Here is a 57,671-nt window from a genome sequence, read left to right as displayed (position 1 = left end):
TTAACACTCAACTCTACGCTGTAGATGCAAATCATACCGATAATTAAGGGTAGTGCAAACTTTACAAACATGTAAAATTAACGATACACCTAATGTAGGCGGTGCTTTTCAACCCACTGCCATAGTGGATCAATCTACACCAGATAGTTGAACAATATGATTGTACTTTCGCCTGATCATCCTCTGGTGAACCAGAGGCCATGGCGCAGGGAACATGAGGTGACTTACAAAATAGGGCCTCTAATGAGGTTGGCAAATATAAACCAATGCGGGAGGGAAATTACGTACCACTCGTATCTTTTTCCACGTGAAATAGCGCGATAACAAGGGCTCAGAAAGGTGACTATATTGGAACAATACCAATACGCCATGGTTTGCACGTAAGCGCTGCTGAGTCTGTTGTAATATTCTGAGACTGATTTTGGTTGGGATCGAGAGCAGGGGTAGGCAACAAAATACAACATCGTAATTCTGATCTAGCTGCTCGGCTGAGCGGTCTGCAACCTGTAAACGCGGGTCTTTGATCTGATGCAGAGCATGTACAAAATGTGGCTGAATTTCGTACGCCTGTAAGTGAGAATTTGCCGACATATGCGACAAAATACGCTTTGTCAGCACACCATCAGCAGCCCCTAACTCAGCAATATTAAGGTCTTGTGTCCAATCCACCTGGTTCAACATCGCCTGACATAACCAGGGAGAAGAAGGAGCCAGCGTACCAACGGTGCGTGGTGAGGCAATAAAACGCTGTAAATAGGAAAACTGACTTTTAAAATTACGCCGGACAGTATTTAGCATAACCTCTCCTCGGAAACCCAGATAGACCACAATAACACCTTATATTCCTTAAGTTATCATTAAGATTGCTCTAATAATTAATTATTTTTAGTAAGTGAATAAAATACTGTCCGGTATGAATGCCAGGAATAATGAAATGAACAAGCCCAAGTTAACAATGATTCACTATTGCTAACTTGGGCTTGGAGGCAATCAGGAAAATTATCGTTATATCCATGCTGTATCTAAATATTTCGTCCATTCTCACTTATTGTTAAATATTAACGATAAATCTCGGCGCTAGCACTGAAATTGCTAGAATCACCGGGGTTGCTCATACCGATGATCCGATAATGACCAGCACCATCAGCGCTCGCTTTCGCATTCAATGCCGATTCCACATCCATCGGTGAACCACTGACGTTAGAAAGAGAAATGACACCCATACTTTGCAATTTAGTGGCTTGTTCCGGGCTGACTTCTTGTGCGGCCATAGTGGCGAATGAGGCAGTAGCAATAAGTGCAGCAGCGATGACAGGTAATAGTTTCATAATATGCTCCAACTGACGGGTTATATGTAATGTCTTTGTGAGGTTAATTATGAACGGACCAACGCAAGGGGACGTAATGCTATGTAAAGAAAATCAATCATTGTGAGAAGAATAAGGAGGAAATGAGTAAATTTATGTCGTGTGAGAAAATAAATAAAGAATAATAAAATGTGGACGCCGGTATATTACCACCACCGCCCACATATAGACTCAATGTTTCGTTGCAACAATCATCATAATATCACTGGTAAATGAACCGTCCGTTTGGATCTCATAATGCTTAACCACACTGTCTGACGCTGTTTTTTGTAGCTCACGGATCGCGGTAGCGAAATATTGCGGAGTCCGCATTCTGGCAATCCAACTACTGAACTCCAAATACAGTCGTTCGGAGGTCAGCTCATTTATCACTAATCCGGCATCGGTAAACAGCGCGAGCCATTCGCCCGGAGAGTAATTTCGCACATGCGAGGTATCACGTAAAACTTCCACTGTTTGCAGATAAATATCCAGCACCGGGTGGCCGGGGGAAACCACATCCATAAAGATAACTTTTCCACCGGGACGTAATACCCGCTTAACTTCGCGCAACGCCTGCCCAACATCATGCCAATGGTGGGCAGAATAACGGCTGATAACAATATCAAAACTCTGATCATCAAACGGCAGTAATTCAGCCAGCCCTTGTTTTACCTCAATATTGGTCAGTTTTTTATCCACTGCCGCCTGACTCACCACTTGTAACATCTGTGCTGAAAGGTCATACGAAACGACTGACTTCACCACCGCGGCAGCAGCAAAACTGGCATGTCCGGCACCACATCCAAGGTCAAGTAAACGGGCATCACCATGGGGTTGCAGTAGTGTCGTCAGGCGTTGTAAATCTTTCCCCTGAGCATGAACCGCACTGGTCAGATAAGCATTGGCTTGATCGCCAAACTGCCTTTCCACTGCATCTTTATGACTATTTTTTACTGTCATTATGGCCCTGCCTATGGTTTAACTGTTTGAGTTAGTCAATATCTGGTATTAATTCGAATCAGCATCAATACGTTTTTCGGACAAAATCACTATATACCCAAAGTAATTGGAATTGTAGGTAGACTAAACCATCACAATAGCGCGCTTTTATTAAGGTAAGTATGATGATAACGCTCAGGGCAATGGGTACTGAGGAGCTCCAGCACTATAGGAATATATTTATTGCCGAATATGCGCAAGATTTATCATCCAATAGTGGCTATAGCGCCGAGCAGGCACAAATGCATGCGACACAAATCTTTGATGGTTACCTGCCTGAGAGCATTAATAGCCCCGGCGACCATCTCTATTGCATCGAAAATAAAGCGGATATGAGCGGTAATGATCCTTTGGTGGGGTATTTATGGTATGGCCTGGGTAAGAATGACAGTGCCGCCTTTATTAAAGATTTTTATGTGCTGCCACATTATCAGCGTCAAGGATATGGTTCAGCGTGTTTGCAGGCGTTAGAGAAGCGGCTGATTGCTCAGGGCATATTTGAGATAAAACTGCGAGTCGCGGCGAATAATCCACAGGCTAAAAGGCTGTATGAGCAAATGGCATTTACGGTGACAGGCTTTAATATGTCCAAATCGCTGACAAAATAACAGCGGTAAACATCCCCTGACCAGGACGATAATTCAGTGGCGCTTACATCATTGCAAACAAAAAATAACAGTCTGAAAATTGGACGAATAATGCATCAGGTTTGATACCTGTCATTCTCCCTGATAAATCAGTCTGATAACCATGTTAGCTGGCATTAAAGCGCTTTATCGTCGCTCATTTGTTGCAGTTGGTCTTGGTAAGACTTCACTTTCTGGCGTTTCTTCATCCAGATAGAAAACGATACCACGAAAATCCCGCCAGCCAGGGCGAGTACACCCAACTCATGCTGGTAAAACAGCATAATAACAAAGTAGATGGCAGAAATAATTGCCACCCATTTAGCCGAATGACCAATCGAGCTTTTCTCATTAGTCAGACGGCGGATACTCTCTTCTTCGCTGAGCCCCATGCTTAATCCTCCCTTAATAACCTGTTTATAATATTGGGGCAGTTGCATGATAATTCAACCTATTTTTCAGTTTTTATTTTGTTCAGTTGAGATAGTGCCGATTGACTATCCCAACTGAGTTTATTATCACTATAAAACAATAATCAGTTGGTACTCACCGCCATCCAGTGCCACCCGTAATCCGTCAGGTTGATAAGATATAGCTGAGCCATTTAAGGTCGCCGAACTAATACCCTGACAACGCTGGGCCGGGCTTTCGACACGGATAACATAACGGGTATTGGCCAGATTGACCGTCGCCTCAAAGCCCTGCCAACTGGCGGGGATACAAGGATTAATGACCAGTTCCCCCCCTTCGCGGCGGATCCCCAAAATACCTTCGATACCGGCGCGATGCATCCAGCCCGCCGATCCGGTATACCATGTCCAGCCACCGCGCCCAACATGGGGGGCCACTGAATAAACATCGGCCGCCACCACATAAGGTTCAACTTTGTACCGTGCAATCCCCTCTGGGGTATTCCCATGATTTATCGGGTTGAGCAAGGCAAATAGATCCCGAGCTTTATCCCCTTCGCCCAGTTCCGCAAAGGCCAAAATAGTCCACATGGCTGCATGGCTATATTGACCGCCGTTTTCACGCAGGCCCGGAGGATATCCTTTGATATAACCCGGATCATCGGGCGTTTTATCAAAAGGCGGGGTGAACAACAACGCGATACCATCATCGGGCCGAATAAGATGTTGCTCCAGTGAGGCCATCGCCTGTACTGCTCGTTGCGAGTCTGCCGCTCCCGAGAGTACCGCCCATGACTGTGCAATAGAGTCAATACGGCACTCATCGCACGCTTTCGAACCCAGCCAACTGCCGTTATCAAAGGTTGCACGCCGATACCAATCACCATCCCAAGCTTCCCGCTCCAATGCGGCAATTAACCCCGTGAGGTGGTTTTGCCACTGTCTGGCCCTTGCTGGGTCACGTTGTACCGCCAGCGGAATAAACATTTTCAGGGTCGCCACCAGCAGCCAACCGAGCCAGACACTCTCCCCTTTGCCATTTTCACCGACCCGGTTCATCCCATCATTCCAGTCACCGGTCCCGATCAACGGCAAACCAAGCTCTCCGGTCAGTTCAATACATTGGTCCAATCCTTTGGCACAGTGATCAAACAGTGAGGCAGTTTCCTGCCCGACCAGGGGTCGGAAGAAAGCATCGTGTTCGCCCGGATGCAATATCGGCCCTTCGAGGAACGGCAGTACTTCATCCAGTACACCCGCGTCACCGCTGGTAAGAATATAAGTGGCCGCCGCAAAGGAGAGCCAAACCCGGTCATCAGAGATACGGGTACGTACCCCTTGCCCCGAATGAGGTAACCACCAGTGCTGTACATCGCCTTCGATAAATTGCCGCCCGGCAGCACGTAGCAAGTGGTGACGGGTGGTATCCGGCTGAACAAATGTCAGCGCCATCCCGTCCTGTAATTGGTCACGGAAGCCATAGGCTCCGCTGGCTTGATAGAACGCCGATCTTGCCCAGACACGGCACGCCAACGTCTGATAAAGCAGCCAGCCATTAAGCATGATATCCATCTGTCGGTCCGGGGTTTTCACCTGAACGGCCTCAAGCAAGCTACGCCAATAATCGGTAACTTCACTCAATACCGCATCCAGATTTGCCGCACGGTAGCGCGTAATCAAAACTTGTGCCTCGCTCACCGAGGCGCACTGGCCGATAAACCATACCACCTCAAGCTGCTCACCGGCCGCCAGCTCAATCGTTTGCTGTAGCGCACTGCACGGGTCAAACCCCGCCCCCGTAGCACCTGAAAGCGATAGGGTGGCCTGCAGTGCTAGCGGCGCGGAACTGTCGCCGTAATGACCGAGGAACTCGCTACGATCGGCGGTCCAGCTCTTTTGCTGCCCATTCAGATCAGCAAAAGAGACACGGCCGGGGAAGGCGGTGCTCCACGGATTACGTGCCAACATGGCTCCGGTTAGCTCATCCATTTCGGTAATAATAAATGGCCCTGCCGCACCACGGGATGTCGCCAACACCCACTCAGCATAGGCAGTCACCGAGATACGCCGCGTTTTATCAGACCTATTGTGCAATGTCAGCCGGGAGATCTTGATGGGGTCCGCCAGCGGAACATATTGCAGTAGCGCCATACCAATACCGTTAGCCTGATGCTCAAATCGGCTATAGCCATGGCCGTGGCGGGCGATATAAGTACCGCCATCACGGATCGGCTGCGCCGTCGGGCTCCAAAGCAGGCCGGACTCCTCATCGCGCAAATACAGGCATTCGCCAGAGGGATCGATGACCGGATCATTCAGCCAGGGTGTTATTTGATTTTCCCGGCTATTTTCAGCCCAGGTATAGCCACTGCCGGTCGCCGAGACTTGAAAACCAAAGGTCTGATTGGCAATAACATTTATCCACGGCGCAGGGGTGTTTTCTCCGTCATTCAGGCAGGTGACATACTCCCGCCCCTGTTGGCCGAAACCACCAAGACCATTAAAGAACTCCAGACTTTCTGGTGGTGGCAACAACGTAGCCAGGGGCAGACTGGCAGATTTTACCCGTGAAAAACCGCTTTTCTTTTCCGCAATCAAGAGTTTTTTATCTTTAGTTAACAGCTTGTTGTTCTGAGCTAATAGCCGTTTGTCGGATATAAATAGTTTTTTATCTGATGCGAACAATTTTTTATCCGCTGAGGCAATTTTTTTGTCTAGGGTGAACAACAGATGATTTAGCTGATTGCTCAGCTTGCCATAACGGGCAGAGAGCACCACCCGGGCCACCGACCGCAATAGCGCGCGGGTATCAGCACTCATGAGATCAGCACGCAAGGCATAAGCCGAACCTTGCCTGAGTTCATCGCCCAGACGGGGCCGTGACTGGCTGCTGCGTACCGCAGTCTCGATGGCAATTTGTAAGTCTTGTACATAAGAAGACGCCCGCTCATTGATGATAACTAAATCAACCGCCAGACGTTTCATACGCCAGTATTCGTGCGCGCGCAGTAATTGCCGCACTTGATCAATGTCTTCGATGTCATCAATACGCAGCAAAACAATCGGTAGATCGCCCGATATGGATTGTGCCCACAACGCCGACTGCACTCCCGCACCGCGCATAATCGTCGTGGACGGCGAGCGGAATCGGGAGTCGGCATACAGAATAGGTGCGGCCAATTGTTGAAAATCCGCCGCTTCCTCAGCGTTGATTTCCAGATGGCGTAACTGCACCTGCGCTTGTGTCCATGCCAGTGTTTTAGCCCGGTCGTAAGCGCTGCGGTCACGGTGTTTATCCACCATATCCAGCAAGGCTTCTTTTGATGAGGCAATCAGTGTCCAGAAGGACACGGTGACTGTCTTACCGGCCGGAACCAGTAAACTCTGACGTAATGAGAATATCGGGTCCAGAACCGTACCTACCGTATTCGAGAGCGGGACATCAACTTGCATCGCCTCCGAGGCCGTCACCCGATTACCGCGACCGATAAATTTGGCGCGGTCTGATTCATATTGCAACTCACGCACCGGCAGGCCGTCAGCTACTGAGAAATGCGCGGCCCAAACCTGAGGTTCTTGTGCCGTTCGAGGCCGCCGCGTCGCGATGAGTGCGCTCAACTCTGGGAGATACTCGGTAACGACAAACATTTTGGCGAATGCCGGATGGGCATTGTCTGTTGACGCCGCAGTGAGCACCACTTCAGCATAAGATGTCAGTTCAATCTCCCGCGACCGGCGACCGGTATTAAGCAACGAAATCCGCCGAACTTCACCGTCATCCTCGCTGGAAATTAGCACATTCATGGTGCTGGTCAGCGTACCGTCACGGCAGATAAACTCAGCATGATCCTCAGCAAAAATCACCTCGCGATGGGCATTATCACTGGCCGCTAATTGCGCCCCAGCCGACCAACTGCGACCACTGCGTAAATCACGCAGGAAAATAAAGGAGCCGTAATCATCACAAGTGGCATCCTCCCGCCAGCGGGTTACCGCGACATCCAGCCATCGGCTGTAACCAGCACCGGCGCTGGTCAGCATCACGGCGTAACGGCCATTGGATAACAGATGGCTGATCGGTGGCCCAATAACCGGTGAAGACAGGCGGCGTACCGTTGGCAACGCACTGTCTGCCACCGCTGAAAGCAGCACTTCCTCGGTACGCGGATAAGTAATCGCCACATTACGTGGCATTCTTTCTTGTAACAATAATTCGCAAGCCTGAATCATTGGCTCATGATGGAAACGGTTGCGCATCCGCCCTTGCTGTAGGGTATTGGCAATAGCCACAATGGTCATACCCTGATGGTGTGCCATATAATTACGCACAATGACAACCTGCTGATTTTCCGGTAAGCGTGAGCGAGTAAAGTCCAAGGCTTCATAAAAACCATAGCGCCCCAGCGCACCCAGACCCGCAAGCCGCTCATAGTTTTGTAGCGCACCGTGCGGATCGATCATGGTTGCCAAACCGGTCGCATAAGGCGCGATAACCGTATTTTCTGATAGGCCGCGCTTTAGCCCCAAACCTGGCACACCAAAGTTAGAGTATTGATAGGTAAACTCGATATCTCGCGCACTGTACGCCGACTCAGATATCCCCCACGGGATATTCAAGCTGCGTCCGTAGGCCTGTTGCCGTTCAACCACCAGTTGATTAGTTTGCTCCAGTAAACTGCCCGCTGGCGCACGCATCACCAATGATGGCATCAGATACTCGAACATTGAACCAGACCATGAAATCAGCGCAGCTCCTTTGCCAATAGGGGTTGCCGCTCGCCCCAGACGGAACCAATGGCGGGTAGGGACATCGCCTTTAGCAATCGCAAACAGACTGGCGAGACGAGCCTCTGAGGCCAGTAAGTCATAGCAACTTGGGTCAAGGCTGTTATCCACCAGCGAATACCCGATAGACAATAATTTGCGTTCAGGATCAAGCAGGAAAGCGAAGTCCATCGCCAGCGCCATATGGCGGGCTTCGGCAGCCAACTTTAGCAACCGATCATGGACCTGTTCCTGCATTTCTTTCGTCAATTTCTGGTCATATTCATGTTCCGCCGCGGCCAGGATCAGGGCTTCAATCCAATAACTCAAATCAATAAATGCATTATCATAAATTGACCGCGCAACTCCATGTACCATCGCTGAGGCGGTGGCTAACAAGGGTTTCAACGTCAGTGGCAACATTTCAGCCTCACTCACGCGGTTTAAATCCATGCGAATTTGTTCCAATACCGCCCAGAGTTTGCGTTTAAAATCAACATCTCCCGGCGGTAACTGTCTAAAGGACGCTTCAGCTAATAGCAGAGTATCCATCAAACCTTTAGCACCGTTAGCCGCTAAGGGTTCTCCCGCCCACTCTTCGCAGGTGTTGGCCAGCACAATCAAATGCCCGGCCAGATTGCCACTGTCGACGGAAGAAACATATGCCGGTTCCAGCGCCCGTAAATCCTGAGTGTCATACCAGTTAAAGAAATGCCCTCTGAAACGCGCCAACTTATTAAAGGTCTCAAAGGTGACTTCTAACCGCACCAAGGTGCGATAAGTCCCCGCCCAGCCAAAATCACGGGCAGCTACGGTAGAGAGTAAATAAAGGCCCATATTGGTCGGCGAAGTCCGGTGTGCCACCACCGGCTTTGGATCCTCCTGGAAGTTATCAGGCGGTAGCATGTTTTCATCTGGCGTGACAAAGGTTTCGAAAAAACGCCAAGTCCGGCGCGCTGTTAGACGCAGCTCAGGGATATCTTCAGCCGTCATCGGTTTATGCTGAACCCCCTGATTTGAACGGCTGGCCCACAATGCAATGGCCGGTGCCAACAGCCAGAGGGTCGCAAAGGGCAAAATCAGTGACCAGGCACTGGGGGAAGCCATTAATGCCATGGCGGCCATCAGCAAACCCCATAAAGTCCCACCGGCCATATGGCGATAAAAGCCCGACAAATCGGGACGAGGTTTATCGGCGGATTGAGCCGCAGTGGTCCATTCCAGTAGATTGCGGTGGGTAATAAATAGACGAATTAGCGTGCGACCAATGGCATCTGCCATCTGCCAGGCGTGATCAGCCAAAAAGATCAGCGAAAGTAACGTCTGACTGCCTGCCCGCTTAACATCATCGAATAAAGAATGTAAATGATTGCTGAGGCGAATATTTTGGGCTGGCCATAATGAGAACAGAACCGGTAAGAAGAAAGGCAATGCCATCAGCACCATGACCAGTAACACCCCAACACATGCGGCTGGCAGGGGGAGCACCCAACTGACGCCCAGCAGTAGCAGCATAAAAGGAGCGACCAGTGAACGCCTTAGGTTATCGACCATTTTCCAACGGCCAAGCAATGGGATACGTTTACTGTCTTTGGCGTTGTTAACGACCCAATGCAGCAACTGCCAGTCGCCCCGTGTCCAGCGGTGTTGGCGCTTAGTCACCACGTCATAACGGGCTGGCGACTCTTCCACCACTTCAATATCTGAGGCTAATCCAGCACGCGCGAAAATACCTTCAAACAGGTCATGGCTTAATAAGGCATTTTCCGGCACTCTGCCCGCCAGCGAAGCTTCAAATGCATCGACATCATAGATCCCTTTGCCAGTATAAGAACCTTCACCAAACATATCCTGATAAACATCGGAAACCGCCGCGGCATAAGGGTCCATACCGCCGGGACCGGAAAATACCCGCTGATACAATGACCCGCCTTTACCCACCGGCAACGCCAGCGTCACACGCGGCTGAAGAATGCCATAACCCTCAATAACCCGTTGCTGGTCAGCACTGAAGCGAGGCTGATTCAAGGGATGCGCCATTTTACCGATCAACCGTAGGGCAGCATCCCTGGGAAGACGGGTGTCTGCATCCAGCGTAATCACATAGCGCACATCAGCGGGCACCTGCGGCTCACCGGCGGCGGTAGGAATAAATGACGTATCTGTTGCACCACGTAATAGGCGATTAAGTTCATGCAACTTACCTCGTTTGCGCTCCCACCCCATCCAACGGTTTTCACTTTCATTAAATCTCCGCTGACGGTACAACAACAGGAAGCGTGGGCCTGCCGGGCCGGGGCCATATTGCAGATTAAGCCGGGCGATAGCCTCATCGGCCAACACCAGCAACGGACCATCACTCGGTAATATTTGCTGATCGGCATCGACCCCATCCAATAGCAGGGCAAAAGCAAGATAACCCGTAGCACCGGATAAATGATGAACCTCCAGTTGCTCAATTTGCTCCAGTAAATCGGTTTTACTGGTGAGCAATGTGGGCACCACCACCAATGTGCGCAAGGTATCCGGTACGCCGCTGGCCAACTCCAGCCCGGGTAAAATCGTGGCACCAAAGCTCCAGGTGATGGCACGGTTTACCAAGGTCGTCGCCACCTCAGTAGTAGGTATAAATCCGATTAAGGCAACGAGTACCAACCACCCCGTTGCCAGGCCGGGGAGGGAGAGCGCCCACAGTGCCAATGCCAACAATCCGGCGGTGACCAGTAAAATGGCCCCGATATAACCGCCAGCGCCCATACGAACACTCAAGCGGCTAAACCACAAACGCATGGAGGGGCTGAATCTGAGCTGATTTTCTAATTCGCGCCGTCCGGCACCAATCAAATGATAACCGGGGTCACGGCAGCGATCGACATCCTCCGGGGCCGCAGTTGCTACTGCATTCTGCGCAGCTTGCAAGGCAAGACTGGCGATCTCCAATTCGGTGAAGGTGGCGCCACGGCATAATTGTTCAATGGCACTGCGATACAGATTGCGGGTTTGAAAATCCATACTGGCAAAGTCGCTATCATGACGTAAACACTCATCCACCAGACTGACGCTTTCAAACAAATCTGCCCAGTCGATATCCGAGATCAAGCGCATACTGGTAATCACATTGCGCACCGATACGTTAGATGTCCCCTGCCGTAACTGGGCATGCTGTACCACTTCACTGACTGATAATCCCTGTAATTTCAGACGGTCTTCCAGCCACCCCAGTGCCGGCGTAGTACGCGGATCCTGATCACGTAATCGCTTTGCCAACTGAGACGCAAATTGCTCAGATAACGGTTCACTGGAACGTACCGCAATATCAGATTCCAGTGCTAATCGACTGTCTCCTGCTTTCAATAAGCGATTCGCTAACGCCTCGGCCTCGGCACGGGCTTTACGCCCTTGCGTTATCTGATCAGCCAAACGGCGTAAATTCTCGATCAACACGATACGCAGAGTAATCGCCACAGCCCATAGTTCACCGATCGTCAACGGCTGCACACGTTGATAAGCCATAATAAAACGGCATAAAACGTCGGGATCCAGATGGCTGTCAGTATGCGCGACAAAGGCCCAGGTAATACCAAACACCCGTGGATAACCAGCAAATGGCCCATCAGCTAACTTCGGTAACTGGCGATAATAACCCGGCGGTAAGTCGTCACGGATTTCACGGATTTGTTCCTCAACCAGATGATAATTATCCAGCAACCACTCAGCCGCAGGTACCACTGCGCGGCCCTTTTCCAACTCTGCTGCACTGGCTCGGTATGCCGCCAGCAAGGTATTGGCATTATCATTCAGGCGGGCATGTAGAGTGGATACTCGTGGAGGGTGGGTAGTTATCGACTGTGCTTTAGCAAGACTCTCAGCATGTTGCTCCAACCGCTCCACACTGAACAACTCCTCTCTTACCGGTGTTGAGTCATGCCAGATGGTAGCTGTAGTTCGTTTTCCCAAAATAGTAGGTGATCTGAAAATAGTACGTAATCCAAGAATAGCCTGTAGGAATGATTTCATAGGTACCTTCTGGTCGGGTGCTCATGCAGTCTGGTGACCATCTGCATCATAAAAAATCGGAAATAGCCGGAGAAAAGCGCATCCAAACGAGTTGCTCAGGTGAGCTTCCTGAGTCGTGCGAGCCGCGTGATATTGAGCAGAAAACGCCCTTACAGGCAGAGTTCTGTCAAAAATGCCGAATGAAGGTGGAAATCAAAAGACTGACACGTTCAGTCATAAAAATGAGGCGAGTAAAAGCTGACGATACACAATAAACGTACCGTAGCAAAAAAGCTGAATAGTATTAACTATAGCCCAAAGCGGAAATTACGGATCAGGACATGAAATGGGAGAGAGAAAACAATAGGTTAAAAAGATAACTGCTAAGAAAGTTGCAATCCCTGTGGTCGATGTACTATTACACCGACCACAGGTAATCACCCGATACTGAGGTTAATGGCAAAGTGCCTGCGGCAGATTTCCCCCACTGCAATCTCAATAATTTTGGGTAAATAATTTCAAAAACTAAATACCGTCCTGGAATTTTCTTGCCTTGGCTGTTTGCTGTTTTTCCAGCTCAAAGATGGCACGTTGTAATCCCTTTTCCTGGATTGGGCTTAAGCGAGAGAATTTAAAGCTTAGGCGTTGCACCGTGAGAGTTTCACCTTTGTTATTCACAATCTGTTTATCAATGGCACGGATAAATTGCAAATCCAGTTTAAAAAGGCCAAGACCGCATAAATCAACCGAGACATCCCGCAGAATGCCACATTTCTGAAGTGGAAATTTATTGCCTTTCACTCCATATAAACCCATTCCACCCAAGGAAATATCAGCCAGAGCATATGAGAATTCACTGCCATCAACGAATTTTCCAGAACAATAATAAGCCGGCCATTGAGGAATATTAACGCGAAAATACTCCCGCCGTTGGATGAAGTAAAGCTGCTCAGGAAGAGGGGTACTAAAGGCAGGCAGTGATAGATACTTTATTTCTTTCAGCGCGTTACAGGTAAACTCGATTTTTGCACCAGTGGGTTCGGCAATAATGGTCAGTTGATTGGCAGCAAGGGCCTGAATGTTCTCATGAGCGACACTGCCAAAATCAAAAATAAACTGATTAGTCTCGGGTACCACATCCAGAATACGGCTAATAAATTGTCCGCGAGCATGGATAACCATAACCGCAGTATCGTTCTTCTTTAAATCCCGAAGAAGTGCGCAGATCGCTAATTTATTCGTTCTGACAAAATTTTCTTTAGACTTTTCGCTCACCTGCCATTCCCCATCTTTAATTTATTACTCTGGCTAGCCAGATTATTAAAAGCATATAAATATCAGAATAATTATCGGCAGATGGCAAAATTACTTTAATGATTTGCTAATAAAATCAGTCGATTTAATCTATAATGGGCGTCCTTGGTTTTTATCACGCGACCACCAGAAGAAATACCTATTATCCTAGCCTGGTAATAGACTCCCCAAGCCAATAAACAAACCTGCAATAGTCGCACTCATCAAATTAGATAATGTCGCTGCTAGCAGTGCACGGAATCCCAAGCGGGCAATTTCAGAGGATCGTTCAGGTGCAACGGCACTGAAAGCGCCCACTACCACCGCGATGGAGCCAAAGTTAGCAAAACCGCACAGCGCAAAAGAGATAACGGCAATCGTTTTTACATCCAATGTCCCCATAGCGTCTTTTAGATAAGGGGAGAAGCTCAAATAGGCCACAAACTCATTAATGGCTAATTTCTGGCCGATAAAGCCACCCGCCAGCGACGCATGCTCCCAGGATACGCCCATAATGTAAGCCAGAGGGGATGGCCATAAGTGACGCCGCCAGCAAATATTCTATAGGTACGCCAAGACCGGCATAGCCAACCAGCATAGAGCCAGCGATTGATGCCATGCCGCTACAGATAACAGTGAATAGCTCATTACTGTTCATCTTATTAATAAAGGGTTTTACCACGGCTGGGATTTCATTCTGACCAAGAAAAATGGTGGTGACTGCCGCAAATGACTCTACTTTGCTGATACCGAGTAATTTTTGAAACAGGGAGCCAAGAATGTTGATCAGCCAGCCCATAACACCGAGATAATAGAGAATGGAAATTAACGAAGTGATGAAAATAATGGCGGGTAATACGTGGAAAGCGAAAACAAAACCGGCACCATCAAATAGCACATTCATTTTTGGGCCCACTAAGCCGCCAAAAATAAATGCGCTACCCGCATCACTATAAGAAATAACTCTATTGACTACATTTGCAATCGAGGAAATAAACCACTTACCCGCGGGGACATAAAGCATCACTGCACCTAACGTTATTTGCAGTAATAATGCTGACCCCACCGTTCGTAATTTTATTTTTCTTTTATTTACTGAGAAAAGATAGGCGATAAGCAATAAAATGCACATTCCCACCAAACTACGCAATAAATCCATAAATCCCCCGAAGTACCTATATAAATAGGCTTATGCCAGAAAAGGTGCCCCTCAGACAGCAAATGTGTCAGGGCACCTCATAGCTATGAGCTAGAATTTGGTGACGGTAATAAGGACACTATTTAAGGCGTATATCCGATCTACATTAAATAATACGCTGATACGAACAGGCAATTTTGGCAGCCAATTGTGCATTATTAAATACCAATTGAATATTGGCGTTTAAACTATCACCACCGGTTAATTCAGCCACTCTGGCTAACAGGAATGGTGTGCTTTCCTTACCGATAACGCCCTGCTCTTCTGATTCTTTTACTGCCTGTTCAATGGCTGCATTTATCATTTCTTCAGCCAGAGCATATTGTGGTGGAATGGGATTAGCGACCACCATCCCCCCACGTAAACCCATGCCCCACTTAGCATTCATTGCCGCAGCAATTTGTTCAACACTGTCTAAGGTAATACCGACCTCATACGGACTGGTACGACAAAAAAAAGCAGGGAGCGATCGGGTCTGATAGCCAATAACCGGAACACCATTGGTTTCCAGATATTCAATGGTTAATCCCAAATCCAAAATAGATTTAGCCCCAGCACACACGACAGTGACATTGGTTTTTGCTAATTCCTGTAAATCCGCAGAGATATCAAATGTGGTTGCCGCGCCACGGTGCACACCACCAATACCACCAGTCGCGAAGACTTTGATATTGGCCATTTCAGCAATGATCATGGTGGATGCTACCGTTGTTGCTCCGTGTTGCCCATTAGCTACCACAAAAGGCAGATCACGACGGCTGACTTTCATAATGCGGTGGCCTTCTTTACCCAGTAATTCTATTTCATCTCGTGATAAACCGGCTTTCATGCGGCCATTTATAACGGCAATAGTGGCGGGAACGGCCCCATTATCACGGATCTTCTGCTCCACCAGCAAGGCAGTTTCGACATTTTGTGGATAGGGCATTCCATGAGAAATAATGGTAGATTCTAATGCCACGACGGCTTTATTTTGCGCCAAAGCCTGCGCAACCTCTGGTGATATATCCAAATAATATTGTGCCATTACGTTATTTGTCATGGTTGTAATTCCAATAGTTTTTTAACACTGCCATTCGACAGATTGGGGTTATTGGTCAGCTCCGAAGAGAGCGTTAATGCCGAACACCCTTGAGCAAAACGAATACTCTCGGCAAATTCCGTGTCATCCAGCCAGCAACTTGCTAATCCGGACATCATGGCGTCTCCGGCACCGGTAACATTTACAATGTTGATATTCAGAGGCAGTGACCAGCCGGACTGGCCGTCAACCTCACTGAAATAAACCCCCTCTTTTCCCATGCTGAGTGCCAGGCGTTGCACACCTTGCTGATGGAACCAGTGCGCCACTGCCGGAATATCTTCACGGCGGTCAATCTTCATTCCGCTCAGTATTTCGGCTTCCAGACGATTAGGCTTCAATGTATGAATATGGGAAAGCCAATTTTTAATTCTGGGTGCTTTGAACGCCGAAACGGTATCGACAAATACTGGCACATTACCGGCATTGGTAAATATCCATGAGAGGGCTTCTTCGGTTAAATTACAGTCGACAACTAATATCCCCGCGTGCTGAATTAATTCTTTGGTGGTAGCTAATAACGATGGAGTGAGATTTTCTAAAATTCGCATATCATTAATTGCCACCAACATTTCACCACCGCTATCAAGTAACGAAATATAAGTAGACGTATTCTCCCCATGCAGACTATGGCAATTACTGACATTCACACCCGCGCGTTTCGCTTCATCAATCAAAGTAGCACCATAAAAATCGTCACCCACCACGGAAATTAAATGACACTCTTTGCCTAATAACGCGATATTCTCGGCAATATTTCGTCCTACTCCGCCAGGAGTGCACTTTATTTTCCCAGGGTTGGAATCTTCATAAATAAGTTTACGGGCGGCATAACCACAGACATCCATATTTACCGAACCCACCACCACCACATAACTGTGCTCTGATAATATATATCCCTTCCCTTTGATATAACCTTTTTGCATTAGATTCATAATGTGGCCGGCAACACCCGAGCGACTAATGCCTAGAATATCGGCAATTTCTTGCTGGGGGATCAACGGATCTCGTCTCAGAAGCTGCAATATTTGTTTTTCTCGGCTAGTCATAATGGACACTTGTTTGTTTTTAAACATGTGCTTGTTTTATTATTTTGATTAAATGGAGTAAAGCATATTTTAATAATCCGTTTCAAAGTTGGGAGAACGATCGTAAGCAGGTTTTCAAGCAGTTACAGCTCTTTTTGTGTGAGTCAGCTCAAGTTATTCCCATGCTAAACATGACATTAAATGGCAATATTCCGACCAGCAGAATATTCCACTAGAAATAAAGATAGAAAATCAAAGAGATAACAATGCACGAAGAAGAAACCCAACAAGTGTTGGGTTATTTATTTTTCGATAAATAAAATCATGAATAGCCATAAAGACGTTACATCGAACAATGATCTATTTCACAATTAGTGGCATTTAATTTCCATGAGGAATTATAAGGATATAAAAATAAAGCGACATCGGCAGCAGCCAGATGTCGCTTTAATGTTTATGTTTCTAGGGACGAACTAAATCATCGCCGTAGCCAATCCACTTATAGGTTGTCAAGGCATCCAGCCCCATCGGACCACGGGCATGAAGTTTTTGCGTACTGACGGCAACCTCGGCCCCCAAACCAAACTCGCCGCCATCGGTGAAGCGAGTACTGGCATTGACATATACCGCCGATGAATCAACCGCACGGACAAAATGTTCAGCGCTACTGAGTGAACGGGTCAGAATAGCATCCGAATGGCTGGTACCATGCACGCGAATATGGTCAATAGCAGCGTCAATACCCGCAACGATATCCACATTCAGATCCAGCGATAGCCATTCATCATCGTAATCGGCCGCTTCTACTGCCACGACCCTGGCCTTACCGTCTGCCAAATACGGCATTGCCCGCGAGCTGGCGTGCAGTGTCACCCCAAATGTATGCATTCTGGCACTCAATACAGGCAAAAAACGCTCGGCAATGGCTTGATGAACCAACAATGTTTCCAATGAGTTACAAGCACTTGGCCGCTGAACTTTGGCGTTTTCGATCACCAGCAACGCTTTTTCAAAGTCAGCGCTTTCATCCACAAAAGTATGGCAAACACCAATACCGCCGGTGATGACCGGAATAGTCGATTGTTCGCGACACAGTTTATGCAAACCCGCCCCACCGCGTGGAATCAACATATCGACATACCGGTCCATTCGCAGCAATTCATTTACCCATTCACGGCTCGGATTTTCAATCGCCTGTACTGCCGCTGCGGGTAAACCACATTGCTCCAGCGCCTGCTGAATGACTTTTACCGTCGCCTGATTGGTATAATGAGTCTCTTTACCCCCCCGTAAAATAACGGCGTTGCCGGTCTTTAAACATAGGCTGGCCACATCAATCGTGACATTAGGGCGGGCTTCATAAATGACACCAATCACCCCCAGTGGCACACGGCGGCGCTCTAGTTTTAAGCCGCTGTCGAGTAGACTGCCATCGATAACGCGGCCCACAGGGTCATTCAGGCGGCATACCTGTCGCACATCATTAGCAATGGCTGCTAAGCGTACGGGGGTCAATAGCAGCCGGTCGAGCAGTGCTTCGCTCATACCGCTGTCACGGGCAGCCTTCATATCTTGCTCATTAGCCTGCAAGATAGCCTGGCTTTCAGACTCCAGCAGGTTTGCAATCATTGCCAGCGCCTGATTTTTCTTTGCCGTACTCAGCATTGCCAATTGCCAGGAAGCCTGTTTGGCGGCTTTTCCCATCTGTTCCAGCATGCTCATGCTTGCTCCTTAGCTGACAATCATATCGTCACGATGAACCGCCACCGGACCGTATTCATACCCGAGGACTTCACTGATTTGTTGCGAGTGGTGCCCCGCCAGTAGGCGCAAAGCATCACTGTTATAACGGGATACGCCGTGGGCTAAATCCCGCCCACTGAGGTTACGAATTCGGATCACTTCGCCGCGGGAGAAATTGCCTTTTACGCTGCGGATGCCTTTGGGTAACAGTGAGCTGCCGCGCTCGATAATGGCTTGTACCGCGCCATCGTCGACAGTAATTTCACCGGCTGGTGGCGCACCAAAAATCCAGCGTTTACGATTTTCCAGTGGTGTTTCCAGTGCGTGGAAACGAGTACCCACCGGCGTACCGTCAATCACATCGGCGATGACACCCGCCTGACTACCCGCCGCGATCACCACATCAATACCGGCACGACACGCAATATCTGCTGCTTGTAATTTAGTGGCCATACCGCCAGTCCCAAGACCGGAGACACTGTCGCCAGCAATCTCGCGCAAGGCATCATCAATACCATGCACTTCCCGAATAAGCTCAGCTTCTGGGTTATTGCGCGGATCAGCAGTATATAGCCCAGCCTGATCGGTCAATAATAGTAGCTTGTCGGCACTGGCCAAAATTGCGGCCAGTGCGGAGAGATTATCGTTATCGCCCACTTTGATTTCAGCGGTAGCCACGGCATCATTTTCATTGATTACCGGTACGATGCGGTTATCCAGCAAGGCGTTCATGGTGTCGCGCGCATTCAGAAAACGCTCACGATCTTCCAGATCTGCACGGGTCAACAGCATCTGCCCGATATGGATACCATAGATAGAAAATAGCTGTTCCCAAAGCTGAATTAACCGACTCTGCCCGACTGCGGCTAATAATTGCTTCGAGGCAATAGTGGCAGGCAATTCTGGATAACCTAAATGTTCACGTCCGGCGGCAATCGCCCCGGAGGTAACAATAACAATACGATGACCTTTTGCGTGTTGCTGTGCGCATTGGCGCACCAGCTCAACAATATGGGCACGGTTAAGACGACGAGAACCGCCAGTCAAAACACTCGTCCCCAATTTCACAACCAATGTCTGGCCGCCACTCATAATTTTTCTGCCGTTGGGATAAATAAAAGAAAGGGTACAGAGGTCTTTGTAGCAGGCGGGAGGCATTATGCCAACAGGCATGATAAGAAATTCCCCTTTTTTATGGTGTTAAAAGGGGAAATGTTCTTCTTAATAGGGGATTAACAACCCTGTGGCTTCAAGTACCAAGGGTATATCTTTATGCCGACAGCTTAACCGGCTGTTCGCTGAAATGCTGCGCTGGCTCTAATCTCATTTCAATAGAGGTCAACATTTCGGCCAGACGCTTATGGAAACCACGCAAAGTGGTCTCCAGTTTCTCTTGTACTTCAGGATCTTTAATCTTTTCCGCTTTCCAACTGCCTTCTTTATTAAACAGGCCAAGCTGATAAACATAGCTGAAATGGTCAGCCGCAGGTTCCAACTCTATCCACCACCCCCAGAACTCACGCTTCTCTGGAGCAAGATTCACATTGACGCAAACAGCTAAACAATCAAAGAAAAAATGGTCGTTCTGGCACTGCCCTTCTCGCAGGTAGGGTCCCAAAGCTGCAAAACGTTTCATAAGCTTACTTTTAGGATGAGCACTGGTTGACGTCATTCTTAAATCTCCTTATGTAGACGCTCCTTTTTAGCAAACTGCTAAAAATTAGCAACTCATTAACGCATTTTATCTTCTAACCATTGGCTGGTTTGCAATAATGCACGGTGGAAATTGTCATACAACGGCGTAGATGCTATGGCCAATAACTTGCCGTCGGCAGAAGAGGAGCAGATAAGTTTAGATTCCTCTTTCGGACTAAAGGGATCATTTTCCCAGAAACCCGCCAGCATTGGCGTTTGGCAGCGCCGCCCCAGCAACCCTTGTGTTTTCAGCGAATAGCTATTCATTTCTGTTTTAAGCGTTTCATCAGATGCATCGGCCATTCCTAATCGGCTGGCCATCACATCCATATACATATCTGGTACTGTGCGCTGGCTATCACTGTTGCACAAAAGATGATGAACAATCGGGCCGAGACACGCCACCGCACGCAGCCGCTGTGGCTCTAAATAACCTAAACGTACCGCCACGTTAGCACCGAAACGGAAACCAAAAACACTGACCCGCTGATGATCAATCCAAGGGATATTTGGCAATGCCTGTAATACTTGTTGATGCAAGTAACTGGTATCCTGCGTTAATTTCCAGCGGGATGAAGCACCAACCGATGGCATATCGACAGTCAACATCGCTATCCCTTTTGGGGCAAGATAGTCGCGGAACAGACGATGGTAGTCACTTTGCAGAGTGTCCAGTCCTCCGCACATCAACACGGTAGGGAATGGCGCACTACCCACAGTGGGCATATGCAGGAAACCGGAAAGTGTAGCGCCATCAGAAATAGCAAAATCAAGCTCTTTCAACGTGTACGGTAAATGTAATGCAGCCTCTTCATAAGCACGGTTAGACAGTACTTCGACCTGTTCGGCTAGCTCATCCCCCTTCAGATGTGGATAACTGGCAATACTGTATAAGTTAGCAGCATTTAACCAATATTGACCTGCGTTCATCGAATCGGTTTCTTCCATGGCTTTTTGCTGCCACAGCATCCCCTGCTGGGCCCATTCATAAATCCAGTTACCGTTACGATAGCCCACCACGGTATCCAGTAGTTCATTATCACTGTGTTCTGCCTTTGAGCAGGCAATACGCGATAAGACTTCTTCTATTTCAAGGGGATCAACGCCGCGCCAAGTCCATATAAGGCGGTTAATCATCCGATACCAGTGACGGGTGGTGTCACCATCCAATGCCGAATGAACCGTCATGGCATGATTACAACCGGCATGTCGCACTAAGGTTGAGGTTTCAGGATGTTTGAATTTTGGTTTGAACAGAATTTCAGAAAGGTTGGCCTGTGCCATGATGATAATAGCCTCCATAAGCCGTGATTCAAACCCAATAAGGGCCGGTCAGATAGAGCCAAGTGTACTCATACTACGAGGAAAATGGAACGCCCGGTAGGTGCCGGGCATTTATCCCCAACATATTTCAAGTTGCTGATCTGTCGGCTACGCCCAATGACCCGAATCACTTACCTGTATAAGCTCATCGGGATTCTCTCGCTGGCCGCCTTTTTGCATCTTGAATTATGTTGGGTGTATAAAGGGTTAAATTACTTACCGCCCAATGGGGCTATGAAGGTCACGCCCATATCCCATGGCTGCTCAATCCAAGTGTCCTGAGGAATATCAACCACATAGTCATCAACTAATGGGCGGCCAGCAGGCTTGGCAAAGATAGTCACAAAATGTGCTTTCGGATACATATCGCGGATTGCTTTCGCAGTGCCACCGGTATCAACCAAATCATCAATTACGATAAAGCCTTCACCATCACCTTCAGCGCGCTTTAAAACTTTAAGATCACGTTGATTATCATGGTCATAGCTAGAAACGCAGACGGTGTCTACATAACGAATACCCAGCTCACGCGCCAGAATGCCAGCAGGTACTAACCCACCACGACTCACCGCAATGATACCTTTCCATTGCTCGGCTGGCAGTAAACGCTGTGCCAGTTTGCGGGCGTGAATTTGCAACATATCCCAGGTAACGACGTATTTTTCGCTCATAAAGTGTAATCCCAGCCAGTAAATTAGGAGTGGCTTGCCATGGTTCAGAAGGGGAAAAAAGGTTGCGCGAGATTATAGTGAGCCAGCAGGATAAAAACCAGCAATTATCGGGTTAAATCGTAGAAATCCGAGTGTGGTCCGCCTATAAAAGGCGAAAAATAATTGACTCAGAATGACCGACTGAATGCGGGGGCAGTAAACATAAGATAATATTTCACAGGCTTAGCGGTGGGCAGTTGTTTTGTTAACTCGTTTAAAGATAAGTCGGTATCCGTCCGGTACTCAGCCTTTAAACCTCGAATGACCTTATGAGGTTAGACCCGATGCCAATACATAGGAAATATCAGGCCGACAAAGATCGAAATTTACAAGATTGGAAAGTATGACAATAGGTAAACTAGGTTAACAAACAAAACGCTACATCTAGTGCCTTATGAGAAACACTTGCGCGCCCCCTCGGATTTAAACCTCATTAATTAGATTAACGTCCTGTTACTAATATGAAAAACAAGCGATTTTACAAATGACTTTTTAGCTAAAAATCACTATCACAGAGGTCAATAACTTCGAGCTAACTATAATTTTTAGCTTGTAATTCTAAAATATAAGTACGAAAATTACCCCAGAATTATCTTTAGATATTTGTCACAAAGTTAAGCAGTTGTATAGTAACGTATCACTCAAACTTAAGACACTTCTCCCACGGATATAACGTTAAAGTGGGTCGCGTGAATAAAAAACGAACAATCAGACCATTAAAAATACGATTTCAGAACATTGGTAACTGCAAGCCAAGGGCGGTAGCGTTCATAATATAGTGAATTATCGAGACCACTTAGACTAGAAAACATATCTCTATACACATTACTATCAACCCACGCATGCACGGTTTAAATTATATTTATCTATAAATTACAACAAGATAATGCACCCATAAAATAAAAATATTTTAATTATTCCGTATAATGTCGCCACACAGATTTACAGTTCGCCCTACATACCGAGAGCGTGAACCTGATGTAAGAAACACGTTTGCTGAGTACCGGTTCATTACTGTCCTCAAATTTGCTAAATCAGATTACCCCGTTAAATTTGTTAGCCATTGTATAATCGTGTATGTTAGTAAAAAATGGCGATATTAGATTAAATGCTATATGTATCTTGGATGTCTCTAAATAATACATTTTATCGTTAATACCGTTTAATCATTACTCGAAGCATGATTAATTTACTCACAATATCATTGTGCAAATATCTGTATAGAATAAGAAAGTTATTTATTTTTAACCGATTTAATTCTCTTGCTAATATGATTAAAGCAATTACGATTTTATAAAATCAACAGGTATTATTCTCGATTAAAAATTATTATATTGCAAATGATATAAATATTGATTATTTGGATTAAATATGAAAAAAATCATTACTTTTGGAACATTCGATGTTTTCCATGTAGGACATATAAATATATTAGAACGTGCTGCATCTTACGGAGATAAGCTTATTGTAGGAGTCTCATCAGATGAGTTGAATTTAAGTAAAAAGAAAAGATATCCTATTTATAGTCAAAATGATCGAGTGAAAATCATCAGCTCATTACGATTCGTCGATGAAGTATTCATTGAAGAATCACTAGACTTAAAATTAGAGTATATTAAACAATATGATGCGAAAATTTTAGTTATGGGTGATGATTGGGCTGGGCGTTTTGACTGGGTAAAGGAAGCTTGTGACGTCATTTATCTAGCAAGAACACCATCAATATCAACCACTGAAATTATCGAAGTTGTGAGGTCTTTACCGAGATGATCAGTAAGAAACAAGTAGTTCGAGTGATAAAAAAAACAGTGAGTATTTTAAGTAGACTTATACCTAAAAATGATAAAAAAATAATATTTAAAAGTCGGCCAGATCTATCTGGAAATGCAAAAGCATTAAGCGACTTTATAATTTCTAACCATCCAAATTATAAAGTCATTTGGATCGTTGAAGATGATGGTAAATTTAATAATATTAGCTTCGATGTAATAAAAACAGGAACAATTAAATCACTTTACCATTACTTCACCAGTAAATACATTGTAACAACACATAATGAAATGATTGGTACTAAAGCGACTTCACAGATATATATCAGTTTATGGCATGGAATGCCGCTAAAAAAAATATGCTACTTAGGTGAATTCGATAACGTAGGCATGGAGGATTTTTCTGCACATAGGATAGCGACTTCAGAAGTCATGCGTTCGATAATTTCTGCTTGTTTTAGAGAGAAAGCAAACAATGTCTATATAACAGGGCAGCCTAGAAATGATTTTCTATTTCAATATCAACCTCTAGATTTTATCAGTACAATACCCAATACAACTAAAAAGAAAATAATATACGCCCCAACATTTCGGCAGAATCAAAAAGCACTGAAATATTCAGATGGAACACCAATTGTAAATAATAATTTCCTCCGCGTTATAGATTTTGATATAAAATTATTGGATATTTTTCTTGAAACAAATAATGCGGAATTATTTATTAAGCTTCATCCATTCGAAGAGGAAACATTTATTTCTGTCGAACTAACTAAAAATATAACCATAATAAAAACAGAAACATTACAGACAAGAAATTTAGATATTAATCACTTACTAAGTAATATGGATATATTAATTACTGATTACTCTTCTTTATACTTTGACTATATGTTACTTAATAGACCTATTTGTTTTCTTATTCCTGATATTGATATATATGGAGATTCTAGGGGTGGCTTCACACTAGAACCAGTAAACTTCTGGATGCCAGGTGCTCAAACTAACAGTCAGCAGTCTTTACAAGATGAATTGAAAAAGCTTTTGAATGGACAAGATGACTATCAGGATCAACGTGACAGGATTAACAATGTAATTAATTTTCATAAGGATGGGAACAGCAGTGCACGAGTATTCCAACAATTTTTCACCCTCTAGCAATAAACAAATAGTTATTCAGATTTTATTAGGTGACATATCATCCAAAGGAGGGATAGAAAGAGTATCGGTTTCTCTAGCTAATGCACTTTCAGAGTATTATGATGTTGAAATAATAAGTTTATATAAAGCCAGTAGAGACTTATACTTCAAACCATCGGATAAAGTCAAACTTCACCTTCTGACAGAAGGATATGAAGAAAGCATGTACAATAGAAAGAAAGGACTTATTAAAGGTATATTATTTGACTTGCAATATATAAATAAAAAAAACAAACTACTAAAGAAACTCAATAAAAACAAAAGTATTATTATATCTTGTGATACTAAAATGTCACTATTGGCAAAGTTATCGGGATACAAAAACATTATTGCTATTGAACACTTTGAATATGATGTTATAAATCCCATTCTAAAATACATCCGAAAAATTATTTATAGAAAAATTTCAGCAGTTGTTACACTGACAAATGAAGATGCAGATAAATATTCTTGGTTACCGAAGAACAAACACAAAATCATTCCTAATATTGTAGAAATACCTGAAAAAAAAATATTTGAAAGTGATAAAAAGAATAACGTCTTAGCCGTAGGGCGTTTTGTCGAACAAAAGGGATTCGATCTTCTTCTAGCTGCTTGGGCTAAAATCCCCACCCAAGATTGGTCCTTAACAATAGTCGGGGATGGCCCGGACAAACCTCTTCTTGAGAAATTCATTAAAGAAAAAAATTTAACTAATGTATACCTAGAACCTTTTACGGATAATATTGGAAAGTATTACGAACAAGCTAAAATATTCGTTTTATCATCGCGCTATGAAGGGTTGGGGATGGTCCTTATTGAAGCTCTTGCATACAGCCTGCCATGTATCAGCTTTAATTGTCCTGCTGGACCCAAGACGATCCTCAATAAAGATAATGGAATTCTAGTTGAAGCTGAAAATACTGAACAATTATCAATAGCGATAAAAATGCTTATTGATAATGAGACTTTAAGAAAAAAATACTCCAACAATGCCTCTTCAAGTATAAATGAATATACTAAGGAACAAGTATTGAAACTCTGGTTCAAAACCATTGAGCAAACTATAACATGAATACTTATGATTTTGTTTTTATTACTAATGTGCCAGCTTTTTATAAAGTAAACCTTTTTAATCGATTGGCTAAATATTGCCGTGTAAAAGTAATTTTTATATCAAATAAATCAAAAATTAGAAATAGCGATTTTTACAACTATACTCATGAATTTGATAGCGAGTATATACACGTTGGAAACTTTGAAGATAGAAACAACCTGCAAACTCTTATAAAAATATATAACACACTAAAAAATATAAACTTTATAAAACTAGTTTATCCTGGATGGGAAATCAAAGAATTATTATTATTGTCATTTTTATCTAATAAGAAAAAAAACTCAGTCGTTATTGAAAGTAGCATAAATGAAACAAAAACCACTGGTTATGCATGGCTATTGAAAAAATTATTTTTAAAAAGAATGAGTTCTGCATACCCTTCAGGTTTTTTACAAAAAAAAATATTAGAAAAAATAAAATTCCATGGACAAATAACGTTAACCCATGGTGTAGGCATCCCGAATTACATAAGACGTCCATTTAAAGGTTTACATGAGAAAAAAGACGAGGGAATATTAACCTACTTATATGTTGGTAGACTATCTAAAGAGAAGAACTTGTCATTTCTAGTAGATACATTTAATAAAAGGCTAGAGAAACTAATTATTGTGGGTTCAGGCCCTGAGGCGATAGAACTAGAAAGTAAATCTAAGAATAATATTACTTTTTTAGGCTATGTAAATAATATTAATTTAAATGAAATTTATAAATCAGCAGATGTTTTTATTCTTCCGTCTAAATCAGAACCATGGGGATTGGTAATTGAGGAAGCACTTACGTTTGGTTTACCTATAATAGTAAGTAATAAAGTGGGGTGTAAAGACGATTTAATCACCAATGGGAATGGGTTAATCTTTGATGTCGATGATACAGATTCATTTGAATGCTGCCTTAATGAAATGAATACAAATTATAAAAAGTATTTTGATCAAGTTAATGCCATTGATATGCACTCGATTTATGAAAGACAAGTTAAATCCTATTTAATATCGCTGAAATCATAATGAAATCTAAAACATTAACAGATTTTTTTAATTATGCTCTTGGTGATGTTTTCGTAAAAGGATTCTTGTTTATATCACTGCCATTACTTTCTCGCTTATTAGATCCTATACAATATGGCTATCTTTCACTGATTAACACTGCGACTATAATTTTATATGTATTTATAAGTTTGAATCTACAAAATGCTATAACTAATAGATACATGATAACGAATGAAAATTTTGATAGTTATTTATTAAGTATCCTCTATTTTATAATACCATTTCAAACCATACTGTTAATTCTTGAGCCTTTGTATAGAATTCCAGTTAGTTCTTTTCTTGGTGTAAATGAAAAAGACTTTTTCTCTATATTATTAATATGTGTAATGCTTTCATACATATATATATATACCTGTTATCTACAAGCATCAAGACAGAGTAAACGTTATGTTATTTTTAACATTATAGCTAAAATCAGTGAAATAACGTTAATCTTTGTTTTTGCTTATTTTTTGACATCAAATAAATATATGTCAAAAATTTATGCACAAATGATTGTTAATATAATACTCATCGTATATGTCTTAAGAGTACTATGGAAATTAAGTCGCGGCGAGTTTAAATTTCTATATCTTAAAGAAGCATTAATATTTTCATTACCATTAATTGTCCACGTTCTTTCTAACTCTCTTCTTGCGCAAGCTGACAGACTTATTATTAATAAATTAATGGGTATATACTCTGCAGGCATTTACTCCTTTGCCTATAACTTAGGCATGTGTGTTATTGTCGTTATTATGGCATGGAATTCATCATGGCAACCAAAACTTTATAAATTAATAAACAGTAAAGATAATGATTTAATAAAAAGAGCAACATATGCAAGCACAGTGTTGATGTTTTTAGTATGTGCCATTACTATGCTATTATCTAAAGAAATGGTCATTTTTCTTTCTGGTGAAAAATATTATGATAGTGTTCCAATACTACCATTAATAATTATCGGTAACTCTTTAATTCATATGTATTTGGTTTACGTTAATTTTGTATTTTATAAAAAGAAAACAATGATTATTTCTTCCGCCACATTAGGTGCGTTAGCTATTAATATTGTTCTTAATTATTATTTAATCCCAATTTTTGGCATTGCTGGATCTGCTTGGGCTACCGTTATTGCTTACTTTTTTTTAGCCGCACTACATTATGTTACTGCAACTTTCATCACTAAAAACAATATCATTCCCTTTAAATACCTTATATTTTATAGTGCTGGGTTATTATTTGTGTACCCAATGGTACTATATCTAAATGAGCAGAGTCTTGTTGTGGGGTTAGCCATAAAAACTATAATCATGATAATAGTAATTACATTTATAGTTAAGTCTAAAATATTATTATTACTGAGCGAGTGACATGCTAATTTATAGTCTATTTGCCGTATTGTCATTATTCATTGCTAACATTGACGTTGTTTTTGCAAAAAATAAATTGATAGTTAAATATATTTTATTTTTCCTTATTATTTCAGTCATTGGATTGCGCTACGAAACTGGTATAGATTGGCTTTTTTATAAAGACTTTTTTAATGGTGAAAATATTACTTTAACCATAGAACCAGGATATCAATTACTTTCATTATTTATAAGTTATTTTGGTTTTAGTTTCTGGTTTTTTGTATCTCTCATAGCTATATTTATATTACTAATACTCTCCGTTTTTTTTGAACGTTATTCACCTTATCCTATTTTTTGTTTGAGTATTTATTTTATTTCCTCTTTTGGTTTCAATGTAGAAGCTTTAAGGCAAGTAATTGCTGTGGCAATCTATTATATTGCACTAGGTTATTATTTAAATGGTAATAAATATAGTTATCTTGGGTTATGCCTACTTGCTTCATTTTTTCATGTTTCAGCAGCAATATTAGTAATAGTTCCGTTTTTAGATAATGAGATCGTTAAAAGAATTATGAAGCTCTGCGTGCTAGCAGGGTTGATAATGGCTGCAATAGGACTATATCCAATAGAGCTATTTTTAAATATATTGACCTTATTCTCTCATAATCCGTATCTTGATAAGATACTTTGGTATTCTTTACCAAATAATGTTAATAATGCTTTTTCTTTTAATTTATTGTTTAAAATATTTATTATTTCTTGTTATTTTTATAAAAGAAAATATATTTATCAAGAGATTATTGATAGAAAATTATCGATACACATAGTATCTAGTTTCGAGACACTAGTGTTAATAATGTTAATTGTAGATATCTATTTAGGTAGATATGGAACAATCACATCAAGAATGGATGAGTATTTTTCTCCCATACTCATCATTTTATTTAGTTATCTATTAATGACCAATAAAAAAATATTTAATAGACTTGTCGTTTCAATATTATTTTCTTCTTATATTCTCATCTCATTTTTCAGGTTTACCTCTAACGATTATTTTCAAAATCAATATGTGCCTTATAGGAATTATCTTTACTCTCAAATAATAAGTGAGGCGCCCTCACTTATTCGAGAACAATCTGTACAATCACATTGGATTAATAGGAATAAATGATGCTTTTAGTCAATGCCAGCAACCTATATATTGGAGGAGGACTCCAGGTTGGAGTTTCAGTCATTGAAGAATTTACTGCGTTAAAAGTTAATTTTATTGCTGCAGTATCCCCCCCTATTTTTGAACAACTCTCAGGCCAATCTAGAGAGTTATGTGAAGTCATTGAGTCAACGCCCTCGGGCATATTCAACTTCTCAGCGAGAAAGAAATTGGATGATTTAGTAAAAAAACATCACATAATAGATGTCTTTACCGTGTTTGGTCCAAGTTACTGGAATCCAAAAGTAAAAAATCATTTAGTCGGTTTTGCCCAAGCTTGGTTGATTTATGACACCTCTCTTATCTTTAAAAAACTATTATTAAAGGATAAAATTAAAATATTAATCCTAAGTTTCGTTCAACCATATTTTTTTAAACATAACTCAACTAAACTTGTTACTGAGACAGATGATGTAAAACTACACGTTAGAGAGACCTTTAACATTGTAGCGGAAAATGTATTTACAATTTCTAACACTGTCTCAGCTGTATTTTATGATCCTAATAACTTTGATCGTGAAATCCTAACAAGACTTCCCAAAAAAAATGATGACATATGGTTGCTGACAATTTCACATGATTATCCACATAAAAATTTAGGCATTATTACTGAACTCATAAAAGTATTACCCTCTCGTTATAAATTCATTTTAACTGTAGGCGATGAGTTTAAGGAAAGAATTCCACTGGCACTTAAAAATCGTGTTATAACGTTAGGCAAAGTAAACAGTACTCAATGCCCTCCTTTATACCAAGTATGTGATGCATTATTTCTACCTACATTATTGGAGTGTTTCAGTGCCTCTTACGTTGAGGCAATGTATATGGAAAAAACCATTTTCACTTCAGATAGAGACTTTGCAAAGACCATATGTGGTGAAGCAGCCTATTATTTTGATCCATTAGATTCTATTAATATAGCCAAGACTATTAGTCAGGCTTACTTAAACTTTTCTTTAATGGATGAAAAACGTCTAATTGGGAAAGAAATTATAAGTAAATTACCGTTAGCAAGGGAAAGAGCTGAAGGATACTTGAGTATTTTATATGGTAACTAATATTAAAGAAAAAAATGTTGTTTTGCTTATTGATGACTATGTTCCTGATAGCACCAAAATTGCTGCAAAAATGATGCATGAACTTGCTTGTGAATTAGTCCAGCGTGGATGTAAAGTTACGGTAATAACACCATCCAGTAATTTAAGTACTGGCTATAATAGTGAGTATATAGATGGAGTAGAGGTTGTCAGATTCAAACTTGGTCCAATAAAAAACTGTTCATTCTTTAGGCGGGCTATAAATGAATCAATTCTTCCATTTAAAGCATGGTTAAACACGCAGGTTCACTTTAAAAAAAGGAATGTTGATTTACTAATCAGTTATTCACCATCTATATTCTGGGGCTGGTATGCAAAAAAACTTAAAAAGAAATTCCAGTGCCCATCATACCTTATTTTGCGTGATTTTTTTCCCCAATGGATAATTGATAGTAAACTTATAAAAGCCAATTCCATTATAGCTAAATATTTTAGATTTATAGAGAAAATAAATTATAGCTCCGCCGATGTCATAGGTATACAATCTATTGCTAATATAGATTACTTCAAGGAATGTTTTGGTGAACGTTATAAAACTCGGCTGCTATTCAACTGGGTAAAGCCTGAAACAGATAAAAATAATATTGGTTTCAAAAAATCACTAGGCTTGGAAGATAAAATTTTATTTTTCTATGGTGGAAATATTGGTAAAGCTCAGGATATGAGTAATTTAATTAGACTTGCTCAACGCCTTCAGGATAAACCACAGGTACATTTTGTTTTTCTGGGACAAGGGGATGAATTTGAACTTATTAAAAATATGGTCATATGTGATAAAATAAAAAATGTATCCATATTACCACCGGTATCACAGAATATTTTTAAAGCTATTTTACATGAAGTTGATATTGGCCTTTTTTCTCTTTGCCATAACCATAAAAGTCATAATTTCCCAGGAAAAATACTAGGTTATATGGTTAATAACATTCCTATATTAGGTAGCGTGAATCAAGGGAATGATCTACAGGAAATAATACGGGAATATAGCGCGGGGTTCGTTAGCATTAATGGTGACGATGATATTCTTTATCATAATGCACTTGCTCTTCTTGATAATCCTTTATTACGGAAAGAATCAGGGATAAATGCAAACCGTTTGCTGCATGCTAAATTTACAGTAGCCGCAGCTGCCGATGAAGTTTTAAATAATCAAGGTTAAAATGTTTAATTCAAAAATATTACTTATTACTGGTGGAACAGGATCATTTGGTAATGCTGTTCTTGAGCGTTTTCTAGAAACTAGTATTGCTGAAATTCGAATTTTTAGTCGTGATGAGAAAAAACAAGATGACATGCGAAAGAAATACAAGAATGACAAATTAAAGTTTTATATAGGCGATGTTCGAGACTACCAAAGTATTTCTAATGCCATGCACGGTGTAGACTACATTTTCCATGCGGCGGCTTTAAAACAAGTCCCTTCTTGTGAGTTTTATCCGCTAGAAGCGGTTAAGACAAATATTTTGGGGACTGAAAATGTTATTGAATCTGCAATAAATCATAATGTTAAACGTGTCGTCTGTTTAAGCACAGATAAAGCCGTTTATCCTATAAATGCAATGGGTATTTCTAAAGCCATGATGGAAAAAATTATGGTCGCAAAATCTCGTAATTTATCCTCTTCTAATACTGTTGTTTGTGGTACTCGATACGGTAATGTAATGGCATCCCGTGGATCTGTAATTCCACTATTTGTTAATCAAATTTTTGCCCGTGAGCCAGTTAGTATTACCGATACAGAAATGACACGCTTTATGATGACTCTTGAAGATGCCGTAGATCTGGTACTTCATGCTTTCTCTTATGGTACTAATGGTGATATTTTTGTTCAAAAAGCACCAGCGGCAACTATTGGAGTTTTAGCCCAAGCAATTATTGAACTGATGAATCAGCCTAACCATCCAATCAATATCATCGGAACGCGTCACGGGGAAAAACTCTATGAGACATTACTAACACGAGAAGAAATACTTAATGCAGAGGACCAAGGTAATTATTACCGTATCCCTGCTGATAATCGCGATTTGAACTATGGAAAATTCTTTGAAAATGGTGAGAAAAAAATAACCGAGATATTTGATTATAATTCTCATAACACAACGCGCTTAACTCTTGAGGACACAAAGAAACTATTACTAAAGTTGAAATTTATGCAGGAAATTGTTAGTGGTAATTCTATACAGCCGGAGTACTAATTATGCAAAGAGTACTGATCACTGGCGCTAATGGTTTTATAGGTAAAAATCTTAACGTAGCACTCAAGGAACGTAATTTTTCCGTTATGACTTTTGTTCATGGTGATAATCTATCTGAACTTACAGATAAAGTCGTAGCTGCTGATATAATTTACCATTTAGCTGGAGTTAATCGGCCACTTACAGATAATGAATTTGTTAGTGCAAATACTGGCTTTACTGAAATACTGGTCAAAATCATTGTCGAACGGAACCCTAATGTCTCGCTGATTTATACTTCGTCTAAGCAAGCTGAAAAAAACAACCCATACGGTAAAAGTAAACTAAATGCTGAAAAAATAATCCTAGATGCAATAGAAAAATCAAATATTAAAGCAGCTATCTATCGCCTACATGGTGTTTTTGGCAAGTGGTGTCGTCCGAATTATAACTCAGTTGTAGCAACATTTTGTCATAATGTGATAAATGATATACCATTGGTAATTAGTGATCCTCTGTTTAATCTCGAACTTGTCTATATTGATGATGTAATTGATGCATTTATTAATCATCTGGATATCATAGATAATGATAATTTATTTTTTTATATTTCTACTCAATATAAAATTTCACTTGAAGAATTAGCGAATAAGATAAAAGGTTTCAAATCATCGCGTAATACTTTAATGATTGACTCTGTAGGTACAGATATAACCCGCGCACTATATGCTACTTACCTTAGTTATTTACCTCCAGAAAAGTTTTCATATGCCGTTCCTGTGTATGAAGACCTTAGAGGTAGTTTTGCTGAATTGCTGAAAACACCGTCTCATGGCCAGTTTTCATTTTTTACCGCTAAACCAGGCATCATTCGAGGAGGACACTACCATCATACTAAGAATGAAAAATTCATTGTTGTCTCTGGTCAAGCTCTCTTTAGATTTGAACATATAATTACGCATCAAGTTATCGAGTTTGAAAAGAATTCATCCCATATTGAAATTGTTGAAACAATACCTGGTTGGGCGCATAACATCAAAAATATAGGTTCTGAAGATCTCATTGTTATGCTGTGGGCCAACGAAATTTTTGATCGTAGTAAACCTGATACTATAGCCTGGGATATGTTACATGAAAAATAAATTATGTGTACTTAGTATTGTTGGAACTCGCCCTGAAATTATCAGACTATCCGCAGTACTTAAGAAATTAGATATACATTGTGAACATATTATTGTTCATACAGGTCAAAACTACGATTATGAATTGAACGAAATTTTCTTTAATGATTTAGGTGTTAGAAAGCCAGATTACTTCCTTAACGCTGCTGGCGAAAATGCGGCAACTACAATTGGTAATATTATTATTAAAATAGATGCTCTGCTAGCTGAAGTAAACCCTGATGCTATGCTAGTACTGGGTGATACCAATAGTTGTTTAGCTGCATTGCCAGCTAAACGAAGAAAAATACCCGTTTTTCATATGGAAGCTGGCAACCGCTGCTTTGACCAACGAGTTCCTGAAGAAATTAATAGAAAAATTGTTGACCATATTTCCGATGTGAACTTAACCTATTCAGATATCGCTCGTGAATATCTCCTTTCTGAAGGCTTAAATCCCGATCTCGTGATTAAGACTGGCAGCCCAATGTTTGAAGTAATCAATGAGCAATTGAAAAAAATTCAAGCATCTGACGTGCTTACTCGTCTTAATCTCAAACCCCAGAAATTCTTTGTTGTCAGTGCTCATCGCGAAGAAAATGTTGATAGCCCTATTAATATTAAAAAACTTGCGATTATTTTAAACAAAATTGCAGAAAAGTATGATTATCCGGTTATAGTATCTACACATCCGCGCACTCGAAAACGTATAGAAGAAAATGATCTGACTTTCCATTCTAATGTCCAGCTTCTAAAACCCCTAGGATTCATTGATTATATTAAATTGCAGCTTGAAGCTAAGACTGTACTTTCTGATAGCGGAACGATAACAGAAGAGTCATCTATTCTTAACTTCCCAGCGTTAAACCTCCGGGAAGCCCATGAACGTCCTGAAGGAATGGAAGAGGCTTCAGTTATTATGACTGGTTTAAGTGTTGAACGTGTTATGCAGTCATTGTCCATCTTAGAGAGCCAACCGACAGGTGAACATCGTTTATTGCAAACGGTCAGTGACTACACTATGCCTAATGTTTCCGATAAAGTTATACGTATAATACACAGCTATGTAGATTATGTTAAACGTGTAGTTTGGAAACAATATTAATACTATATTATGGAGGTTGTGTGCATCTTTTTGACGAAAAATTTAAATTAGATCTATACGGAAGAGCTGAACAGTCCTCACGTTTACGTGCCCATTTCAATATTCACAATGATTTTCATGACCCAGTACAGAGGCTTGCGATTGCTTTACTACATGGAACATATATCCCACCCCATAAACATACACAAAATCATCAATGGGAGTTTTTCCATGTTATAGAGGGTGAAGTAAAACTTATCACCTTTTCAGAGCAAGGCACGGTTATAAATACCTATTTATTAGGTGAGAATCATAATAATTTTGCAGTGCAGCTTCCATCTAATATATTACATACATTAGTTTGCATTTCTAGTAGAGCTTTTATTTTTGAGTGGAAAGAGGGGCCGTTCCATTCTAAAACCGCCAAAGTGATACCCTCTTGGTCTATAGCTGAAAATGATAAAGACAATATCTTTATTATTAAAAAACTTGAAAATATAATAGTGGGTGATAATTTAAATTGTCAGAAAGCTGTATAGGAAATTAATTTTTGTCGCATTCTGTTAATGTGGTGAAATAAGTAGTTATGCTACGCCTATATTAAGAGATAGGGGCATTTAATAGCTGATATTTCGATAGAATTAAATAGGCATATTTCCTAGCCACTACACTTTAAAATACAGTTTACACCAAGCATCATTTATATGCTGAAATAAAGGTTAAAGCCTAAACGCCCTATTGAAATACAGTATATTGGCTGTATTTTTTATTAAGAATCGGATGTTATAAAATGAATGATAGAACTCCAAAAAATGACGACGTGCAGGTAAAAAACAAAAATCACGACTTCTCTACACTTTCGGTAGAAAAGAATGAAATTGATTTGTTCAAGTTAATTTTAATTATATTAAAATCAAAATTTAAAATTTTATTTGCTACCTTTTTATTCATAGTTGCTGGTTTGTTTTTTGCCTATAACCTCCCTCAACAATGGACAAGCACAGCAATAATTGTCAAACCTGGTGATGAGTTATCTCATGTTTTAGATAAGATCACCACTGACTTTTCAGCACTAAATATTGATATTGGCATCGATTCAGATTACTTTCTCTCCACCTTTAAGCAAAACTTCGACTCTCAGGATCTTCGAGTTAAGTACTTGGTTAATACAAATTACTTTAAAAAACTTATGGAGAACCATATAGATGATGAAGCATATAAGAATGCTCTAATTGACAATATAGTTAATAACAACATTAGTTCTCAAACTAATAAAGATGGGAGCGGCTCTGAATATCGTTACTATATATTATCACATAGCGCAGCAACGGCTACAGATGCTCGTGAGCTTTTGCAGGGATATATAAATTATGTAAACAAAGTCGTTGATGCTGATGTTGACCTAAAAATAAAGCGCGCACTTGAACAGGCCAAAAACATTAGTACTAAAGGATATAATATTGACTTGTTGCGAGCTAACAATATGCAAGCAGCTAAAATTGAACGGTTAAAACATTCTATTTCTATGGCTGATGCTGCAGGAATAAAAAAACCTATTTATGGTAATGCTTCTATTATTATTGATGATCCTGACTTTCCGATTACTCTAGGTTCTGATGCATTAAAGCAAAAACTAAAAATTGAAGAATCTCTTACTGATTTAACTTTAATTGATCCAGACTTTTTGAACCGGAAGTTATATATCGATAAATTGAATGAGTTAAAAGTTCCCGACATAGAAGTAACACCATTTAAATACCTGCAGCAACCAACGGAACCAACAAAAACGGATCCCTCTAAACGTCGGCTAGTTCTGGTTTTATTTACACTTATTGGCTTTATTGGCTCCGTAAGCTTCGTTCTGGCAACTCATTTTTTACGAGAATCGAAACAAAATGAGGAGAATGATTAAGCGGGTACGCTAAGCTAAGGGTTAGGCAACATAGGCACCCTTTTTATTGATTGGAATTTTATTAAACAATATAAAATCCGTTGAGACTATCTTGCTGTGAGCATATAGATTCACCACATAGAGTTAACGATTTATTTAAAAAATCGTTAACTCTCAATTTAGTTATAACTTTGTTACAGGAGACTTACAGTGTCTGAACTGTCTCAACTTTCACCTCAGCCGTTGTGGGATATTTTCGCAAAAATCTGCTCGATCCCACATCCGTCTTACCATGAAGAAGCGCTGGCACAGCATATTATGACCTGGGCCAAGGAAAAGGGCCTGCACGCCGAGCGTGATCAGGTCGGTAATATCTTGCTGCGTAAGCTTGCGACCAAAGGGATGGAGAACCGTAAACCTGTTGCGCTACAAGCTCACCTGGATATGGTGCCACAGAAGAACAATGATACGGTACATGACTTTACCAAAGATCCTATCCAGCCTTATATCGATGGCGAATGGGTTAAAGCCCGTGGCACAACATTAGGTGCAGATAATGGCATTGGCATGGCCTCCGCACTGGCCATATTGTCTGATGACAGCGTTGAACATGGCCCACTGGAAGTGTTACTGACCATGACCGAAGAAGCAGGCATGGACGGTGCATTCGGCCTGCAACCTAACTGGTTGGAAGCCGAAATTTTAATCAACACCGACTCCGAGCAAGAAGGTGAAATCTATATGGGTTGCGCCGGTGGTATTGATTTTATCACTACCCTGGCATTGAAGCGCGAAGCCATTCCTGCCGGTTACCAAACTCTGAAGCTGACGTTAAAAGGCCTGAAAGGTGGCCACTCTGGTGCTGATATCCACTTAGGTTTAGGTAATGCCAATAAACTGCTGGCCCGCTTCCTGTTTGAACATGCAAAAGATGTAGACCTGCGGGTATTGGATCTACATGGCGGAACATTACGTAACGCAATACCACGTGAAGGCTCAGTGACGTTGGCGATTGCCGCAGATAAAGTCGAACAACTGAAAAACCTGAGTCAAGATTATCTGGCGACGTTGCAAAACGAACTGGCCGCAGTCGAAAAAAATCTGGCGCTAGTACTCGAACCAGTAACGACCGATGCAAAAGCCCTGACTAAAGAGACCCAGCAGCGTTTGGTGGCATTATTAAATGCGACGCCAAACGGGGTGATTCGCATGAGTGATGCCGTTAAAGGCGTGGTTGAAACCTCACTGAATCTGGGTGTGGTGACCATGAATGAGCATGAAGCAGAAATCATCTGCCTGATTCGTTCCCTGATCGACAGCGGCAAATATTACGTGGTGAGCATGCTGACAGCAATTGGTCAGTTGGCTGGTGCTGAAACCGCGCCAAAAGGCGGCTACCCTGGCTGGCAGCCCGATCCGAGTTCACCGGTGATGGCGTTGGTACGAGAAACCTACCAAAAGCTCTTCAATAAGACGCCGAATATCATGGTTATTCATGCCGGTCTGGAGTGTGGTTTGTTCAAAAAACCTTACCCGGAAATGGATATGGTATCGATTGGGCCAACCATGACCGGCCCGCATTCGCCGGATGAACAAGTTCATATCGAGAGTGTTGGCCAATATTGGCTATTGCTGACTGCATTGCTGAAAGCGATTCCTGAACGCGCATAAGTAGATTTAGCTCATTTTTAGACGATAACGGCGGCGCTTAAAGCCCGCCGTTTTTTATTGCTCGCACTATTCCCAGCTAAGCAGCAATTGCCGCTCAAGTTGTGGGTCCAGTAAGGTGACATGCAGCCCCACCAAGCGCACCCACGCCCCGCCCGCCGTTGATTCCACGCTGTCCGTGCCACTTGCAGCAGATCCGCTTTATTTAGCTCAGGCCAAACATGCTCCTGCGTGGTTTGCTGAAAATCATGAAATTTCAACTTAACCCCTTGCCGGGCAATATGCAGATCTGGCCTCACCTTACGTAAACGGGTTTCCAACTCAATATATAACTGCTCAATTAATGACTCGCAGCTCTCCCAATCATGAATATCCTCAGCCAATGTTGTCTCGACGCCAACCGATTTACGCAAACGATCTGGTGATATCGCACGCTCATCCATGCCGTGGCTACGCTCCCACAGTACATGACCAAATTTACCAAAACGCTTTAATAAATCAGCCTGCGGATAGTTTTGTACATCGCTACACGTTATTAGCCCTAGCTCCTGTAAGCGTTTAGCCGTTACTTTCCCGACACCCGGAATTTTACTCAGCGGCAAATCGTGCAAGAAGGGCAATACCTGATCAGGCGTTATGACATACTGACCATTGGGTTTATGTAGATCAGACGCTATCTTGGCCAAAAATTTTATCGGGGCAATTCCGGCTGAAGCTGTCAGAGTTAGCTCATCAGTAATCGACTGACGAATTTCCTGTGCGATCAACGTGGCCGAGCCACTGCACGCCGGGCAATCAGACACATCCAGATAAGCTTCATCCAACGATAGCGGTTCAATTAATGGAGTGTAGCGGGCAAAAATTTCACGGATATGTAATGAGGCTTCTTTATATGCCGCCATTCGTCCGGGGATAACTTTAAGCTGTGGACAAAGTTTAAGCGCCATTGCGGTTGGCATAGCGCTACGGACACCATAACGCCTGGCGGGGTAATTAGCCGTACTGATCACACCACGCCGATCGTGGCTACCACCAACTGCAATGGGAATATCGCGCAAACTGGTATCATCGCGCATTTCGACTGCCGCAAAGAAGCAATCCATATCGACATGAATAATCTTTCGCATCTTAATATCCCTCTGGCCAAACTACTGTATAAGAATACAGTTAAACAGGGGGAATTCAAGATTATCTTAACCCATAGCTAGCCTCATACCGCTACGCCGGATTCAGCGCGGTATCATATTGTCCGTCACCTTTTCAAAACCGTAGTTATCTTTACTGGCCCGTGTCAAGGTAATAAAAGGGGCGATATTCAACCCGGCATCACGGAGCAGCCGTTTGGTGATACCTTTATCCACGCTGGCCGCCGATCCCGCCACACCGGAGCCGACAAAAGGAATATTAGCCATGCGCAGCAGACCTTGCAGGAAACCATCCTCCCCTAACGTACCCTGTACCATCGGGAAAATAACATCTAACTGAGTCAATGCAGCGGCATTTACAATTCTTGTATGCCTAACTGATTTTTTTAAGATTCTAACAGAATTTTCTTACTACTATGGTTGCCCTGGTATCCCTAGTATTTGTATGTGAATTTAATGCTGGCTCATTTCCATCAACATTTATTTGTATAAAATCGTAATGCAAGAAGAGTCGTAATTATCCTAATCAAAACACTAACTAAAAACACCAATAACAGAATTGAATTCTGTTATTGGTGTTTTTAAACACGCTGTCATTTATTTTTCATAAAATAATCATTAAATTCGATAAGGTCAGAAAATGTTAGTTATATGATTAACACTCACCTCACAAAATTCATTATAAAATAATGAATGGAAACTATATATCATGCGAAATTATATAATGGCTACCTTACTAATTTCTACTACTTTTGTCGTTAATGCTCAATCAGTCACACTCCCGGCACCACAAATTATCGCCCACCGTGCAGGTACCGCTGACGCACCGGAAAATACCTTACCGGCCATAGATAAAGCGCTGTCTAATGGCGCGGATGCTATATGGATTACCTTACAGTTATCTAAAGATGATATTCCGGTATTGTATCGCCCTTCAGACCTCAAAGAGTTGACGGATAAATCTGGTACAATTTCCAGTTATACCGCCCAACAACTCGCTAAAGTTGACGCCAGTGTTGCTTTTAATAAAAAACATAATATTCAGGATAAATCAGACTCGCATATTGGGATCCCTACTCTTGACGAAGTACTGCGAAAATATCCCGACACCACATTTTATTTGGATATTAAGTCACCCGATGCCAATCCTGCAACATTCGCCAACGCCCTGAAAAAAACGCTTTCAACATCCGCTAAAGATGAGAAAAGCCGCTTTGCACGCACCCGAGTTTACTCTACCGATGATAACTATTTAAACGCGCTCGATAAGGTTAATGAAAGTAGTGATGTATCACATCAGATCCAACGTTTTGAAAGTCGCAACGTTACCCGAACTCAATTAGCTAATATCACCATGGATCACAAATGCGAATTACCCGCAGACAGTAAGGAACGCTGGTATGGTTTAGAGCTACATCGCAAAGTACAAGTTGTGGAAAAATATACTCTAGGTGAAGGGCGTTCTGATTCGGTGTTAAGTTGGGACAAGGAAGCGATGGATTGTTTTAGAAAAAACAGAAATTCACATATTATTTTCTTCGGTATAAATACCCCTGAAGCTTATGAGGATGCATTAAAACTACAGGCAAATGGCGTTATGGTAGACTCGCCAGCGCTGTTTAAACAGATTACAAACAATAAGAAACCAACTAAAACCATCAATTAATAATATGTTATATAACTTGAACAGGTGAAATATAATCTAAGGTAAAACCCCGCCCAACGATAAATTGGACGGGGTTTTCTGCTTGTATCGCGACACTAAGTTATACAAGCCGTCTTTATAGATTCGATCAGCCAATAATATAGCTTATAGAATACGGTATTGAGCCAATTTTTTCTGACGTGCAGCCTCGTTAGCCAACCTTTTCTTACGCGAATCACAGGGTTCTGGACAATCGCATACCTTTTCCATCCCCAACGCGCCAATACCTCCACAACTGCCCTGTAAGGTTTTACGTTTTACGATATAACCTAGCGACATCCCTACGATAACCAAGAGAAAAAAGACAAAGGACGCGATAAAAACAGTCAACATATCCTCTCCTATAAAGACCTTTTTTGCAGATAAGGTTTGAACGAGTCTGAATAGCGTTCTTCAAAACCCTTATCGGTTTTAACTATCATAAATACCGGAATACCCAGTAAATTAGCTAAAGCCATCCCCCGTTCGGGTCCAAGGACATCTAGCCCAGTAGACAATCCATCGGCTGTCATACAGCTCGGATCTAACACCGTGATTGATACTAACCGATGGTTAATTGGCCGACCCGTTTCGGGATCAATAGTGTGTGAATAACGCACACCATTTTGCTCAAAGTAATTACGATAATCGCCAGAGGTAGCTATTGCCATGCGTCCAGGTTCGATAATCTCTTGAGCACTTTGTGCTGAGCCGACTGCTGGCTTTTCAATCGCGATACGCCAGGGTTTATTTTCCCCATTGTTGCCACGAGTCCGAACTTCTCCTCCAATATCAATCATATAATGGGTGATATTCTGAGATTCCAGATATTCGGCAACCACATCTACGCCATAACCCTTGGCAATAGAAGAAAGATCGACATACAACTCAGGGATACGTTTAACTAAGGCACCATTCTCTACGGCCAAATTATCAATACCGACCCATGCTTGACGTTTGGCAATTTCAGCATCAGTAGGAACCACATCAGAGCGCCCTTCAGGACCAAAACCCCATAAGTTAACCAAAGGCCCGACAGTCACATCCAGCGCACCATCAGTCAGGCGGTTAATACGGATAGCTTCACGTACCACTTTAGCCGTCGCGGCTGAAACTAGGAATGGGGTGTTTACTTCCCGGCTTTTATTGAAACGGCTCAGTTCAGAGTCTGGACGATAAGTCGACATCTGGTCATTAACCTGTTCCAACTCACGGTCTATTTCCTGCTTTAGCTTCTCTGGGCTGGGTACTGATGAATCGCTCACATACTTGATTGAATATGAGGTTCCCATCGTCTTGCCTTCGAGATTGATCTGTTCAGGACCACACCCCGCCAGCAACAAAATGCCCACCACGACCATAAGCCAGTGTGTTATCTGTTTTTGCACAATATCCTCAATTACAATAAAAAGCCGAGTAGTGGCAAATCAGCCGCCGAAATCATCAAGCATAATATTATCGTCTTCCACACCGAGATCTTTTAGCATCTTGATCACTGCCGCATTCATCATTGGCGGCCCACACATATAGAATTCACAATCTTCCGGTGCCGGATGATTCTTAAGGTAATTCTCTAATAATACGTTATGGATAAAGCCAGTATAGCCTGTCCAGTTATCTTCCGGTTGCGGATCGGATAACGCAACATGCCAGCGGAAATTATCATTTTCGGCCTGTAATTGATCAAAATCTTCTTCATAGAACATTTCACGCCGTGAACGAGCGCCATACCAGAAGCTGATTTTACGTTTAGAATGGAGGCGTTTAAGCTGATCAAAGATATGTGAGCGCATCGGGGCCATACCTGCACCACCACCAATAAAGACCATTTCTGCATCGGTATCTTTGGCAAAAAATTCACCAAATGGCCCGGAGATAACCACTTTATCCCCCGGTTTCAGTGACCAGATATACGAAGACATTATTCCCGGTGGCGCATCCGGCACCGAAGGCGGCGGCGTAGCAATACGCACATTAAGCATAATAATACCGCGCTCTTCCGGATAGTTTGCCATGGAGTAAGCACGTACTGTTGGCTCCGTCACCACTGACTCGAATCGGAATAAATTGAATTTATCCCAGTCACCGCGATATTCTGCGGGCACATCAAAATCAGCGTATTTAACTGTATGGGGTTGGGCCTCTATTTGGATAAAGCCACCAGCACGGAATGGCACCACTTCACCATCAGGAATTTTCAGTTTCAATTCTTTGATAAATGTGGCTTTGTTGTCATTCGAGATGACTTCACATTCCCACTGTTTCACACCAAAGATTTCTTCCGGCAATTCAATTTTCAGATTTTGCTTCACGCTAACCTGACAAGCCAGTCGACAACCTTCTTTGGCCTCGCGCTTCGAGATATGGGAAAGCTCCGTTGGCAGGATATCCCCGCCACCGTCTTTAATCGTCACACGGCACTGCCCACAAGAACCGCCACCGCCACAAGCTGAAGAAACAAAGATGCCATGACTGGAAAGCATGTTGAGCAGCTTATCCCCCGCCGGAGCGGTAAAGCTTTTATCCGCATCATCATTTATATCAACGGTAATATCACCGGTATTTACCAACTTTGATTTGGCAAATAAAATCATCACCGTTAATGCCAGTACGATGAGGGTGAACATCACTACGCCCAGAATTATTTCCATGAATTATTCCTGCCTTTATAGGTTCACACCGGAGAAAGACATAAACCCTAATGCCATCAATCCGGTCGTGATAAAGGTGATCCCTAACCCCTGTAAGCCCGCAGGCACATTGGCATATTTCATTTTTTCGCGGATACCCGCTAACGCCACAATCGCCAGCATCCAACCAATACCAGAACCAAAGCCATAAACGATGGATTCGGGGAAGTTATAGTCACGCTGCGCCATAAATGACACCCCGCCGAAAATGGCGCAGTTCACGGTGATCAGTGGCAGGAAAATACCCAGCGCGTTGTACAGTGCCGGGAAATAACGATCGAGGATCATCTCCAGCACTTGCACAATGGCGGCGATAACACCAATAAAGGTGATGAAGTTCAGGAAACTAAGGTCGACCCCTTCCACCAATGCGCCATCACGTAACACCAGGTTATAAACCAAATTGTTGGCAGGTACTGATATGCCCAATACCACCGTTACCGCAATGCCAAGGCCAAAAGCGGTCGACACTTTCTTGGATACCGCCAGAAAAGTACACATCCCCAGAAAGAACGCTAACGCCATATTCTCCACAAACACTGCGCGGACAAACAGACTGATGTAATGTTCCATCGTCAATTACTCCTTCTCAATCTGCGCAGGTTTCAGGGTTCGTAGGCCCCAAATCAGCAAACCAATAATAAAGAATGCACTAGGTGCCAACAGGAACAATCCATTCGGCTGATACCAACCACCGTTCTGAACCGTTTCCAATACTGTTACACCGAATAATTTGCCAGAGCCAATCAGTTCACGGACAAAGCCCACCAGCACCAACACTACGCCATAGCCCAATCCATTACCGATCCCGTCCATAAAGCTTTCAATCGGTGGCGACTTCATTGCATAAGCTTCGGCACGCCCCATAACAATACAGTTAGTGATAATCAGGCCAACAAATACTGAGAGCTGTTTGGATATCTCATAGGCATAGGCCCGTAGGATCTGATCCACCACAATCACCAGCGAGGCGATAATCACCATCTGAACAATGATGCGCACACTGTTTGGAATATGATTGCGGATCAGTGAGATAAAGAAACTGGAGAAAGCAGTTACGACGGTAACGGCCAGTGTCATGACTAATGCGGTTTCCAGTTTGGTTGTCACTGCCAGCGCCGAACAGACCCCCAGGATCTGTAACGCTATCGGGTTGTTATCAAATAACGGCCCGAATAAAACTCGCTTAATCTCTTTGGTATCAGCCATTTTTTAACGCTCCTTCGCGTACTTTTTTCAGGAACGGGCCAAAGCCGTTTTCACCAAGCCAGAAATCAAAGCTGTTTTGCACCCCGTTGGAGGTCAGCGTTGCCCCTGACAAGCCATCAATCGCATGGGGATCGTTAGCAGGCGCGCGCCCCTTAACGATGCGAATAGCCGGTTGCCCTTGCTCGTCAAATAGCCGCTTACCAATCCATTGGTTACGCCAGATAGGGTTCTCAACTTCACCGCCCAACCCCGGTGTCTCGCCCTGATCGTAATAAGTGATGCCACGAACTGTTTTTCCGTCGATGTCGATAGCCACAAAGGCATACATCATTGACCACAAACCAGAGCCGTAAATCGGTAACACGATTTTGTTAATCTGCCCACGTTCACCACGTACCAGATAAATTTCAACCACGTTAGCCCGACGGCGGATACCGGCGATATCTTGTGCTGGTGTCAGTGCGTTACTCATTTGGTTATCGCGCAGCGCCTGAGTACGGTCAAATGTTGCCGGATCTTGTTGGATAAACTCACCGCTTTGCAAATCCAACAATCGCGGTTCAATCCGCTCTACAAACTCTCGCTGAACCTCTTCTGCTGGCATTCTGGGTTGCAGTAAACCGGCCACCGCCAGAATATTGCGTTGTTTATCCAACAGGCGTTGTTCCTGCTGTCTGGCTTTTAAACCTACAGCCGCGCCAGCCACCACCACGGAACACACCAAACACAGCACTATTACCACCAACAGTGTTTTGCCGATACTGTCATTATTTCTTGGTTTATCACTCGCCACGGGCTTTCCTCCGCTTGATGTTGGCCTGAACAACCACATAGTCGAACAGTGGTGCAAACAGGTTGGCGAACAGGATCGCCAGCATCATTCCTTCCGGATAAGCCGGATTAGCCACGCGGATTAACACACACATCGCGCCAATCAAGCCGCCATACCACCACTTCCCTTTATTGGTAAAGGAAGCTGATACGGGATCGGTCGCCATAAAGATCATACCGAAAGCAAAACCGCCGAGGACCAAATGCCAGTACCATGGCATAGCAAACAATGGGTTGCTCGTGGAACCTATCCAGTTAAACAGATAAGCAGTGGCGATCATCCCTATCATCACGCCAGCAACAATTCGCCAGGATGCGACGCGCCCGAAGAGAATGATGGCACCACCAATCAAGATCATCAGTGTGGAAACTTCACCAATAGAACCGGGAATATTGCCGAGGAAAGCATCCATCCAGGTAATAGGTTGGCCGCTAATTGTATTGACCAAACTGTGGCTACCGTTAACACTCCATTGCGACAATGGGGTAGCACCAGAGAAACCATCGGCAGCAGTCCAGACCAAATCACCCGAGATCTGAGCCGGGTAAGCAAAGAACAAGAAAGCACGCCCCGCCAGTGCCGGGTTGAGGAAATTACGCCCGGTGCCACCAAAGATCTCTTTACCAATTACCACGCCGAATGAGATCCCGAGCGCCGCCTGCCATAGTGGCAATGTCGGTGGAACTATCAGTGAAAATAGAATTGAGGTGACAAAGAAGCCTTCGTTGATTTCATGCTTGCGAACAATGGAAAACACCACTTCCCAACAGCCGCCGACGACAAACACAACCGCGTAGATAGGCAGGAAATAGGCCGCCCCCAGTACCATCTTGCTTACCCAACCTGCATCTGAGGCCAATGATGCCCCCAGCATTTGGGCCAGCCGGTAATGCCAGTCACTGGCAATAACCTGTTGCAGTTCCGCACCACTGTAAAGCTGATTCAGGGCCGGAATCGCCTGTAGCCCGACGTTGTACATCCCCCAGAACATGGCTGGGAATACTGCCAGCCACACTAAAATCATCATCCGCTTTAAATCAATAGCATCGCGAACATGGGAAGCACCGGGCGTTACTTTGCCTTGCGTATAGAAAATGGTGGCAGCCGCTTCATACAGCGGATAGTACTTCTCTAATTTGCCACCGGCTTCAAAATGATGCTCTATTTTCTCAAGAAAACTTTTCAGGCCCATCAGTTATCCTTCCTGCTCAATCTTGGTCAGTATGTCGCGCAGTGCCGGGCCGTATTCGTACTTACCGGGACAGACAAATGTACACAATGCCAAATCTTCTTCATCCAGTTCCAGGCAACCCAGTGCTTGCGCACTGTCGGTATCACCGGACAACAAATCACGCAGCAGATGAGTTGCCAGAATATCCAGTGGCATCACCCGCTCATAGTTACCAATGGGCACCATGGCGCGTTCCCCACCATGCATATCGGTGGAGAAAGCGAACAATTTATGTTTGAAGAAATGGCCCAGCGTGGTGCGAGTAATCGAGTATTTATCACGCCCTGGCATCATCCAACCGAACAGTTCTTTTTCTCGCCCTTCACGGATAACCGACACTTGCTGATGGAAACGCCCCAAATACCCATGCGTTGCACTGAAAGCCGTGCCGCTGAGAACTGAGCCGGAAATAATGCGGTTGTCACCCGCGTTCAATCGGCCGGCGGTCAATTCAGATAAACTGGCACCAAGACGAGTACGCAGTAACACCGGCTGATTAACTTGTGGGCCTGCTACAGCAACGATACGGCCAGTACACAACTCGCCACGGGTAAATAATTTACCGATAGCAATCACATCCTGATAACCCACATGCCAAACCATTTTGCGCAGGCTGACCGGTTCAAGGAAATGAATGTGCGTACCAACCAGTCCTGCCGGATGCGGACCGGAGAACTCATTGTAAGTCACCTGTGTGTTCAGATGGTTGGCAACCACCAGCCCCGGAGCATGGCAAACATGCACCTTGCCTTCAGTTAAACGCGTGAGAACGGTTAGCCCGTGCTTAAAAGCCTCTGGCTCAGTGGCAATAATGACCTGTGGATCAGCCGCCAGCGGTTGGGTATCCATTGCACTGACAAAAATAGCACGCGGGCGACTGCCAGGAACGGGGGTTTTACTAAAAGGGCGGGTGCGCAATGCCGTCCATAAGCCAGAAGCCAGCAAATGATTTTCTACTTGCTCATAACTCAGTTGATTGAGCGAAGCTTCAGCAAAATGCGCGAAAGGAATTTGCTCATCCCCTTCAATATCAATAACAACAGACTGTAGCACCCGGCGTTCGCCACGATTGATGGCGCTCACTTTGCCACTGGCTGGCGCGGTAAACATCACACCCGGATTTTTTTTATCTTCAAACAGCGCCTGACCTTTTTTAACCCAATCGCCTTCTTGCACCAACATTGAGGGACGCATGCCCACATACTCTTCACCGAGCAGAGCCACATGATGAATAACAGGACCATCATCTATCACCTGCGCAGGTACTCCGGCAATGGGGAGGTCGAGTCCTTTCTTTATTTTAATCATAGGTTTGAACGACTTTATCAGTTATATCAAATGCTGTACTTAGCCCAGAACGTACAGCCACGTAAAAAGAAGATACTTTCATGGTTCAATTAAACGACAGCGTAATACTCAGCCAATTAGCTAAACGTGAACACCGACTGAAAGACTCTCTGGAATTAATGCTGAGCCCATATTGAACGCTCTTACCCTACTTTCGGATAAAAATAGCTGAAATAGCCGTAACATAAGCAGGCCATCAGCAGTGAACAATTCTAGCATTTCCATCTGGCAGTGTCCGGCAAATGCAGTGACTTGAGTCAAGCAAACACAAATAATTTACCGCTAATTTGTCTGTGTACTCGGTAAAATCGTATCGTTAATTCACCTTTACCGACTTTGTGTTTATTTTATACAAACATATATTGCTAAAAATTTTCCTACTGATAACCTGCGCCTATAAATTGAAAAATGCAGTGGCATAATTTACATAATATAAGTAGGAATAATAAATGGGCAAAATCGCGCCGTTGTTTGCGATGCTTACCTTTGCGATGATAATGGGTTTACCGGTGGTCTCCTTCACCAGTTCAGCCAGTGAGCCAGTGGCGGTATCCAAAGAGCTAAAACAGCAATTACTCGGGTCATCGGTCTATATTCAGATTTTCAAAGAAGAACGGACGCTGGAATTATATGCCAGGCTACAAGGCGAGTATCGTTTGGTACAAAGTTACCGCATCTGTGAATTTTCAGGTGGTCTTGGTCCGAAACGTCGTGAAGGGGATTTTAAAAGCCCGGAAGGTTTTTACACTATTGATGTGCGTCATTTAAAACCCGACAGTAAGTTTTATCGGGCAATCAATATTGGCTTCCCAAATGATTATGATAAGTCGCAAGGTTATTCAGGCAAATATCTGATGATCCATGGCGCTTGCAAATCAATCGGCTGTTATGCAATGACTGACGCCTATATGGACGAGATATTTAACTACGTGCAAACAGCATTTATCCTTGGTCAGGAAAAAGTGGATATCAATATTTACCCTTTCCGCATGACCGAACAAAATATGCAACGCCATCGTAACTCTGCGGATTATAACTTCTGGCGTCAATTGCAGCCGGGCTACGCATATTTTGCCAAAAACCGCATGCCGCCATCGGTTTCTGTGGTTAACGGGCAGTATGTGCTTAGCCGCCCGCCAACCTCCAGTGCACCAGAATCACAGTATGCCCTGATCAAATCAGATACTCTGACCAAAGCCAATACGCTCACCAAAACGGAATAATGCAAATTCACCTGGTGCAATTTTGTGCCAGGTTTCATTCCCGGTCAGTGGCTGAGTGGCGATCACGGTGACGACATCTTGGGGTGTAGTCTGACGCTGAAAATCGATTTCGACATCGTGATCCAGCAAGGTAGCTTTGCCGAAAGGTGCACGGCGGGTTATCCAATATAAATGGGTCGAACAGAACGCCATCACAAAACGCCCATCCGAGAGCAGCATATTAAATACCCCTTTGGCGCGCAATTGCTCACATAAGGTGCCGATATAGCGGAATACCGCAGGCCAGTGACTGGGGGTGCGAGGGTAGCGTTTTGCCAGTTGATTAAGTAGCCAGCAGAATGCATATTCGCTGTCGGTCTGACCGATAGGCCGAAAAGTGCCGGTATCTAATTGACGATAACCCTTGAGTTGACCGTTATGGGCATAAGTCCAATTGCGCCCCCACATTTCGCGGGTAAATGGGTGAGTATTTTCTAACGCGACTTCACCCCGATTGGCTTGACGGATATGAGAAACCACCGCGCAGGATTTTATCGGATAATCTTGTACTAATCGGGCAATGGGGGAATTAAAGCTAGGTTGAGGATCTTTAAACGTGCGGCAGCCGTTACCTTCGTAGAAAGTAATGCCCCAGCCATCTTTATGTGGGCCGGTCCCCCCACCTCGTTGCACCAGGCCGGTAAAGCTAAAGCAAATATCCGTGGGGACATTTGCGCTCATCCCGAGCAATTCGCACATAATCAACCTCCCCGTTCCCACACCGCGAAACTGATAAACCCTTATTTTTTGCTGTTGCTGCGGTATTATCCGCCTGCTCGCCATTGGCAACTCAAGGTGATCAACAAGATCAATGATACCGTTGATCACCCCTGCAAATCAGGCTGTTACCATCTCTTTTTCAATCAATTGAATCAAAATATGGATTACTTTGATATGAATTTCCTGAATACGATCGGCATAACCAAAATGAGGAACCCGGATTTCAATATCCGCAGAACCGGCCATCTTGCCGCCGTCTTTACCTGTCAGGGTAATGACTTTCATACCTTTGGCACGGGCAGCTTCAATGGCTTTAATGATATTACCTGAATTACCTGAAGTGGAAATGCCGAGTAACACATCCCCTTCGCGGCCGACAGCTTCAACATAGCGAGAGAAAACATAGTCATAACCAAAGTCATTACTGACACAAGAGAGATGGCTGACATCAGAAATCGCAATCGCCGGATAACCAGGGCGGTTTTCGCGGTAGCGGCCGGTCAACTCTTCGGCAAAATGCATGGCATCACAATGGGAGCCGCCATTACCGCATGACAATACTTTACCGCCAGCCTTAAAAGAATCGGCCAGTAATACAGCTGCACGCTGAATGGCATCGATATTGACATCATCTTTCAGAAAGTTTGCCAGCGTGTCTGCTGCTTCGTTCAGTTCACTGCGGATTAAATCCTGGTACATGGGAGCCTCTTTATAGTCCTATGGCATCAATATTCGTCCGTCGCCAGTGTACCGGATAGCATAAACAGCGAGAAGCACTGTAATGAATTAGATATAAGGCTTTTAACTATTAATGCGGGCAGTTTGTGAGATAAGTTGTAAATAACATGTAATGGTATTGATAAAAATAATGAGATGTACTAAAACAAATGTATCACTCAACAGGTCAGACCTCCTACATCTCAGGAGCTTTATTATGATGGTTCTTAGCATTGTTGCCTTGCTGGTTCTTATTGGGGTGTTGTTCTATCACCAACTGAACCTATATCTTAGTAGTTTGATTCTTGTGGTTTATACCGCCGCCATGGGTGCATCGCAGTTATGGTCATACTGGGTATTATTGCCGCTGGTGATTGTTTTGCTGCCTCTGCTGTTGACCCCACTGCGTCAGTCACTGTTTTCTGCACCGGCATTACGCATGTTCCGTAAAGTCATGCCAGCCATGTCACGTACCGAAAAAGAAGCGATTGATGCAGGGACGACCTGGTGGGAAGGCGATTTGTTCCAGGGCCAACCTGACTGGAAGAAACTGCATAACTACCCAAAACCGCAGTTAACCGCAGAAGAGCAAGCTTTTATCGATGGGCCGGTAGAAGAAGCTTGTCGTATGGCTAATGACTTCCAGATTACCCATGAATTGGCAGATTTGCCGCCAGAGTTGTGGGCGTATCTGAAAGAAAATCGCTTCTTTGCGATGATCATTAAGAAAGAGTACGGCGGCCTTGATTTCTCAGCCTATGCTCAGGCCCGAGTGTTACAAAAATTGTCGGGGGTGTCTGGCATATTGGCCATCACCGTCGGGGTGCCTAATTCCCTCGGCCCCGGTGAATTGCTGCAACACTACGGTACCGAAGAGCAAAAAAATCATTATCTGCCGGGTTTGGCGCGTGGTGACGAAATCCCGTGTTTCGCCCTGACCAGCCCGGAAGCCGGTTCAGATGCCGGTGCTATCCCGGATATCGGCATAGTTTGTTTGGGTGAATGGCAAGGCGAACAGGTCCTGGGCATGCGTCTGACCTGGAATAAACGCTACATCACCCTCGCCCCCATCGCCACCGTGCTCGGGCTGGCATTCAAACTGTCTGACCCTGAGCATCTGTTGGGTGAAACCGTTGATTTAGGTATTACCTGTGCGTTGATCCCAACCAACACCGCTGGGGTAGAGATCGGCCACCGCCACTTCCCACTCAACGTGCCATTCCAAAACGGCCCGACTCGCGGTAATGATATCTTTGTTCCTATTGATTACATTATTGGTGGGCCAAAAATGGCCGGTCAAGGGTGGCGGATGCTGGTGGAATGTTTGTCAGTTGGCCGTGGTATTACCCTGCCTTCCAATGCCACCGGTAGCTTGAAAAGTGTGGCCATGGGTATTGGTGCTTATGCTTATATCCGCCGTCAGTTCAAAGTTTCAATTGGCAAAATGGAAGGAATTGAAGAACCGTTGGCACGCATTGCTGGTAACACTTATGTAATGGATGCCGCCGCAACCTTAATTACCAGCGGCATTATGCTGGGCGAGAAGCCAGCCGTGTTATCCGCTATCGTTAAATATCACTGTACCCATCGCGGTCAACGCGCGGTAATGGATGCCATGGATATCGCTGGCGGTAAAGGTATCTGCCTTGGCCCGGCCAACTTTATCGCCCGTGGTTATCAGGGTGCTCCTATTGGTATCACCGTGGAGGGCGCGAACATTCTGACCCGTAGCATGATTATCTTCGGTCAGGGCGCTATCCGTTGCCATCCATTTGTGTTGGATGAAATGGCCGCCGCGCAATCCAACAATGTTGCTGCTTTCGATAAAGCCCTGTTTGGCCACTTGGGCCATGTGGGCAGCAACAAGATCCGCAGTTTCTGGCTGGGGCTAACTCATGGGCGCACCAGCGCCACACCGGTGAAAGACAGCACCCGACGTTATTACCAGCATCTAAACCGCCTGAGCGCCAATCTGGCATTGTTATCTGATGTCTCTATGGGGGTGCTGGGGGGGAGTCTGAAACGTCGCGAACGTATTTCTGCCCGGCTGGGGGATATTCTCAGCCAAATGTATCTGGCGTCTGCGACACTGAAACGCTATGAAGATGAAGGTCGCCAGAAAGAAGATTTGCCACTGGTACATTGGGGCGTACAGGATGCCCTGAATCAAGCGGAACAGGCACTGGATGATTTACTGCGTAACTTCCCGAATGGCTTTATAGCGGGGTTAATGCGCTTGGTGGTATTGCCGTTTGGCCGCGTACATCAGGCTCCATCAGACCGTCTGGACCACCAGCTAGCGCAACTACTGCAAGTGCCATCAGCCACTCGCAGCCGTCTGGGTCGTGGTCAATATCTGACCCCGAGTGAATTTAACCCCGTTGGTTTGCTGGAAGCGGCATTGCAGGATGTGATTGCAGCAGAGCCCATTCATAAACGCTTGAGTAAAGAAGCCGGTAAGAGCCTGCCATTTACTCGCCTGGATAGGCTGGCAAAACAGGCACTGGCTGAAGGGAAAATCAATGCCGAAGAGGCCGCTATCCTAATCAAAGCAGAGGATAGCCGCCTGCGCTCAATTAATGTCGATGAATTTGACGCGGATGCATTGGCTGCCAAGCCAGCGGTAAAGCAACCCGCCAAACAACGGCATACTGAAGCCGCATAATGAATGCGTCTTATTGATGTTAGTGCCTACTCCAGCCTCCGGTTAAGCGGAGGCTTTTTTTATCGTCCGATGCCCGTTAACCGGCACGACAATCATCAAGTAAGCCACGGACAATCAAGCCGAATTGCTCAGGTTTACCGGTAAATAACACGTTATCGGGCTGGATAGCTAATAGCTGCTGCCGCAAGCTATTGCGCCAATCGGCGTCGCTAATCAGACGCACCGTCACCGCAATGTACTCTTCTACATTATGGGCGATCAGTTCTTCCGTCAGCCCCAACCGGCGAAACAGTCCTTCATCAATATGCTCATGTACCTCTGGCCCGCTCAGGCAAACACCCGGCAGCCCCTGACGCACAGTATCGACGATGCCATTAGTATTGCCGAAAGGAAACGGATTAATAAACAAGTCACACTGATTAATCACCTGTAAATAATCCTTATACCCCAAATGCTCATAGATTTTGGCTTGAGGAACAATATCACTAACCGCTTTTTCCATTACCCGATGGGTGATACCCCAACAGAATCCCACCAGAAAATGAAATACCACTGGTATAGACGTTTGCTGGGCAATTTCTGCACAAGTGGCTAAAAAACGAGGGTTAATTTTCATTGCGGAGGCACAAACGGCAATATGCACTGCTGGCCGTTCATCAAACTGCTGTATTGGCTCTGGTTGATTGATATTTGCTGGCGGAACATACGGCAAACAATCTTTAGGTAATGAAACTACGTTTTCAGAGAAACAATCGAGTTCACCCAAATAATCCTCTTCTACTAACACCGCATCAATATAGTCGGAATGGGTCGTCGCCGGATGGCCCAAAGCCATCACCTGCAAGGGTGCCAGGCGTAAATTGGTCAGTGCTATGGTGAGCGGGAACATCCCGACACTGGGGAAATAGATCACATCAGGGCGCAGTTGCTGTGCTAAAGCCACAATGGTCTCAACCGCCCCCGCCCGTTGGACCTCGGTAAAATCATCAAAAACCTCGCGGGTTATGGCATCTGTTGCCTCAACAATAGTGACACCATGAGTAGAGAACTGCTGGCGGGCTGCCCGTAAGGTACTGGAATGGGTGCGATATATAGAATGCCCGCTGTTAAACCATTCTAAGATAACTAACATTAAAGGTTTAGTACGTGATGGCGGAGGCAAGTGGCTATCGGAGAGCCCCTTGTGCAGCAGTGTGTTACGCAAATGAAAATTGATACTGCGTTTTATGGCGTGCTTTTGGGCCATATCAGCATAACTGCAATGCATATAAACATCGTGCAAGATACGTTCTGGCAAGTGTTCAAGACTCTCCAGAGTGAGCAGTTTCTCCGGTAACCACTCTAATAACAGCTCACGTTTTGCATGACCCGCTGCGCTGGGTAAAATGCGCGGCGACAATAATGCCAAAAATAAGGCTGCCGCCGCATGCGGATTAAATTGCCACAATGTATCGGGCTGAAGCGGAATTCCCGATTCAGGTAAATACATCAGGCAAAATTTCAGGAAGTTATTGCGCTCAAACCGCAAAGGGTGCACACATCCCTCCCCCGCTTGGTTAAGATTGGTAATGACATGATCCGCATGGCCAAAAGGTGATGCGGCAAATATCAATGCAATCCAGCGGTGGAAATTAATCAGTTGCAAAAAGCCCTTATCTGAAACCACAAAACCAGGATCAGAGAACAGATTACCAATGGCCGCAGCCAGACGATTACAATAGTGCTCCTGCTGCGATAGCGACGATTTGTTAAGGGAAAAAACATCCCAGCGGCCATAGTGGGTATCCAATTGTTCCAGCATCAATACCAGCGCCCGCCCTGCCTCCTCATAACGCCGTACACAAACTAAAAATTCGAAATAAGGTAATGAAAAGGCTGTCGACTTCTCTACCACTTGTGTTAATTCAACCGTTTTGTCCACCATTATCACTCCTCCTTGTCACTTCGGCACCACGACTTATCTAACGAATTGAGTTAATTAAAAACTCCGTTATTCCCGACCTGATGCCTTAGGCAGAGGTTTCCATTTACCTAAAATATACTTGTCACAAAGATCCTGTTTGGTGGTGAGTTCATCTGGAGTTTGTCTGGTTAAATCCTCTGGAATACAAACCGCGATACCAATATTTGCGGCGATATCATGCTCAGACTCGGTCACAATGGCTGGAGGTAACTGCTGCTCTTCGAGGGAAGTGAGAGTCTGGCTTCGAGTCATAAGTAACGAGCCAGGTTTAACTGCCTCCCGATGATCCGTTATCGGCTCTGAGATGGTTCTCCCTCTGGATTTATCGCCAAAAGTATTTTTATCAACCGGCTTGCCATTGATCGTCACATTGTTACCAATGCTTTCCGGCAAGCTTATAAACACTGGTGGCTTATCTGAGCCGGTATTCCCGCCAATCGCAATTTCATTTATCGCAGCAAAATCATCGACGTAAACACCGTGATTATTGCCCGAATTGCCGTTTATCACGCCACCACTGACCGAGCCATTGATATGTACGCCATGACCATCACCCGCAGCATTACCATTAATGGTGGTATTACCTTTATTCGTTGTCGGACCCGTGATCTCCACACCATGCCCGTCGATGGCATTACCGTTTATGGTGGTGTTATCCAGCGTGTTATTGCCCTCCAGTTGCACGCCGGTGCCATCCTCACCGCTGGCATTGCCGCTCACCGCCAGCGGATCATCCGGCCCGCCGCCAGTGAGCGTGGTATTGGGGCTCACATCCACCCCAGTGCCGTTAGTGGTATCACCGTGCACCGCACTGCCATTGTTGCCGGTGAGGTTAGCGGCGATTTCCACCCCTTTACCGTCCGGGCTGGTGCCATTGAGGGTCGCGTTATCCAGTTGGGTATCGTCATCGACTTTGATACCTGAACCGGTGTCTGAGGTGCCGTTAACTACTCCCCCACTGATGGCCCCGTTGAGTTCCACCCCGTTGCCATCAGTGGCTTTGCCGTCGACAGTACTATTGCCGTTATTCACCAGCGGGCCGGTGATATCCACACCGGTGCCATTGGTGGCATTACCGGCCAGCGTGGTGTTATCCAGCGTATTGTTGCCCTCCAGTTGCACACCGGTGCCATCCTCACCGCTGGCATTGCCGCTCACCGCCAGCGGATCATCCGCTCCACCACCGGTCAGTGCGACATTCGGCGCCACATCAATAGCCGTGCCATTGGCGGTATCACCCTGCACCGCACTGCCATTGTTGCCGG

The 57,671-nt window shown here is 43.9% G+C and carries 42 protein-coding genes and 4 pseudogenes; 18 read left to right on the top strand and 28 right to left on the bottom strand.

All coding sequences use genetic code 11. From position 1 onward, the window contains the following. Nucleotides 1-240 precede the first annotated feature (240 nt). From AEP37_RS02110 to AEP37_RS02100, 3 genes are all read right to left on the bottom strand, one after another. Nucleotides 241-798 carry a class I SAM-dependent methyltransferase gene (locus tag AEP37_RS02110; protein ID WP_049609125.1) on the bottom strand — a complete coding sequence of 186 codons (558 nt, stop codon included), beginning with the start codon at nt 796-798 and terminating at the stop codon, nt 241-243. A gap of 260 nt (nt 799-1,058) precedes the next feature. Further along, entirely contained in the window at nt 1,059-1,328 is a 270-nt protein-coding gene (locus AEP37_RS02105; protein WP_049609122.1) for a YdgH/BhsA/McbA-like domain containing protein, read from the bottom strand. Between the two features lie 210 nt (nt 1,329-1,538). Then, entirely contained in the window at nt 1,539-2,309 is a 771-nt protein-coding gene (locus AEP37_RS02100) for a class I SAM-dependent methyltransferase (RefSeq protein WP_049609119.1), read from the bottom strand. A gap of 164 nt (nt 2,310-2,473) precedes the next feature. Between AEP37_RS02100 and AEP37_RS02095 the strand changes: the two genes are divergently transcribed. Beyond that, nucleotides 2,474-2,956 carry a GNAT family N-acetyltransferase gene (locus tag AEP37_RS02095; RefSeq protein ID WP_049609115.1) on the top strand — a complete coding sequence of 161 codons (483 nt, stop codon included), beginning with the start codon at nt 2,474-2,476 and terminating at the stop codon, nt 2,954-2,956. A gap of 155 nt (nt 2,957-3,111) precedes the next feature. On the opposite strand, the gene AEP37_RS02090 is transcribed toward AEP37_RS02095, so the two are convergent. From AEP37_RS02090 to gpt, 11 genes and pseudogenes are all read right to left on the bottom strand, one after another. Continuing rightward, nucleotides 3,112-3,366: a hypothetical protein gene (locus tag AEP37_RS02090; protein WP_049609112.1), complete on the bottom strand. Its 255-nt coding sequence runs from the start codon at nt 3,364-3,366 to the stop codon at nt 3,112-3,114. 129 nt (nt 3,367-3,495) lie between these two features. Next, the gene (locus AEP37_RS02085) at nt 3,496-12,165 is read right to left on the bottom strand and encodes a GH36-type glycosyl hydrolase domain-containing protein (protein ID WP_049609110.1); all 8,670 of its coding nucleotides are present in this window, start codon (nt 12,163-12,165) and stop codon (nt 3,496-3,498) included. A 504-nt stretch (nt 12,166-12,669) separates the two neighbouring features. Then, a complete protein-coding gene (locus AEP37_RS02075; protein WP_049609104.1) occupies nt 12,670-13,419 on the bottom strand; it encodes a flagellar brake protein in 750 nt (249 codons plus the stop codon). Nucleotides 13,420-13,605: 186 nt separating this feature from the next. Beyond that, nucleotides 13,606-14,596 (bottom strand): annotated as a pseudogene (locus AEP37_RS02070) (NupC/NupG family nucleoside CNT transporter). 145 nt (nt 14,597-14,741) lie between these two features. After that, nucleotides 14,742-15,677, bottom strand: a complete 936-nt coding sequence (locus AEP37_RS02065) for a pseudouridine-5'-phosphate glycosidase (protein ID WP_049609101.1) — start codon at nt 15,675-15,677, stop codon at nt 14,742-14,744. Continuing rightward, nucleotides 15,674-16,765 carry a PfkB family carbohydrate kinase gene (locus AEP37_RS02060; protein WP_235801351.1) on the bottom strand — a complete coding sequence of 364 codons (1,092 nt, stop codon included), beginning with the start codon at nt 16,763-16,765 and terminating at the stop codon, nt 15,674-15,676. Before AEP37_RS02060 ends, AEP37_RS02065 begins: the two co-directional genes overlap by 4 nt. A 441-nt stretch (nt 16,766-17,206) precedes the next feature. Further along, on the bottom strand, nt 17,207-18,460 hold the full coding sequence (proA, locus tag AEP37_RS02055) for a glutamate-5-semialdehyde dehydrogenase (RefSeq protein ID WP_049609459.1): 1,254 nt from the start codon (nt 18,458-18,460) through the stop codon (nt 17,207-17,209). A 15-nt stretch (nt 18,461-18,475) separates the two neighbouring features. Then, complete coding sequence (gene proB / locus AEP37_RS02050) at nt 18,476-19,579, bottom strand: glutamate 5-kinase (RefSeq protein WP_049609094.1); 1,104 nt, start codon at nt 19,577-19,579, stop codon at nt 18,476-18,478. Between the two features lie 178 nt (nt 19,580-19,757). After that, entirely contained in the window at nt 19,758-20,159 is a 402-nt protein-coding gene (gene crl / locus AEP37_RS02045) for a sigma factor-binding protein Crl (RefSeq protein WP_049609091.1), read from the bottom strand. 59 nt (nt 20,160-20,218) lie between these two features. Continuing rightward, nucleotides 20,219-21,466 carry an esterase FrsA gene (gene frsA, locus AEP37_RS02040; protein WP_049609088.1) on the bottom strand — a complete coding sequence of 416 codons (1,248 nt, stop codon included), beginning with the start codon at nt 21,464-21,466 and terminating at the stop codon, nt 20,219-20,221. A 251-nt stretch (nt 21,467-21,717) separates the two neighbouring features. After that, nucleotides 21,718-22,176: a xanthine phosphoribosyltransferase gene (gpt, locus tag AEP37_RS02035; RefSeq protein WP_049609085.1), complete on the bottom strand. Its 459-nt coding sequence runs from the start codon at nt 22,174-22,176 to the stop codon at nt 21,718-21,720. A 1,410-nt stretch (nt 22,177-23,586) separates the two neighbouring features. Here gpt and AEP37_RS02030 point away from each other — a divergent pair. From AEP37_RS02030 to pepD, 14 genes are all read left to right on the top strand, one after another. Further along, the gene (locus AEP37_RS02030; protein WP_049609082.1) at nt 23,587-23,985 is read left to right on the top strand and encodes an adenylyltransferase/cytidyltransferase family protein; all 399 of its coding nucleotides are present in this window, start codon (nt 23,587-23,589) and stop codon (nt 23,983-23,985) included. Then, entirely contained in the window at nt 23,982-25,139 is a 1,158-nt protein-coding gene (locus AEP37_RS02025; RefSeq protein ID WP_049609079.1) for a CDP-glycerol glycerophosphotransferase family protein, read from the top strand. The genes AEP37_RS02030 and AEP37_RS02025 overlap by 4 nt, the downstream gene beginning before the upstream one ends. Beyond that, the gene (locus tag AEP37_RS02020) at nt 25,105-26,235 is read left to right on the top strand and encodes a glycosyltransferase family 4 protein (protein WP_049609076.1); all 1,131 of its coding nucleotides are present in this window, start codon (nt 25,105-25,107) and stop codon (nt 26,233-26,235) included. Before AEP37_RS02025 ends, AEP37_RS02020 begins: the two co-directional genes overlap by 35 nt. Further along, nucleotides 26,232-27,281, top strand: a complete 1,050-nt coding sequence (locus tag AEP37_RS02015; protein ID WP_049609074.1) for a glycosyltransferase family 4 protein — start codon at nt 26,232-26,234, stop codon at nt 27,279-27,281. The genes AEP37_RS02020 and AEP37_RS02015 overlap by 4 nt, the downstream gene beginning before the upstream one ends. Further along, nucleotides 27,281-28,675: an oligosaccharide flippase family protein gene (locus AEP37_RS02010; RefSeq protein ID WP_049609071.1), complete on the top strand. Its 1,395-nt coding sequence runs from the start codon at nt 27,281-27,283 to the stop codon at nt 28,673-28,675. Before AEP37_RS02015 ends, AEP37_RS02010 begins: the two co-directional genes overlap by 1 nt. Before the next feature lies 1 nt (nt 28,676). Then, the gene (locus AEP37_RS02005; RefSeq protein WP_049609069.1) at nt 28,677-29,828 is read left to right on the top strand and encodes an EpsG family protein; all 1,152 of its coding nucleotides are present in this window, start codon (nt 28,677-28,679) and stop codon (nt 29,826-29,828) included. Then, nucleotides 29,825-30,925, top strand: coding sequence for a glycosyltransferase (locus AEP37_RS02000; RefSeq protein WP_049609067.1), 1,101 nt, complete (start codon nt 29,825-29,827; stop codon nt 30,923-30,925). Before AEP37_RS02005 ends, AEP37_RS02000 begins: the two co-directional genes overlap by 4 nt. After that, nucleotides 30,915-32,123: a glycosyltransferase family 4 protein gene (locus tag AEP37_RS01995; protein ID WP_049609064.1), complete on the top strand. Its 1,209-nt coding sequence runs from the start codon at nt 30,915-30,917 to the stop codon at nt 32,121-32,123. Before AEP37_RS02000 ends, AEP37_RS01995 begins: the two co-directional genes overlap by 11 nt. A gap of 1 nt (nt 32,124) precedes the next feature. Further along, nucleotides 32,125-33,159 carry a polysaccharide biosynthesis protein gene (locus AEP37_RS01990; protein ID WP_049609061.1) on the top strand — a complete coding sequence of 345 codons (1,035 nt, stop codon included), beginning with the start codon at nt 32,125-32,127 and terminating at the stop codon, nt 33,157-33,159. A gap of 2 nt (nt 33,160-33,161) precedes the next feature. Further along, nucleotides 33,162-34,280, top strand: a complete 1,119-nt coding sequence (locus tag AEP37_RS01985; protein ID WP_049609058.1) for a polysaccharide biosynthesis C-terminal domain-containing protein — start codon at nt 33,162-33,164, stop codon at nt 34,278-34,280. Next, complete coding sequence (gene wecB / locus AEP37_RS01980) at nt 34,270-35,403, top strand: non-hydrolyzing UDP-N-acetylglucosamine 2-epimerase (protein ID WP_049609055.1); 1,134 nt, start codon at nt 34,270-34,272, stop codon at nt 35,401-35,403. The genes AEP37_RS01985 and wecB overlap by 11 nt, the downstream gene beginning before the upstream one ends. 20 nt (nt 35,404-35,423) lie before the next feature. Beyond that, complete coding sequence (locus tag AEP37_RS01975) at nt 35,424-35,921, top strand: WbuC family cupin fold metalloprotein (RefSeq protein ID WP_049609052.1); 498 nt, start codon at nt 35,424-35,426, stop codon at nt 35,919-35,921. A 251-nt stretch (nt 35,922-36,172) separates the two neighbouring features. After that, the gene (gene wzz(fepE) / locus AEP37_RS01970) at nt 36,173-37,294 is read left to right on the top strand and encodes an LPS O-antigen length regulator Wzz(fepE) (protein WP_072086224.1); all 1,122 of its coding nucleotides are present in this window, start codon (nt 36,173-36,175) and stop codon (nt 37,292-37,294) included. 189 nt (nt 37,295-37,483) lie between these two features. Continuing rightward, nucleotides 37,484-38,944, top strand: coding sequence for a beta-Ala-His dipeptidase (pepD, locus tag AEP37_RS01965; protein ID WP_049609049.1), 1,461 nt, complete (start codon nt 37,484-37,486; stop codon nt 38,942-38,944). A gap of 66 nt (nt 38,945-39,010) precedes the next feature. Here the strand turns inward: pepD and dinB are convergent. Together dinB and AEP37_RS01955 are read right to left on the bottom strand one after the other, a co-directional pair. Beyond that, a pseudogene (gene dinB, locus AEP37_RS01960) lies at nt 39,011-40,068 on the bottom strand (DNA polymerase IV). 123 nt (nt 40,069-40,191) lie between these two features. Continuing rightward, nucleotides 40,192-40,443, bottom strand: a pseudogene (locus AEP37_RS01955) (D-alanine--D-alanine ligase A); the annotation flags it as partial. 352 nt (nt 40,444-40,795) lie between these two features. Here AEP37_RS01955 and AEP37_RS01950 point away from each other — a divergent pair. Next, nucleotides 40,796-41,752, top strand: coding sequence for a glycerophosphodiester phosphodiesterase family protein (locus AEP37_RS01950; protein WP_049609044.1), 957 nt, complete (start codon nt 40,796-40,798; stop codon nt 41,750-41,752). 144 nt (nt 41,753-41,896) lie between these two features. On the opposite strand, the gene nqrM is transcribed toward AEP37_RS01950, so the two are convergent. From nqrM to AEP37_RS01910, 8 genes are read right to left on the bottom strand one after another with little or no spacing between them, the layout of a single operon-like run. Then, the gene (gene nqrM, locus AEP37_RS01945) at nt 41,897-42,124 is read right to left on the bottom strand and encodes a (Na+)-NQR maturation NqrM (RefSeq protein ID WP_049609041.1); all 228 of its coding nucleotides are present in this window, start codon (nt 42,122-42,124) and stop codon (nt 41,897-41,899) included. 8 nt (nt 42,125-42,132) lie between these two features. Further along, nucleotides 42,133-43,158 (bottom strand): FAD:protein FMN transferase, encoded by a 1,026-nt coding sequence (locus AEP37_RS01940; protein WP_082170652.1) that lies wholly within the window; start codon nt 43,156-43,158, stop codon nt 42,133-42,135. A 39-nt stretch (nt 43,159-43,197) separates the two neighbouring features. Further along, nucleotides 43,198-44,421, bottom strand: a complete 1,224-nt coding sequence (gene nqrF / locus AEP37_RS01935) for an NADH:ubiquinone reductase (Na(+)-transporting) subunit F (RefSeq protein WP_049609036.1) — start codon at nt 44,419-44,421, stop codon at nt 43,198-43,200. Between the two features lie 15 nt (nt 44,422-44,436). Beyond that, nucleotides 44,437-45,033 carry an NADH:ubiquinone reductase (Na(+)-transporting) subunit E gene (gene nqrE, locus AEP37_RS01930; protein ID WP_004392325.1) on the bottom strand — a complete coding sequence of 199 codons (597 nt, stop codon included), beginning with the start codon at nt 45,031-45,033 and terminating at the stop codon, nt 44,437-44,439. A gap of 6 nt (nt 45,034-45,039) precedes the next feature. Continuing rightward, nucleotides 45,040-45,669, bottom strand: a complete 630-nt coding sequence (locus AEP37_RS01925; RefSeq protein ID WP_049609032.1) for an NADH:ubiquinone reductase (Na(+)-transporting) subunit D — start codon at nt 45,667-45,669, stop codon at nt 45,040-45,042. Beyond that, on the bottom strand, nt 45,662-46,462 hold the full coding sequence (locus tag AEP37_RS01920; RefSeq protein WP_049609029.1) for a Na(+)-translocating NADH-quinone reductase subunit C: 801 nt from the start codon (nt 46,460-46,462) through the stop codon (nt 45,662-45,664). The genes AEP37_RS01925 and AEP37_RS01920 overlap by 8 nt, the downstream gene beginning before the upstream one ends. Beyond that, nucleotides 46,452-47,693 (bottom strand): NADH:ubiquinone reductase (Na(+)-transporting) subunit B, encoded by a 1,242-nt coding sequence (locus AEP37_RS01915; protein WP_049609026.1) that lies wholly within the window; start codon nt 47,691-47,693, stop codon nt 46,452-46,454. The genes AEP37_RS01920 and AEP37_RS01915 overlap by 11 nt, the downstream gene beginning before the upstream one ends. Nucleotides 47,694-47,696: 3 nt before the next feature. Continuing rightward, nucleotides 47,697-49,040 (bottom strand): Na(+)-translocating NADH-quinone reductase subunit A, encoded by a 1,344-nt coding sequence (locus tag AEP37_RS01910; protein ID WP_049609023.1) that lies wholly within the window; start codon nt 49,038-49,040, stop codon nt 47,697-47,699. A gap of 488 nt (nt 49,041-49,528) precedes the next feature. Between AEP37_RS01910 and dpaA the strand changes: the two genes are divergently transcribed. Next, a complete protein-coding gene (gene dpaA / locus AEP37_RS01905) occupies nt 49,529-50,302 on the top strand; it encodes a peptidoglycan meso-diaminopimelic acid protein amidase (protein WP_049609021.1) in 774 nt (257 codons plus the stop codon). On the opposite strand, the gene AEP37_RS01900 is transcribed toward dpaA, so the two are convergent. Continuing rightward, nucleotides 50,258-51,040: a class II glutamine amidotransferase gene (locus AEP37_RS01900; RefSeq protein ID WP_049609018.1), complete on the bottom strand. Its 783-nt coding sequence runs from the start codon at nt 51,038-51,040 to the stop codon at nt 50,258-50,260. The genes dpaA and AEP37_RS01900 overlap by 45 nt on opposite strands. A 138-nt stretch (nt 51,041-51,178) precedes the next feature. Next, nucleotides 51,179-51,760, bottom strand: coding sequence for a D-sedoheptulose 7-phosphate isomerase (gene lpcA, locus AEP37_RS01895; protein WP_049609015.1), 582 nt, complete (start codon nt 51,758-51,760; stop codon nt 51,179-51,181). Nucleotides 51,761-51,995: 235 nt separating this feature from the next. Here lpcA and fadE point away from each other — a divergent pair, with 235 nt between their 5' ends. After that, nucleotides 51,996-54,443 (top strand): acyl-CoA dehydrogenase FadE, encoded by a 2,448-nt coding sequence (fadE, locus tag AEP37_RS01890; RefSeq protein WP_049609012.1) that lies wholly within the window; start codon nt 51,996-51,998, stop codon nt 54,441-54,443. Between the two features lie 76 nt (nt 54,444-54,519). Here the strand turns inward: fadE and AEP37_RS01885 are convergent, their stop codons facing one another. Together AEP37_RS01885 and AEP37_RS26455 are read right to left on the bottom strand one after the other, a co-directional pair. Continuing rightward, entirely contained in the window at nt 54,520-56,367 is a 1,848-nt protein-coding gene (locus AEP37_RS01885) for a hypothetical protein (protein WP_049609008.1), read from the bottom strand. Nucleotides 56,368-56,433: 66 nt separating this feature from the next. Beyond that, nucleotides 56,434-57,671: pseudogene (locus tag AEP37_RS26455) on the bottom strand (adhesin); the annotation flags it as partial.

Origin of the sequence: Yersinia pekkanenii, assembly GCF_001152565.1 — a bacterium.
GTDB lineage: Bacteria > Pseudomonadota > Gammaproteobacteria > Enterobacterales > Enterobacteriaceae > Yersinia > Yersinia pekkanenii.
The sequence above is the reverse complement of the archived record's forward strand: the minus strand, read 5'-3'. Positions and strand labels throughout refer to the sequence as shown.

Excerpts from the sequence above, each read along its gene's own strand:
- AEP37_RS01925 (WP_049609032.1), bottom strand. The coding sequence starts at position 45,669 with ATGGCTGATACCAAAGAGATTAAGCGAGTTTTATTCGGGCCGTTATTT.
- AEP37_RS02005 (WP_049609069.1), top strand. The coding sequence starts at position 28,677 with ATGCTAATTTATAGTCTATTTGCCGTATTGTCATTATTCATTGCTAAC.
- AEP37_RS02060 (WP_235801351.1), bottom strand. The coding sequence starts at position 16,765 with ATGACTAGCCGAGAAAAACAAATATTGCAGCTTCTGAGACGAGATCCG.
- frsA (WP_049609088.1), bottom strand. The coding sequence starts at position 21,466 with ATGGCACAGGCCAACCTTTCTGAAATTCTGTTCAAACCAAAATTCAAA.
- nqrM (WP_049609041.1), bottom strand. The coding sequence starts at position 42,124 with ATGTTGACTGTTTTTATCGCGTCCTTTGTCTTTTTTCTCTTGGTTATC.
- AEP37_RS02025 (WP_049609079.1), top strand. The coding sequence starts at position 23,982 with ATGATCAGTAAGAAACAAGTAGTTCGAGTGATAAAAAAAACAGTGAGT.
- wecB (WP_049609055.1), top strand. The coding sequence starts at position 34,270 with ATGAAAAATAAATTATGTGTACTTAGTATTGTTGGAACTCGCCCTGAA.
- AEP37_RS01885 (WP_049609008.1), bottom strand. The coding sequence starts at position 56,367 with ATGGTGGACAAAACGGTTGAATTAACACAAGTGGTAGAGAAGTCGACA.
- AEP37_RS02090 (WP_049609112.1), bottom strand. The coding sequence starts at position 3,366 with ATGGGGCTCAGCGAAGAAGAGAGTATCCGCCGTCTGACTAATGAGAAA.
- AEP37_RS01995 (WP_049609064.1), top strand. The coding sequence starts at position 30,915 with ATGGTAACTAATATTAAAGAAAAAAATGTTGTTTTGCTTATTGATGAC.
- proA (WP_049609459.1), bottom strand. The coding sequence starts at position 18,460 with ATGCTGGAACAGATGGGAAAAGCCGCCAAACAGGCTTCCTGGCAATTG.
- AEP37_RS01985 (WP_049609058.1), top strand. The coding sequence starts at position 33,162 with ATGCAAAGAGTACTGATCACTGGCGCTAATGGTTTTATAGGTAAAAAT.
- AEP37_RS02105 (WP_049609122.1), bottom strand. The coding sequence starts at position 1,328 with ATGAAACTATTACCTGTCATCGCTGCTGCACTTATTGCTACTGCCTCA.
- AEP37_RS01900 (WP_049609018.1), bottom strand. The coding sequence starts at position 51,040 with ATGTGCGAATTGCTCGGGATGAGCGCAAATGTCCCCACGGATATTTGC.
- AEP37_RS01950 (WP_049609044.1), top strand. The coding sequence starts at position 40,796 with ATGCGAAATTATATAATGGCTACCTTACTAATTTCTACTACTTTTGTC.
- lpcA (WP_049609015.1), bottom strand. The coding sequence starts at position 51,760 with ATGTACCAGGATTTAATCCGCAGTGAACTGAACGAAGCAGCAGACACG.
- fadE (WP_049609012.1), top strand. The coding sequence starts at position 51,996 with ATGATGGTTCTTAGCATTGTTGCCTTGCTGGTTCTTATTGGGGTGTTG.
- AEP37_RS02095 (WP_049609115.1), top strand. The coding sequence starts at position 2,474 with ATGATAACGCTCAGGGCAATGGGTACTGAGGAGCTCCAGCACTATAGG.
- crl (WP_049609091.1), bottom strand. The coding sequence starts at position 20,159 with ATGACGTCAACCAGTGCTCATCCTAAAAGTAAGCTTATGAAACGTTTT.
- AEP37_RS01915 (WP_049609026.1), bottom strand. The coding sequence starts at position 47,693 with ATGGGCCTGAAAAGTTTTCTTGAGAAAATAGAGCATCATTTTGAAGCC.
- gpt (WP_049609085.1), bottom strand. The coding sequence starts at position 22,176 with ATGAGCGAAAAATACGTCGTTACCTGGGATATGTTGCAAATTCACGCC.
- AEP37_RS01910 (WP_049609023.1), bottom strand. The coding sequence starts at position 49,040 with ATGATTAAAATAAAGAAAGGACTCGACCTCCCCATTGCCGGAGTACCT.
- nqrF (WP_049609036.1), bottom strand. The coding sequence starts at position 44,421 with ATGGAAATAATTCTGGGCGTAGTGATGTTCACCCTCATCGTACTGGCA.
- AEP37_RS02085 (WP_049609110.1), bottom strand. The coding sequence starts at position 12,165 with ATGAAATCATTCCTACAGGCTATTCTTGGATTACGTACTATTTTCAGA.
- proB (WP_049609094.1), bottom strand. The coding sequence starts at position 19,579 with ATGAGTGGCGGCCAGACATTGGTTGTGAAATTGGGGACGAGTGTTTTG.
- AEP37_RS02010 (WP_049609071.1), top strand. The coding sequence starts at position 27,281 with ATGAAATCTAAAACATTAACAGATTTTTTTAATTATGCTCTTGGTGAT.
- AEP37_RS02000 (WP_049609067.1), top strand. The coding sequence starts at position 29,825 with ATGATGCTTTTAGTCAATGCCAGCAACCTATATATTGGAGGAGGACTC.
- AEP37_RS02015 (WP_049609074.1), top strand. The coding sequence starts at position 26,232 with ATGAATACTTATGATTTTGTTTTTATTACTAATGTGCCAGCTTTTTAT.
- AEP37_RS02065 (WP_049609101.1), bottom strand. The coding sequence starts at position 15,677 with ATGACAAATAACGTAATGGCACAATATTATTTGGATATATCACCAGAG.
- AEP37_RS02030 (WP_049609082.1), top strand. The coding sequence starts at position 23,587 with ATGAAAAAAATCATTACTTTTGGAACATTCGATGTTTTCCATGTAGGA.
- nqrE (WP_004392325.1), bottom strand. The coding sequence starts at position 45,033 with ATGGAACATTACATCAGTCTGTTTGTCCGCGCAGTGTTTGTGGAGAAT.
- AEP37_RS02100 (WP_049609119.1), bottom strand. The coding sequence starts at position 2,309 with ATGACAGTAAAAAATAGTCATAAAGATGCAGTGGAAAGGCAGTTTGGC.
- AEP37_RS02110 (WP_049609125.1), bottom strand. The coding sequence starts at position 798 with ATGCTAAATACTGTCCGGCGTAATTTTAAAAGTCAGTTTTCCTATTTA.
- AEP37_RS01990 (WP_049609061.1), top strand. The coding sequence starts at position 32,125 with ATGTTTAATTCAAAAATATTACTTATTACTGGTGGAACAGGATCATTT.
- dpaA (WP_049609021.1), top strand. The coding sequence starts at position 49,529 with ATGGGCAAAATCGCGCCGTTGTTTGCGATGCTTACCTTTGCGATGATA.